This is a genomic window from Novosphingobium sp. BL-A-41-Hi4A-0G, from assembly GCF_055521735.1.
On the sequence record NZ_CM145501.1, the window covers coordinates 111,149 to 167,210 of the forward strand.

At 63.6% G+C, this 56,062-nt stretch carries 49 protein-coding genes, 2 tRNA genes and 1 other RNA gene (2 of these 52 cut by a window edge); 23 read left to right on the forward strand and 29 right to left on the reverse strand.

All coding sequences use genetic code 11. The annotated features are described in order from the left end of the window. A protein-coding gene (locus ACZ1JX_RS00620) for an aspartate carbamoyltransferase catalytic subunit (protein ID WP_465124908.1) crosses the window boundary here: on the reverse strand, positions 1-332 show its start. Its footprint begins 709 nt before the window's first position; the window shows 332 of its 1,041 coding nt (coding positions 1-332); the start codon lies at positions 330-332; the stop codon falls past the left edge of the window. 87 nt (positions 333-419) lie between these two features. Between ACZ1JX_RS00620 and sppA the strand changes: the two genes are divergently transcribed. From sppA to ACZ1JX_RS00635, 3 genes are read left to right on the forward strand one after another with little or no spacing between them, the layout of a single operon-like run. Next, on the forward strand, positions 420-2,300 hold the full coding sequence (gene sppA / locus ACZ1JX_RS00625; RefSeq protein ID WP_465124909.1) for a signal peptide peptidase SppA: 1,881 nt from the start codon (positions 420-422) through the stop codon (positions 2,298-2,300). A 16-nt stretch (positions 2,301-2,316) separates the two neighbouring features. Beyond that, positions 2,317-2,559 carry a hypothetical protein gene (locus tag ACZ1JX_RS00630; RefSeq protein WP_465124910.1) on the forward strand — a complete coding sequence of 81 codons (243 nt, stop codon included), beginning with the start codon at positions 2,317-2,319 and terminating at the stop codon, positions 2,557-2,559. 48 nt (positions 2,560-2,607) lie between these two features. Beyond that, the gene (locus ACZ1JX_RS00635) at positions 2,608-2,892 is read left to right on the forward strand and encodes a DUF6959 family protein (protein ID WP_465124911.1); all 285 of its coding nucleotides are present in this window, start codon (positions 2,608-2,610) and stop codon (positions 2,890-2,892) included. A 168-nt stretch (positions 2,893-3,060) separates the two neighbouring features. Here ACZ1JX_RS00635 and ACZ1JX_RS00640 read toward each other — a convergent pair whose 3' ends face one another. Beyond that, the gene (locus tag ACZ1JX_RS00640; protein ID WP_465124912.1) at positions 3,061-3,243 is read right to left on the reverse strand and encodes a hypothetical protein; all 183 of its coding nucleotides are present in this window, start codon (positions 3,241-3,243) and stop codon (positions 3,061-3,063) included. A gap of 256 nt (positions 3,244-3,499) precedes the next feature. Here ACZ1JX_RS00640 and ACZ1JX_RS00645 point away from each other — a divergent pair. The 3 genes from ACZ1JX_RS00645 (at position 3,500) to ACZ1JX_RS00655 (ending at position 6,228) form a co-directional block, all read left to right on the forward strand. Further along, positions 3,500-3,584: transfer RNA gene (locus tag ACZ1JX_RS00645), tRNA-Leu, on the forward strand. Positions 3,585-3,657: 73 nt separating this feature from the next. Next, positions 3,658-5,220 (forward strand): trigger factor, encoded by a 1,563-nt coding sequence (gene tig, locus ACZ1JX_RS00650; protein WP_465124913.1) that lies wholly within the window; start codon positions 3,658-3,660, stop codon positions 5,218-5,220. Between the two features lie 300 nt (positions 5,221-5,520). Next, positions 5,521-6,228, forward strand: a complete 708-nt coding sequence (locus ACZ1JX_RS00655; RefSeq protein ID WP_465124914.1) for a hypothetical protein — start codon at positions 5,521-5,523, stop codon at positions 6,226-6,228. Here the strand turns inward: ACZ1JX_RS00655 and ACZ1JX_RS00660 are convergent. Next, positions 6,209-7,666 (reverse strand): amidase, encoded by a 1,458-nt coding sequence (locus ACZ1JX_RS00660; protein ID WP_465124915.1) that lies wholly within the window; start codon positions 7,664-7,666, stop codon positions 6,209-6,211. The genes ACZ1JX_RS00655 and ACZ1JX_RS00660 overlap by 20 nt on opposite strands. A 62-nt stretch (positions 7,667-7,728) precedes the next feature. Next, positions 7,729-8,097: a hypothetical protein gene (locus tag ACZ1JX_RS00665; protein WP_465124916.1), complete on the reverse strand. Its 369-nt coding sequence runs from the start codon at positions 8,095-8,097 to the stop codon at positions 7,729-7,731. Between the two features lie 179 nt (positions 8,098-8,276). Here ACZ1JX_RS00665 and clpP point away from each other — a divergent pair, with 179 nt between their 5' ends. From clpP to ACZ1JX_RS00680, 3 genes are all read left to right on the forward strand, one after another. Beyond that, positions 8,277-8,984 (forward strand): ATP-dependent Clp endopeptidase proteolytic subunit ClpP, encoded by a 708-nt coding sequence (clpP, locus tag ACZ1JX_RS00670; protein ID WP_465126461.1) that lies wholly within the window; start codon positions 8,277-8,279, stop codon positions 8,982-8,984. A gap of 150 nt (positions 8,985-9,134) precedes the next feature. Next, positions 9,135-10,391 carry an ATP-dependent Clp protease ATP-binding subunit ClpX gene (clpX, locus tag ACZ1JX_RS00675; RefSeq protein WP_144902693.1) on the forward strand — a complete coding sequence of 419 codons (1,257 nt, stop codon included), beginning with the start codon at positions 9,135-9,137 and terminating at the stop codon, positions 10,389-10,391. 56 nt (positions 10,392-10,447) lie between these two features. Further along, positions 10,448-10,813 carry a low molecular weight protein tyrosine phosphatase family protein gene (locus ACZ1JX_RS00680; RefSeq protein WP_465124917.1) on the forward strand — a complete coding sequence of 122 codons (366 nt, stop codon included), beginning with the start codon at positions 10,448-10,450 and terminating at the stop codon, positions 10,811-10,813. Positions 10,814-10,922: 109 nt separating this feature from the next. Here the strand turns inward: ACZ1JX_RS00680 and ACZ1JX_RS00685 are convergent, their stop codons facing one another. The 6 genes from ACZ1JX_RS00685 to ACZ1JX_RS00710 all read right to left on the reverse strand — a co-directional run bounded on the left by ACZ1JX_RS00685 (position 10,923) and on the right by ACZ1JX_RS00710 (position 15,098). Then, positions 10,923-11,498 carry a fasciclin domain-containing protein gene (locus tag ACZ1JX_RS00685; protein WP_465124918.1) on the reverse strand — a complete coding sequence of 192 codons (576 nt, stop codon included), beginning with the start codon at positions 11,496-11,498 and terminating at the stop codon, positions 10,923-10,925. 362 nt (positions 11,499-11,860) lie between these two features. Then, complete coding sequence (locus tag ACZ1JX_RS00690) at positions 11,861-12,799, reverse strand: cation diffusion facilitator family transporter (protein WP_465124919.1); 939 nt, start codon at positions 12,797-12,799, stop codon at positions 11,861-11,863. Between the two features lie 42 nt (positions 12,800-12,841). Continuing rightward, an RNA gene (rnpB, locus tag ACZ1JX_RS00695) (RNase P RNA component class A) lies at positions 12,842-13,273 on the reverse strand. Between the two features lie 7 nt (positions 13,274-13,280). Continuing rightward, on the reverse strand, positions 13,281-13,985 hold the full coding sequence (locus ACZ1JX_RS00700; protein ID WP_465124920.1) for an N-acetylmuramoyl-L-alanine amidase: 705 nt from the start codon (positions 13,983-13,985) through the stop codon (positions 13,281-13,283). Between the two features lie 15 nt (positions 13,986-14,000). Continuing rightward, positions 14,001-14,648, reverse strand: a complete 648-nt coding sequence (locus ACZ1JX_RS00705) for a histidine phosphotransferase family protein (RefSeq protein WP_465124921.1) — start codon at positions 14,646-14,648, stop codon at positions 14,001-14,003. 45 nt (positions 14,649-14,693) lie between these two features. Beyond that, entirely contained in the window at positions 14,694-15,098 is a 405-nt protein-coding gene (locus ACZ1JX_RS00710; RefSeq protein WP_465124922.1) for a M67 family metallopeptidase, read from the reverse strand. A gap of 223 nt (positions 15,099-15,321) precedes the next feature. Here ACZ1JX_RS00710 and ACZ1JX_RS00715 point away from each other — a divergent pair, with 223 nt between their 5' ends. Both ACZ1JX_RS00715 and ACZ1JX_RS00720 read left to right on the forward strand, forming a co-directional pair. Further along, positions 15,322-17,085, forward strand: coding sequence for a methyl-accepting chemotaxis protein (locus tag ACZ1JX_RS00715; protein ID WP_465124923.1), 1,764 nt, complete (start codon positions 15,322-15,324; stop codon positions 17,083-17,085). Beyond that, positions 17,082-18,254: a carbohydrate porin gene (locus ACZ1JX_RS00720; RefSeq protein ID WP_465124924.1), complete on the forward strand. Its 1,173-nt coding sequence runs from the start codon at positions 17,082-17,084 to the stop codon at positions 18,252-18,254. The genes ACZ1JX_RS00715 and ACZ1JX_RS00720 overlap by 4 nt, the downstream gene beginning before the upstream one ends. A 1,347-nt stretch (positions 18,255-19,601) precedes the next feature. On the opposite strand, the gene ACZ1JX_RS00725 is transcribed toward ACZ1JX_RS00720, so the two are convergent. Continuing rightward, complete coding sequence (locus ACZ1JX_RS00725; protein ID WP_465124925.1) at positions 19,602-20,420, reverse strand: alpha/beta fold hydrolase; 819 nt, start codon at positions 20,418-20,420, stop codon at positions 19,602-19,604. A gap of 275 nt (positions 20,421-20,695) precedes the next feature. Here ACZ1JX_RS00725 and ACZ1JX_RS00730 point away from each other — a divergent pair, with 275 nt between their 5' ends. After that, positions 20,696-21,673 carry an RluA family pseudouridine synthase gene (locus tag ACZ1JX_RS00730; RefSeq protein WP_465124926.1) on the forward strand — a complete coding sequence of 326 codons (978 nt, stop codon included), beginning with the start codon at positions 20,696-20,698 and terminating at the stop codon, positions 21,671-21,673. Positions 21,674-21,786: 113 nt separating this feature from the next. Then, positions 21,787-22,686 (forward strand): RNA polymerase sigma factor RpoH, encoded by a 900-nt coding sequence (rpoH, locus tag ACZ1JX_RS00735; protein ID WP_465124927.1) that lies wholly within the window; start codon positions 21,787-21,789, stop codon positions 22,684-22,686. A 60-nt stretch (positions 22,687-22,746) separates the two neighbouring features. Here rpoH and ACZ1JX_RS00740 read toward each other — a convergent pair whose 3' ends face one another. Both ACZ1JX_RS00740 and ACZ1JX_RS00745 read right to left on the reverse strand, forming a co-directional pair. Further along, entirely contained in the window at positions 22,747-23,118 is a 372-nt protein-coding gene (locus tag ACZ1JX_RS00740) for a hypothetical protein (RefSeq protein ID WP_465124928.1), read from the reverse strand. Positions 23,119-23,132: 14 nt separating this feature from the next. After that, positions 23,133-26,027, reverse strand: coding sequence for a Dyp-type peroxidase (locus ACZ1JX_RS00745; RefSeq protein ID WP_465124929.1), 2,895 nt, complete (start codon positions 26,025-26,027; stop codon positions 23,133-23,135). Positions 26,028-26,077: 50 nt separating this feature from the next. On the opposite strand from ACZ1JX_RS00745, the gene istA reads away from it, so the two are divergent. Beyond that, positions 26,078-27,604, forward strand: a complete 1,527-nt coding sequence (gene istA, locus ACZ1JX_RS00750; RefSeq protein WP_277788710.1) for an IS21 family transposase — start codon at positions 26,078-26,080, stop codon at positions 27,602-27,604. Beyond that, positions 27,594-28,373 (forward strand): IS21-like element helper ATPase IstB, encoded by a 780-nt coding sequence (istB, locus tag ACZ1JX_RS00755; protein ID WP_086740912.1) that lies wholly within the window; start codon positions 27,594-27,596, stop codon positions 28,371-28,373. Before istA ends, istB begins: the two co-directional genes overlap by 11 nt. Here the strand turns inward: istB and ACZ1JX_RS00760 are convergent. Together ACZ1JX_RS00760 and peaA are read right to left on the reverse strand one after the other, a co-directional pair. Then, on the reverse strand, positions 28,362-28,979 hold the full coding sequence (locus ACZ1JX_RS00760; RefSeq protein WP_465124930.1) for a hypothetical protein: 618 nt from the start codon (positions 28,977-28,979) through the stop codon (positions 28,362-28,364). The genes istB and ACZ1JX_RS00760 overlap by 12 nt on opposite strands. After that, a complete protein-coding gene (gene peaA, locus ACZ1JX_RS00765) occupies positions 28,976-30,772 on the reverse strand; it encodes a quinohemoprotein amine dehydrogenase subunit alpha (RefSeq protein ID WP_465124931.1) in 1,797 nt (598 codons plus the stop codon). The genes ACZ1JX_RS00760 and peaA overlap by 4 nt, the downstream gene beginning before the upstream one ends. A 295-nt stretch (positions 30,773-31,067) precedes the next feature. Between peaA and ACZ1JX_RS00770 the strand changes: the two genes are divergently transcribed. After that, positions 31,068-31,141 (forward strand) — tRNA-Gly (locus ACZ1JX_RS00770). Between the two features lie 218 nt (positions 31,142-31,359). On the opposite strand, the gene ACZ1JX_RS00775 is transcribed toward ACZ1JX_RS00770, so the two are convergent. Next, positions 31,360-32,397 carry a LacI family DNA-binding transcriptional regulator gene (locus ACZ1JX_RS00775; RefSeq protein ID WP_465124932.1) on the reverse strand — a complete coding sequence of 346 codons (1,038 nt, stop codon included), beginning with the start codon at positions 32,395-32,397 and terminating at the stop codon, positions 31,360-31,362. Between the two features lie 285 nt (positions 32,398-32,682). Here ACZ1JX_RS00775 and ACZ1JX_RS00780 point away from each other — a divergent pair, with 285 nt between their 5' ends. Both ACZ1JX_RS00780 and ACZ1JX_RS00785 read left to right on the forward strand, forming a co-directional pair. Beyond that, a complete protein-coding gene (locus ACZ1JX_RS00780) occupies positions 32,683-34,893 on the forward strand; it encodes a beta-glucosidase (RefSeq protein WP_465124933.1) in 2,211 nt (736 codons plus the stop codon). Positions 34,894-34,897: 4 nt separating this feature from the next. Continuing rightward, a complete protein-coding gene (locus tag ACZ1JX_RS00785) occupies positions 34,898-36,421 on the forward strand; it encodes a carboxylesterase/lipase family protein (protein WP_465124935.1) in 1,524 nt (507 codons plus the stop codon). A gap of 46 nt (positions 36,422-36,467) precedes the next feature. On the opposite strand, the gene ACZ1JX_RS00790 is transcribed toward ACZ1JX_RS00785, so the two are convergent. Beyond that, positions 36,468-37,436 carry a sugar phosphate isomerase/epimerase family protein gene (locus tag ACZ1JX_RS00790; RefSeq protein WP_465124936.1) on the reverse strand — a complete coding sequence of 323 codons (969 nt, stop codon included), beginning with the start codon at positions 37,434-37,436 and terminating at the stop codon, positions 36,468-36,470. Next, the gene (locus ACZ1JX_RS00795; protein ID WP_465124938.1) at positions 37,433-38,638 is read right to left on the reverse strand and encodes an MFS transporter; all 1,206 of its coding nucleotides are present in this window, start codon (positions 38,636-38,638) and stop codon (positions 37,433-37,435) included. The genes ACZ1JX_RS00790 and ACZ1JX_RS00795 overlap by 4 nt, the downstream gene beginning before the upstream one ends. 103 nt (positions 38,639-38,741) lie before the next feature. Here ACZ1JX_RS00795 and ACZ1JX_RS00800 point away from each other — a divergent pair, with 103 nt between their 5' ends. Both ACZ1JX_RS00800 and ACZ1JX_RS00805 read left to right on the forward strand, forming a co-directional pair. Further along, the gene (locus ACZ1JX_RS00800; RefSeq protein ID WP_465124939.1) at positions 38,742-39,284 is read left to right on the forward strand and encodes a gluconate 2-dehydrogenase subunit 3 family protein; all 543 of its coding nucleotides are present in this window, start codon (positions 38,742-38,744) and stop codon (positions 39,282-39,284) included. A gap of 13 nt (positions 39,285-39,297) precedes the next feature. After that, positions 39,298-40,989, forward strand: a complete 1,692-nt coding sequence (locus ACZ1JX_RS00805; RefSeq protein ID WP_465124940.1) for a GMC oxidoreductase — start codon at positions 39,298-39,300, stop codon at positions 40,987-40,989. Between the two features lie 51 nt (positions 40,990-41,040). On the opposite strand, the gene ACZ1JX_RS00810 is transcribed toward ACZ1JX_RS00805, so the two are convergent. From ACZ1JX_RS00810 to ACZ1JX_RS00825, 4 genes are read right to left on the reverse strand one after another with little or no spacing between them, the layout of a single operon-like run. Next, positions 41,041-42,939 carry an outer membrane protein assembly factor BamB family protein gene (locus ACZ1JX_RS00810; protein WP_465124941.1) on the reverse strand — a complete coding sequence of 633 codons (1,899 nt, stop codon included), beginning with the start codon at positions 42,937-42,939 and terminating at the stop codon, positions 41,041-41,043. A gap of 17 nt (positions 42,940-42,956) precedes the next feature. Further along, positions 42,957-43,253, reverse strand: coding sequence for a putative quinol monooxygenase (locus tag ACZ1JX_RS00815; RefSeq protein ID WP_465124942.1), 297 nt, complete (start codon positions 43,251-43,253; stop codon positions 42,957-42,959). Positions 43,254-43,255: 2 nt separating this feature from the next. Then, positions 43,256-43,558 carry a putative quinol monooxygenase gene (locus ACZ1JX_RS00820; protein ID WP_465124943.1) on the reverse strand — a complete coding sequence of 101 codons (303 nt, stop codon included), beginning with the start codon at positions 43,556-43,558 and terminating at the stop codon, positions 43,256-43,258. Positions 43,559-43,591: 33 nt separating this feature from the next. After that, on the reverse strand, positions 43,592-44,245 hold the full coding sequence (locus ACZ1JX_RS00825; protein WP_465124944.1) for a nuclear transport factor 2 family protein: 654 nt from the start codon (positions 44,243-44,245) through the stop codon (positions 43,592-43,594). A 200-nt stretch (positions 44,246-44,445) separates the two neighbouring features. On the opposite strand from ACZ1JX_RS00825, the gene ACZ1JX_RS00830 reads away from it, so the two are divergent. After that, on the forward strand, positions 44,446-46,956 hold the full coding sequence (locus ACZ1JX_RS00830; RefSeq protein ID WP_465124945.1) for a TonB-dependent receptor: 2,511 nt from the start codon (positions 44,446-44,448) through the stop codon (positions 46,954-46,956). A 76-nt stretch (positions 46,957-47,032) separates the two neighbouring features. Next, positions 47,033-48,379: an aromatic ring-hydroxylating oxygenase subunit alpha gene (locus tag ACZ1JX_RS00835; RefSeq protein WP_465126325.1), complete on the forward strand. Its 1,347-nt coding sequence runs from the start codon at positions 47,033-47,035 to the stop codon at positions 48,377-48,379. 78 nt (positions 48,380-48,457) lie between these two features. Here ACZ1JX_RS00835 and ACZ1JX_RS00840 read toward each other — a convergent pair whose 3' ends face one another. The 3 genes from ACZ1JX_RS00840 to ACZ1JX_RS00850 form a co-directional block, all read right to left on the reverse strand. Next, a complete protein-coding gene (locus tag ACZ1JX_RS00840) occupies positions 48,458-49,216 on the reverse strand; it encodes an SDR family oxidoreductase (RefSeq protein ID WP_465124946.1) in 759 nt (252 codons plus the stop codon). Positions 49,217-49,254: 38 nt separating this feature from the next. Then, on the reverse strand, positions 49,255-50,175 hold the full coding sequence (locus tag ACZ1JX_RS00845; RefSeq protein ID WP_465124947.1) for an SDR family oxidoreductase: 921 nt from the start codon (positions 50,173-50,175) through the stop codon (positions 49,255-49,257). Positions 50,176-50,441: 266 nt separating this feature from the next. Beyond that, entirely contained in the window at positions 50,442-51,101 is a 660-nt protein-coding gene (locus tag ACZ1JX_RS00850; protein WP_465124948.1) for a TetR/AcrR family transcriptional regulator, read from the reverse strand. Positions 51,102-51,336: 235 nt separating this feature from the next. Between ACZ1JX_RS00850 and ACZ1JX_RS00855 the strand changes: the two genes are divergently transcribed. Further along, entirely contained in the window at positions 51,337-52,974 is a 1,638-nt protein-coding gene (locus ACZ1JX_RS00855; RefSeq protein WP_465124949.1) for a class I adenylate-forming enzyme family protein, read from the forward strand. A gap of 21 nt (positions 52,975-52,995) precedes the next feature. Here the strand turns inward: ACZ1JX_RS00855 and ACZ1JX_RS00860 are convergent, their stop codons facing one another. The 4 genes in view from ACZ1JX_RS00860 to ACZ1JX_RS00875 are tightly spaced (each overlapping or abutting the next) and all read right to left on the reverse strand, a layout consistent with a single transcriptional unit that may run on beyond the window. Then, a complete protein-coding gene (locus ACZ1JX_RS00860; protein ID WP_465124950.1) occupies positions 52,996-54,147 on the reverse strand; it encodes a thiolase in 1,152 nt (383 codons plus the stop codon). Then, positions 54,147-54,509: a Zn-ribbon domain-containing OB-fold protein gene (locus ACZ1JX_RS00865; RefSeq protein WP_465124951.1), complete on the reverse strand. Its 363-nt coding sequence runs from the start codon at positions 54,507-54,509 to the stop codon at positions 54,147-54,149. The genes ACZ1JX_RS00860 and ACZ1JX_RS00865 overlap by 1 nt, the downstream gene beginning before the upstream one ends. Next, on the reverse strand, positions 54,506-55,720 hold the full coding sequence (locus tag ACZ1JX_RS00870; protein ID WP_465124952.1) for a CaiB/BaiF CoA transferase family protein: 1,215 nt from the start codon (positions 55,718-55,720) through the stop codon (positions 54,506-54,508). Before ACZ1JX_RS00870 ends, ACZ1JX_RS00865 begins: the two co-directional genes overlap by 4 nt. After that, a protein-coding gene (locus tag ACZ1JX_RS00875; RefSeq protein ID WP_465124953.1) for a TetR/AcrR family transcriptional regulator crosses the window boundary here: on the reverse strand, positions 55,717-56,062 show its 3' portion. It continues 332 nt past the right edge of the window; the window shows 346 of its 678 coding nt (coding positions 333-678); its start codon lies beyond the right edge, outside the window — the gene reads right to left on this strand; the stop codon is at positions 55,717-55,719. The genes ACZ1JX_RS00870 and ACZ1JX_RS00875 overlap by 4 nt, the downstream gene beginning before the upstream one ends.

Consider the following 56,062-nt stretch of genomic DNA (forward strand, 5'->3'; position numbering starts at 1 on the left):
ATCGCCGTATCGATCAGCGTTTCGCCCTTCTTCACGCTGCTGGTGGCGGCATGCATGTTGACCACGTCCGCGCCCAGCCGCTTGCCCGCGATCTCGAAGCTCAAGAGCGTGCGCGTGGAGTTTTCGAAGAAGGCGTTGATGATCGTCAGACCGTTCAAAAGATCGGTCTTCTTCTTCGGCTGCCGGTTCAGCTCCACCCACTGCTCCGCCTCGTCGAGGAGGTAGAGAATCTCGTGACGCGCAAGCTGGCCGATGCCGGTCAGGTCACGGTGCGGGAAGGCGAGGCCGCCCGCTGGATAGCGGCCCGCTTGGGGTGTTGTTGGGCTTTGCATTGAAACCAGTTCCCTAGAGGGCAGGTGCCCTGCGCTCAAGCGGTTTCCCGCTGGCATTGCGCGGCCGTCCACAATAGTCTGCACCCCATGAGCTTTGCCAAATCGGTCTGGAAGATTCTCGTCGCCATCAAGGACGGCCTCGTCCTGTTGTTCCTGCTCCTGTTCTTCGCAGGGCTTTATACCATCCTCACGCTGCGGCCTGCCCCCGGCATGGTCCGCGAAGGCGCGCTGTACCTGCCGCTGGAAGGCCGCGTGGTCGAGGAAGCGAGCGAGGTTTCGCCCACCCAGCTTCTCTCGGGGCAAACGCCCGAACCGGAATACACCGCCCGCGACCTGTCGCGCGCCATTGCCGCTGCGGCAGATGACAAGCGCATCAAGGCCGTCGTGCTCGATCTCGAAGCCTTCGGCGGCGGCTCGGCTGTCCACCTCAGCCAGATCGGCGCGGCGATGGACAAGGTGCGCGCCGCAAAGAAGCCCGTCCTCGTCCGCGCGCTGATCTACACCGACGATGCGATGCAGCTTGCCGCGCATTCGTCCGAGGCATGGGTCGATCCGATGGGCGGCGTCGCCATCAGCGGCCCCGGCGGCACGCTGCTGTTCTACAAGGGCCTGATCGACAAGCTGAAAGCCAACGTCCACATCTTCAAGGTCGGCACCTACAAGAGCGCGGTCGAACCCTACATGCGCGCTGAAATGTCGCCCGAGGCGCGTGAGGCGATGCAGGCGGTCTATGGCACGCTGTGGGAGAACTGGCAGGACGAGGTGAAGAAGGCCCGTCCCAAGGCCGACCTCACCCTTGCCACCACTGACCCCGCCAAATGGGTGCGCGACAATGGCAACGATGCCGCGCAAGCCGCGCTGAAGTCCGGCCTCGTCGACAAGATCGGTGACCGCGTGGCTTTCGGAAAGCGCGTGGCCGAAATCGCTGGAGCCGACGATGACGCCGGACTTGGCGGCTTCAAGGCCACCGAACTCCCCGTCTATCTGGCTGACAAGCCCGCGCCCAAACAGGGCAAGGCCATCGCCGTCGTCACCGTCGCGGGCGAGATCGTCGATGGCGATGCCGGCCCCGGCACCGCAGGCGGAGACCGTATTGCCGATCTGGTCGACGGTGTGGCGCAGAGCGATGACTATGCGGGCCTCGTCCTGCGCGTCGATTCGCCGGGCGGCTCGGTCATGGCGTCGGAACGCATCCGCGCGGCAGTGGAGCGGGTCAAGGCCAAGGGCCTGCCGGTCGCCGTCTCGATGGGCAGCCTTGCCGCCAGCGGCGGGTACTGGGTCTCCACGCCCGCCCAGCGCATCTTTGCCGAACCGAGCACGATCACCGGCTCGATCGGCGTCTTCGCCGTCCTGCCCACGCTCGAACAGACGCTGCCGCAATATGGCGTCACCACCGATTCGATCCGCACCACCCCGCTTTCGGGCCAGCCGGACCTCCTCGGCGGCCTCAGCCCGCAGGTGGAGGCGCTGCTGCAAGGCCAGGTCGAACAGACCTACGCCCGCTTCCTCGGCCTCGTCGCCAAAGCCCGCGGCAAATCTTCGGCGGACATCGACAAGATCGCGCAAGGCCGAATCTGGGACGGCGGCACCGCCCGCCAGCTCGGCCTCGTCGACCAGTTCGGCGGCCTCGACGATGCGGTCGCGTGGGTCGCAAGCCAAGCCAAGGCCGAAACCTTCCACGCCGAGTACATCGCCGACGAACCCAGCCCCTTCGCCCAGCTCCTGCGCCAGATGGAAACCGGCGAAGCGCCCGAGGCGCGGGCCCACGATCTGGCCGGAGCACTCTCCGCGCAGCAGCAGGGCCTGATGGCGCGGATGCAGGCCGACGTGATGCGCCTGATGGAAGGCGGCGGGATCAGGGCTTATTGTCTGGAGTGTGGGGGGGAGGAATCTCCCGTCTCTGGAGAAAAAGGGACTGTCGGCCAGTCCTTGGGATTTTGGGCCACTCTTGTGAAACTCGTCGCGTAGGGCAGGAGGCGACGTCATGGCTCAAACTGACCTGTTTCCCTACTTCTGGCTTTTTATGGTCGCCGTCATCGGAGCGGTTAATCTCGTTTGGGCGCGATACGAGTACAAGCGCGGCGAGGCGCGGTGGGGCTGGGCGGGCGCGAAGTACTCCAGGGCGGAAGAGCCGTTCTACTTCTGGATGTTGGTAGGCGGACGGTTCTTCGGGTTCGTGGTCGCCTGCTTCATGTTCTACTTCGGCCTTGATATGCTGACATGGTGAGAGGCTTGCGGACGCGTGGCAGCATAGTGGAAAGAAGGTTCCTGCTACTTGAGCGAGGCCAAGATGCGCACGATGTCAGTCGAGATTTACTCCGATGCAACCAATGCAGCAGTCATGCGGCATCCCGACCGTAAGTTTCCGGGAATGGTGATTCAGGGGGATTCCCTCGACAATATGTACAGCATGGCGTTGGGTGCACTCTCGGGTGCGGAACCGGGTTCAGATCATTTGCACGATCTGAAGGAACTAGTTGATCAACTAGAACATCGGGTAAAATTCTACGTCAAAGTCCTCAAGGAGCACGGTTTGGAGTTGCCGTTTCCTGAAAGCTGATTGCCACGGATCAGTCTGGCCCGCTGATCCGCCGTGTTACATTGAAGCACAAAAACGGCGTCGCCCCGGGCTTGACCCGGGGTCCCGCTTTTCTTCCGCGCAACCCTTGCAAAAAAGAAGCGGGATCCCGGGTCAAGCCCGGGATGACGAGGAAGAAGATGCTACAAATCAATCCGGCGCCGCTGGCACTTCCTGCGGCGCGCCCGGCTGGACCTGATCCGGCTCCACCACCGGAGCTTCATCAGGCTGGATGACGGGCGGCACGCCGTCCGGTTCGGTCACCGGTGGGCTTTCGGGCGGGGACTGCGGGTCGATTCGGTCGGGCTGGGGGGAATCGGGGGTCGTGGCCATCGTGCGGCTCCTTCGAAGCGGTTTGCTTGTCTTCCCAACTCGCCGCGAGGATAGCAGGTTCCGGCGCCTCCCCAAAGCTCGTCATTGCGAGCGGCGCGAAGCATCCAGAGCGGTTTGCGTGGCGCTCTGGATTGCTTCGTCGGCTTCGCCTCCTCGCAATGACGAAGAGTTGAAACGGTCATTCCACACCCCAAATCCAAGGCGCTTGCCCTTTTCAAGCCACTGCGATAGGGGCACCGCTCGCTTTTCGCCGGATGCGGGCGTGGCGGAACTGGTAGACGCAGCAGGTTTAGGTCCTGCCATCGCAAGATGTGGGGGTTCGAGTCCCTTCGCCCGCACCAGTCCGCGCGCCGGCGTCCGAGTCAGCTTTTTCCGCGTCAGCATGCGCGTGACAGATATGAAAGTTGGATCAGGATGCAGATCGTCGAAACCACCAACGAGGGCCTGAAGCGCGCCTACACCGTCACCATCCCCGCCAGCGACATTGCTGCCCGGGTCGAGGGTGAGGTCAAGAAGATCGCGCCGCAGATCAAGATGCCCGGCTTCCGCCCCGGCAAGGTCCCCGCCAACCTCGTGCGCAAGATGCACGGCGCGCAGCTTCATCAGGAAGCGCTGAACACCACCATCCGTGAAGCGATGGACAAGCTGGTGGCCGACAACAAGCTGCGCCCCGCGATGCAGCCCGCCGTCTCGCTCGGCGAAGGCTATGACCAGGGCAAGGACGCCGAGCTGACAGTGGAGCTGGAAGTTCTGCCCCAGATCGAAGCACCTGCGCTCGATGGCCTGAAGCTTGAAAAGCTGGTCGTGCCCGTGACCGAAGCCGAAGTCGACGAAGCCGTCGCCCGCATCGGCGCAGGCCAGAAGTCCTTTACCGACGCCAAGAAGGGCGCGAAGGCCAAGGACGGCGACCAGATCATCATCGACTTCCTCGGCAAGGTCGATGGCGTTGCCTTCGAAGGCGGCGCTGCTGAAGACACCCCGCTGGAACTCGGCGCGGGCCGCTTCATCCCAGGCTTTGAAGAACAGCTCGTCGGCGTGAAGGCCGGTGACGAAACCGTCATCACCGTGACTTTCCCCGAAGACTATCCGGCCGAAAACCTCAAGGGCAAGGAAGCCACCTTCGACATCAAGGTCAAGGCGGTGAAGAACCCCGGCGAATTCGAAGCCAACGACGAATTCGCCAAGATGCTCGGCCTCGAAAGCCTCGAGCAGCTCAAGACCCTGCTGCGTGGCCAGCTCGAGCAGGAAACTGCCGGCCTGACCCGCACCCAGATGAAGCGCGCGCTGCTCGATCAGCTTGCCGCAGGTCACGATTTCGCCGTGCCGCCTTCGATGGTCGATGCCGAGTTCGAGCAGATCTGGGCCCAGCTTCAGCAGGAAGCCCAGAACGAAGAGAACCCGGAAGAGGCCCTCAAGGAAATCGAGGCCGAGAAGGACGATTACCGCAAGATCGCCGAACGCCGCGTGCGCCTCGGCCTGCTCCTGTCGGAAATCGGCCAGGCCAACGGCGTCGTCGTCACGTCTCAGGAAATGGAAATGCTGATCCGCCAGGCGGCCCAGCAGTACCGCGAACAGGATCGCCAGCGCTTCGTCGACTACGTCCGTTCCGAACCGCTTGCCGCCGCCCAGCTGCGCGCGCCGCTCTATGAGGACAAGGTCGTCGACTTCTTGTTCGACAAGGCCGAAGTCTCGACACGCGAAGTGACCAAGGAAGAGCTGCAGGCCGCAATCGAAGCCGAAGAAGGCGCTGCTGCCGCTGCGGCAAAGCCTGCCAAGAAGGCTCCGGCCAAGAAGAAGTCTGCCAAGGAAGACGCTCCGGCTGAAGAAGCCGCTGCTCCTGCAGCCGAGGAAGCGCCGAAGAAGAAGGCTGCTCCCAAGAAGAAGGCCGCCGAGGAAGCCCCTGCTGCGGAAGCGGCTGCTGAAGAAGCGCCCGCTCCCAAGAAGAAGGCTCCGGCAAAGAAGAAGGCCGAGGGCTGATCTCCATATCGGATTGATCCGGCCCGACGGGGCTGGATATCGGACGGCCCGGCTGCTTCGGCACGCCGGGCCGTTGGCGTTTTGGGCCAGCAAACTACGTAGTTTCGCGCCGCTTGAATGCGTAATTGCTTAAGAAAACTGCCGGTCGCTCGGTTTCCGATCCTTCTCCACTTCGCGCCCGAGTCGCTGTGTGTGATCATCCATCGGCAAGGAACCTCGTCTGGGGGAACTGCCATGCACACCGTTCGCAATCGCGTCGCCTCACGTCCTCGCCCGCCACGGTCCTCGGCCAAGGGGAAAGTGCCCAGATCTAACGTGCCAACCCATGGTCGGCGCGAACCGGCGTTCCTGCTGCGCCAGCCCAATCCGCCCGCCTTTCCCGAGCACCTGATCCTGCCCGTGCGGCGCGGCGCGGTCATCGCCAGCGTGCCCTGGCCCGAAGCACCCGCCCCCGAGGCCGCACCCGTACCGAAAAAGCCCCGCAAGGTCGCCAAGGGCAAGAGCGCGGCCAGAAAGCGCCGTCCGCCGTCCCCGCGCAAAACCCCGGCGCGCAAGCCTGCCGCTGCCAGGAAAGCCTCCCGCGAGGAGGCGCCGGCCACTGCACCGGCCGTTGCTGCGGTCCCGTCAGCCAAGGAAGCGCCAGCTAGGGATTTTCCGGCCACCATGACCACGATCGACCTGCTTGACCGTGCACTGGCGATGCAGCCGGAACTGCCGCCTGTCGTCCCTCAACCCGTGTCGGCCACCCACTCCTCCAATCTGGCCGACACCGCCCCGCTGCTGCGCTCGCGTGCCCCCACGCAAATGCGCGGCAGCGGGTTACTGGATGTCATCGGCGACTGGCTGCGCAGCACGGCTCGGACGCTCGCGTTCTGGCGCATTTTCAAGCGACAGACCGCGCAGGAGCGCACCCGCCTAGCCCGCGCCGATGCCCGCCAGCGCGCCCTGCAATCACAATTTGAGGCTCTCGAAGCGCTTCAGGCCTCGGTCACTCCCCCCAGCGCCTGAACGAAGGCACCGGCACCGCGCTCGTCCGCGCCCGTTCATAGGCCGCGCCTGCTTCCAGCACCCGCTTGTCGTCCCACTTGGCGCCCATGATCGAAAGGCCGATCGGCAGGCCTTCCACCGCGCCCATCGGCACCGAGAGGTGCGGGTATCCGGCAATCGCGGCGAGGTTGCCCGCGCCCACGCCGACGAAGTGATCGCCCAGCACGAGGTCGATCGGCCATGCGGGCCCCTCGGTCGGCGCGACTAGGAAGCTCACCTTGTTGTCGCGCAGCAGCTTGTCGATGCCCTCGGCGCCTGCAAGCTTGAGCGAATTGGCGCGCGCCGCCTCATAGGCTGCCTTGTCGGTCGTCGCATCGGCCTGTTCGAACACGTCCTGCCCGAACCAGCGCAGCTCTTCGGGGTGCGCCTTGTTGAAGGCGATCAGGTCGGCCAGCGTTTTCGGCCCCGCCTTGGGCAGCGAGCGCAGGTAGGCGCCCATGTCCTCGCGCAGTTCGTACAGGAGCACGGTGAATTCATCGCGGCCCATCTCGGGCGGTGCGTCGTACTGGATCTCGACCAGTTCCGCGCCCGCCGCCTTCATGTCGGCCAGCGCCTTGTCGAACAGGGCCAGCAGAGCAGGGTGGTTGCCCGCCTGCTTGCGCAGAACGCCGATCCGCACGCCCTTTAAGGTGGCTGCGGCAAGGCCTGAGGTGAAGTCGGTCTTGCGCCTGTCGGCCTCGGCAGTCGCGGCGTCGGCTGGGTCGGTCCCGGCCAGCGCGTTCATCAGCAACGCGGCATCGGCAACGCTGCGCGTCATCGGCCCTGCCGTGTCCTGGCTGTGGCTGATCGGCACGACATGGGTGCGGCTGACCATGCCCACGGTGGGCTTGAACCCGACGATGCCGTTGACCGATGCTGGGCAAGTGATCGAGCCGTCCGTCTCGGTGCCGATGGCCGCCCAGGCCAGACCCGCTGCAATGGCGGACCCGCTGCCCGAAGACGAGCCGCAGGGCGTGCGATCAATCGCATGAGGGTTCTTCGTCTGCCCGCCGACCGCGCTCCAGCCGCTGGACGAGGAGGACGAGCGGATGTTGGCCCATTCCGAAAGGTTGGTCTTGCCCAGGATCACCACGCCCGCCTTGCGCAGCCGCGCCACCAGCGGCGCATCGCGGCCGGTCACGCTGTCCTTGAGCGCAAGGCTGCCCGCGGTGGTCGGCAAGGGTCCTGCCACTTCGACGTTGTCCTTTATCAGAAGGACCTTACCCGAAAGTGGCCCCTTGATCGCCTTGGCCGCCGCTTCCTCCTTCGCGGCATCGGGATTGATCGCCAGCACCGCATTGAGCTGCGGCCCTGCGTCGTCCACGGCGGCTATCCGCGCGAGATAGTCGGAGACGGTCTGGGCCTGCACGGGCAAGGCGGCGAACGCGGTGGCAAGCAAGGCAAGACGGGTCAGGCGCATCGCAATTCTCTCCAGTTTCTCAAAGCTTGGCGCAAACTTGCGCAGTGCGGCAAGCGCCTTGTTCAGCGTGCGAGATCGGCCGAGCGCACAAGCAAGAGGATCGTGGTGGCATGGACCAGCGCAATCGCCAGATTGCTCGCCACTACGGGGTTGAAGACCGTGCCGACAGTGAACGGCGTGGTCACCTTGTAGATCACCTGCACCGCAAGCAGGGCGAGGATAGCAGCGGGCAAAGGTCTGAACAGCAGACCGATCGAGGCGACGAGGATCGCAAGGTATATCGACAGGAGAATGCCGCGTGCCGGGCTGTCCGGTCCGTAGGCAATGTCGCACCACGCTGCCTTGCCGACAAGCGAGAGGCAGACCGGCACCAGAACGAGCACGTTGAGCCCGAGTGACAGGCGGCTCCACCCACTTGCAATCTCGCTCATGCCCATCGTCTGCTCCCTTCAGCGGCAGACTAACTTGCCTGCTGCCGAGCGGTTACCTTCCCCTTCGGGCTGGTCGCGGGCAGGCTTTCCCCACGCAAATCCCCGGAATCGCCGTTAATGCCCTTGAACATCGCGCCGTGGCACGCGACATAGCGAGATCTAACCAGATGAGGATTCCCATGCTCGACCTGTTCGGCGCTTCCGGCGCCAGTGTTTATGGAGCCCAGGGCAAGTTTACCCACGATCCCGTGACCGGCGCCTTGATTCCGGTGGTGGTCGAGCAATCGAGCCGTGGCGAACGCAGCTTCGACATCTATTCGCGCCTGCTGCGCGAACGCATCATCTTCGTGACCGGCGAGGTCGAGGATCACATGGCCTCGGTGATCATCGCCCAGTTGCTGTTCCTCGAGTCGGAAAATCCCTCGAAGGACATTTCGATGTACATCAACTCGCCGGGCGGCGTGGTGACGGCAGGTCTCGCGATCTACGACACCATGCAGTACATCCGCCCGCGCGTGTCGACCGTGTGCATCGGTCAGGCTGCTTCGATGGGTTCGTTCCTGCTTGCCGCGGGTGAACCCGGCATGCGCATCGCGCTGCCCAACGCCCGCATCATGGTCCACCAGCCCTCGGGCGGCGCGCGCGGCATGGCCTCGGACATCGAGATCCAGGCGCGCGAGATCCTGCGCATCCGCAAGCGCATGAACGACCTCTATGTCAAGTTCACCGGCCGCTCGCTCGACGAGATCGAGAAGGCGATGGACCGCGACACTTTCCTCGAAGCCGAGGAAGCGCTGAAGTTCGGTCTTGTCGACAAGGTCTTCGAGTCGCGCCCCGCAACCGATTCTGTCGGTGGCGAGGAAGGCTCGGGCGGCGCGCCTGCATAAGGAATATCCCTGAGGGGCAGGGCCTTAAGCCCAGCGAAAGGCTTTGCCCCCTAGGAATGCGATACTGTAATCGAGTCCGGTTGATTAATGCCCTTGGGGTAGTAGGATGATCGGGCCCGCCTCTCGTGGAGAGGCGCCTGGGATGGACGAATGACCAAGCTTTCCGGATCGGATACCAAGAGCACCCTGTACTGCAGCTTCTGCGGCAAATCTCAGCATGAGGTGCGCAAGCTCATTGCCGGGCCGACCGTGTTCATCTGCGATGAATGCGTCGAGCTGTGCAACGACATCATCCGTGAAGAGACCAAGGCCGGCATCGCTGGCAAGAAGGATGGCGGCGTACCAACCCCGCGCGACATCTTCGAGACTCTGAACGATTACGTGATCGGGCAGGACCGCGCCAAGCGCGTGCTGTCGGTGGCCGTCCACAACCACTACAAGCGCTTGAAGCACAGCGGCAAGGGCGGCGAGGTCGAGCTTTCGAAGTCGAACATCCTGCTCGTCGGCCCCACCGGCTGCGGCAAGACCCTGCTCGCGCAGACGCTGGCCAAGACCTTCGACGTGCCCTTCACCATGGCCGATGCCACCACGCTGACCGAAGCCGGTTACGTGGGCGAGGACGTGGAAAACATCATCCTCAAGCTGCTCCAGGCTTCCGACTACAATGTCGAGAAGGCGCAGCACGGCATCGTCTACATCGACGAGATCGACAAGATCAGCCGCAAGGCCGAGAACCCCTCGATCACGCGTGACGTTTCGGGCGAAGGCGTGCAACAGGCCCTGCTCAAGCTGATGGAAGGCACCACCGCTTCGGTGCCGCCGCAGGGCGGGCGCAAGCATCCGCAGCAGGAATTCCTGCAGGTCGACACCACGAACATCCTGTTCATCTGCGGTGGCGCCTTCGCGGGCCTCGAGAAGATCATCTCGGACCGCCTGCAGAAGCGCTCGATCGGCTTCGGCGCGCATGTCGCCGATCCCGATAAGCGCAAGGTTGGCGAGCTGCTGCAGAAGGCAGAGCCCGAAGACCTGCTCAAGTTCGGCCTGATCCCCGAGTTCGTGGGCCGCCTGCCGGTGATCGCGACGCTCAACGACCTCGACATCGAGGCGCTGGTCCAGATCCTCAAGGAGCCGAAGAACGCGCTGGTCAAGCAGTACGCCAAGCTGTTCGAGCTGGAAGATGTGGCCCTTACCTTCACCGACGACGCGCTCGAGGCGATCGCCAAGAAGGCCATCGAACGCAAGACCGGTGCGCGCGGGCTTCGCTCGATCGTCGAAGGCCTGCTGCTCGACACCATGTTCGACGTGCCGACCGAAACCGACATTGCCGAAGTCGTCGTCGACAAGGACGTCGTCGAAGGCCGCAAGGAACCCGTCCGCGTCCACAAGGGCAAGGAAGAGGCTGCCTGATCGGGTCAACCTGATACCGCTGCTGTCCCTTCGGTCTGGCCCTCAGACAGGCCGTCATGGACAGCAGGCGGGCCAGCTTCCGGAACCTGCGCATTAAGCGCTATCTCTTCGTCTGCAGCCAGAACCGCCTGCGCAGTCCCACGGCTGAGCAGATATTCAGCGGCTGGCCGGGCATCGAGGTGGACTCCGCTGGTACCAACAACGATGCCGAGAACCCGCTGACCGCCGAACTCGTAAGCTGGGCGGACGTGATCGTGGTGATGGAAAAGGCGCATCGCAACAAGCTGCAGCGCAAGTTCCGTGCGGCGCTTTCTGGCCAGCGCGTGATCTGCCTCGACATTCCCGATGACTACGAGTTCATGGACCCGGCGCTGGTAAACCTGCTCAAGGCGAAGATGTTGCGCTTTCTGCCTGCAGGCTGAGCTTCGGGCGACAGGTGTGAAAAAGGGCGGGGCCTGTGTGGCACCCGCCCTTTTCTTTTGCCCTTCTCCCCTCCCGCAAGCGGAAGGGGATGGGGAGGGCTCTGCTACCTCAGTTCGGCAGCGAGACCGCATCGGTCACGTGGATCACGCCATTCTTCTGGAACACGTCGGCCTGGGTCACGTGGGCCATGCCGCCCTTTTCGTCGGTCAGCATGACGGTATCGCCCATCAGCGAGGCGGTGAGCTTGCCGCCTGAGACGGTGGTCAGCGCGGTCTTGCCGCCATCGGCCTTGATCTTGGCGACCAAATCAGCCGCCGAGACCTTCCCTGCGACGACGTGGTAGGTGAGGATCTTGGCAAGCGTCGCCTTGTTTTCAGGCTTCAGCAGCGTGTCGACGGTGCCTGCGGGCAGCTTGGCGAAGGCGGCGTTGGTGGGGGCGAAGACGGTGAAGGGGCCGGCGCTGTTCAGCGTGTCGACCAGCCCTGCAGCCTTCACTGCGGCAACCAGCGTGGTGTGGTCGGCCGAGTTCACCGCGTTTTCGACAATGGTCTTGGTCGGGTACATGGCGGCGCCGCCGACCATCTTGGTTTCTTCGTGATGGTTGGCCCAGGCGGGCGCGACGAACACAGGTGCGGCGGTGGCTGCGGTGGCCGCGAGCGCGGCGATCATGAACTTGCGGGTCATCGGTAACTCCTTGCAGGAAACATGCGTTTGTCCGGCGCGTCACTTGGGGCTGCCGGCCTGCCCGTCCACGCCTGAAGGTGGTGCGGCCCGCGCTGCATTCCACATGACCCTTGGGGCATGTCATTGATTGCAAGATGTAAAATCAAAAAAAAGGCGCGCTGCGTGGGGCAGCGCGCCTTTAGAAGAATGACCCCGGCCGAAGGGAACGAGTAGCCAAAGGTCCAAGGGAGGAACCGGGTCGTAGGGGTAATTCTGGCCCGGTTGGAACGTCTCCGGGACCGGAGATGGACCTTCGCGCGGTCATCCGCGACATGTCCCTTGGGGCTATGCCCGCTTGGTCAGGTCGGATCGGGTGAGGCTGTTCAGATCACGTGATCGTGCAGTAGCGCGCACTCGTGCCCGTCGATCGTCTCGACCTGCACCGTGGCGTGGCCGATGCCGAAATCGTGCTCCAGTTCGTGGGCCAGCTGGTGGAGGAAATTGTCGCCCGGATGGCCACCCGGCATGACGAGATGCGCGGTCAGCGCGGTCTCGGTCGTGCTCATCGGCCAGATGTGCAGGTCGTGGACGGCCTCGACGCCGTTGAGCGCGGTCAGGAAACGGCGCACCTTCTGCTCGTCGATCCCCGGTGGCACGGCGTGGAGGCCCATCCGCAGCGAATCCTTGAGCAGGCCCCACGTGCCAACCGCGATCACGCCGACGATGACAAGGCTGGTCACCGGATCGATCCACTGCGCGCCAGTCAGCGTGATCAACAGGCCCGCAACGACGACGCCTGCAGAAACCGCAGCGTCTGCCGCCATGTGCAAGTAGGCGCCGCGGATGTTGATGTCGTGGCGGCGGCCGCGCATGAACATCAGTGCGGTGGCGGTGTTGATCACGATGCCGATGGCCGCAACGATCATCACCGGCCCCCCTGCAACCGGCTCGGGTTCGATCAGGCGGCGGATCGTCTCGACGAGGATCGCGCCCAATGCCACCAGCAGGAACGCCGCATTGCCGAGCGCTGCGAGGATCGAACTGGACTTGAAGCCATAGGTGAAACGGGCTGACGGCGGCCGCGCGGCGAGCACGCTGGCGATCCAGGCGATCACAAGGCCGAGCACGTCCGAGAGGTTGTGGCCCGCGTCCGCCACGAGTGCCATGGAGCCTGCGATCACGCCATAGACCGCCTCGACCACGACGAAGCCGAGGTTCAGCGCGATGCCGACGGCAAAGGCGCGGCCGAAGCTGGCGGGTGCATGGGTGTGGCCATGATGATCATGGTCATGGTGGTGATGATGGTGGTGGCCGCCGGACATGGGCACTTCCTAACGCTTTGGGCGCGTGTAGGAAACCATTGAAACGCCAGGGGGCCTGTAAGCCGGGTTCTGTAGCGCCGACGGTATCCCACCAAGGTTGCCCCATCGTGGACCGTATCGGCACTGGCAGCCATTCCTCTAGGCGGACCGTTGCCGGAACGCTCAAGCAATCAACCCGGACTGCTGGCCCGAAACAGGCCTGTTCCCTTTCGGAAACGCGCAGTCCCTATTCGATCTTGCTCCGGGTGGGGTTTGCCGTGCCGCTTCCGTTGCCGGTCGCGCGGTGTGCTCTTACCACACCCTTTCACCCTTACCCTCCGGTCTTGCGACCATCGGGCGGTCTGCTCTCTGTGGCACTTTCCCTTGACCGGGGACGTTAATCCCAAGCCCGGCGGGCGTTACCCGCCACCCTTGTTTCGTGGAGCCCGGACTTTCCTCGGGATCTTTCGATCACGCGGCTGCCCGGCCCCCTGGCGAGCGGTCACCTAGCATGACCGAGATCGCGTTCCAACAGGAGTTCGAAAAGCAGCGCGCCGATCTGTCCATCGACCTGCCCGTCGATCCGCTGCGGCCGCCAGCGCCGCTGGAACGCGCGCACGGCGGCTTGCTGATCCGAGATGTCATAGCCGAAGCGTTCGAGCGCGAGGAAGAACGCGGCCTCGTTGTCATAGAGCAGCCGCATCGTGAGCTTGGGCGTGGGCAGGCAGAGGCGGTGCCGGGCCAGCAGCTCCCACGGGAACAGCTCGCCCGGGTCTTCCTTGCGCGCCGGGGCGACGTCGGAGTGGCCTACGACGTTGGCGCGGGGGATGTTGTGGCGTTTGACGATATCTGCGAGCAGCGGCAGCAACGCCTCGATCTGAGCATCGGGGAAGGGGCGGTAACCGAATTCGTGGCCGGGATTGACCAGCTCGATCCCGACGCTGGCCGAATTGACATCGGTAATTCCGCGCCAGCTTGAGCGCCCAGCGTGCCACGCCCGCTTGTCTTCATCGACAAGACCGGTGACTGTGCCGTCCTCGTCGATCATGTAGTGCGCCGAGACTTCCGCCGCCGGATCGCACAGCCGGTCAAGTGCGGCCTGTCCCGTCTCCATGCCGGTGTAATGCAGCACGACCATCGAAACGGGCAGCTTGCGCTCGTTCCAGTTGGGCGAGGGCACTTCGCGGTGGACTAGCCAGCGGCGCATGGGCGGGCCCCTTGTTCAGCCGACCGGGAGCACCGCGCCCATGACGAGGCTTTCCGCCGTCACGTGAACCTGCACGCCGCCGCCGACCGAGGCGGCAAGCTGCTGGACCATCGCGGCAGGGGCGGTGCGGCTCGAGAGTTCACTGCCGCGCAGGCGTCCTTCCAGCGCCTCGCCGATCGAGGGATCGAAGGCGACACGCTGTCCTGCGGCGCGCACCACGATCTCGATCGCGCTGCCGTTGGCTTCGGCCCCGATGTCGAGCGTGCCGCCGCGCACCAGAGCGTCGAGCCCGATCAGCGCGAGGTTGAGCAAGGTCTTGACCGCAGGCTTGGGCAGGGCATCGACGCCGAACATCCAGTGCACCGCCACGCGTCCGTTGCTGCCGGCCAGTGCATCGACCAGCGCGCGCGCTTCGGAGACCGGTACGGTATCGCCGAAGCCGCCTGCGGCACCGAAGGCGAGGCGGAAGAACTTGAGCTTGTCGGCCGAGGCCTTGGCGCTCTGCTCCAGGAGTTCGAAGCAGCGCTGGCGCATCTCGGGGTCCTGCTCCTCGGTCAGCAGTTCCAGCCCGTTGGACAGCGCGCCCACGGGGCTGAGCAGGTCATGGCACAGGCGCGAGCACAGCAGGCTGGCAAGATCGAGAGCGGGAACGGATGCGGTCATGTTCAGGATACGAGCCTTTTGAAGGACGAATACGTTAAGCCAGCCTTAGCCAGCCGTGACCGTGTAGGGAAGCGCTTCGAACCCGTCCGGACCATCGTGCCAACACGTAATTGCCCACGTTCCGTCGTTAACCGGGGCGGCGATGGCCCAGACCTTGCCGTCGCGCGCGGCGCTGGCGGCATCGGTAGCGGAAGGGCGGGCGAGGCCGTTGGGGTGCGAGTGGAAATAGCCCAAGACTTGCGGGCCGCCATGGCGCGCAGCTTTGTGCGCGGCGATCAGGGCGGCGGGGTCGATCTCGAAATGGTGCGCCGGGTCTGCGGCGACGTTTGCGGTAGGGACGGCGGTCTGGATTTCCGAGCCGGTGCCAAGCAGCAGACCGCAGGCTTCGCGGGGGGCGCAGGCCATGGCGGTCGTGATGGTCGTAGCGTGGGCCTGTTCTTGGATGGTCATGGCCATGGGGAAGGTGTGGGGTCTGCAGGTGGTGGTGGCAAGTGGCGATACCCGCCTTCAATCAGTAAACACCGGGTAAACTGCAATCCTTTGTCGCCTGACAACTGCGCGCGTGGCAATACCTAGCCCTTCTCTTTCGTTATGTTTCCGCCTGACCGTCATGATGCCCCGCTGTTGGAGGACCGTGCCGCGTGCACGGTGGTCTCGTGCGGCGGAGCGTCTGATGGTTCATGGCCAATCGATAAAGCGCAAGGTGGTGATCGGATGTCTTGTCCTTGGACTGGGGGCACTGGCATCCACGGCGCTGAGCATGTGGGGCATGTGGCGGCAGGAGCAGGCGATGGCGCAGCTCAATGCAGCGACGGGCCTGATGCGCGATCACATGGAAGCCGACATGGGTCATGACGCGATCCGCGGCGAGGTCGTCAGCATCGTCGCTTCACGCCAGACCGGTGCGATCAATGGGGCGGAGGCCGCGCGGGAACTGCAGGAGCGCCTCGGCGAGTTCGAGAACCGCATGTCTCCGACCTCGCGCGCGACCGATGCGCCCGAGGTCGTGGCCGCGCGCCATCAGGCAGAGGCTGCGTTCCGCGATTACGTGGGCCTCAGTCGTGCCATTGCCCTGAAAGCAGAGATGGGGGCGGCGGAGCAGGGGGCGGTGCCGGATGATGCGCAGTTGCAGCGCTTCCAGCAACTCTTCACCCAGCTCGAAGGCGAAATGGCGAAGATTTCCGATGCGGTCGAAGCGCATGCGGCGGCAACCGTGGCTGATGCCAATGCCGTGGCTGCACAGGCGCGGCTTACGGCCTTTGCCAGCCTGCTGGTCCTGCTGGCTTCGCTGGCGTGGGTCGCCCGCCATGCGCGACGCGACATCGTCGATGCGATCATCGCGATTGCCGCACGCGTGCAGGACATGGCCGACGGCAGGCTCGACATGGTGATGGAGGGCGAGCGACGTTCCGACGAAATCGGCGATCTTGCCCGCGCCGTGCTCGAACTGCGCGACAACCTGAGCGAGGCGCGGGCCGAGACCGCTCGGCAGGGCGATGCGATAGTCGCCTCGATCGGCGCGGGCCTCAGTGAGCTGGCGGCGGGCAACCTCGCCTTCCGTTTGAACACGCCGCTCGCCGGACCGTTCGAGCAGTTGCGCCGCGATTTCAACGGAGCGCTCACCGCGCTTGGCTCGGCGCTCGCCCGGATGAAGGCCTCGACAGAGAAGCTCCATGACGTGGCGCGCGATATCGGCGGGGCGGCGGGCGACCTTTCGAACCGTAACGCCAACCAGGCCGCCAGCCTTGAGGAAACCGCTGCGGCCATCGCCAGCCTCGCGCTAAGGGTCGAAGGTTCGACCGAGGCGGTCTCGACTGCGCGCGCGGCCGTCGATCAGGTCGGCCAGGAAATCAATCGCGGTGGCGAGGTGATCCATCATGCCGAGGCCGCGATGGACCGCATCGAAAGCGCGGCGCAGGAAATCGGCAGCATCGTCAGCGTGATTGACGGGATCACCTTCCAGACCAACCTGCTCGCGCTCAACGCCGGTGTGGAGGCGGCGCGGGCGGGCGATGCCGGCAAGGGCTTTGCCGTGGTCGCCAACGAGGTGCGCGCGCTGGCCCAGCGCAGCGCCGATGCCGCGCGCGAGATCAATGAACTCATCGCCAATGCCTCGGGCGAGATCGGCAACGGCGTACGGCTGGTGCGCGATGCCGGGTCGAGCCTGCGCGCGATCACCGGGCAGATGGATGAGATCAACCGGGTGATGGAGGTGGTCGAGGCAGGCGCGAGCGAGCAGGACGTCTCGCTGCGCTCGATCGATGCGACATCCAAGCAGATCGAGAAGATCACCCAGAGCAACAGCGCGGTGGCCGATCAGGTGAGCAATGCGAGCCGCTCGGTCGTCGCCTCGATCGAGGAAGTGGTGCAGCAATTGTCGCGCTTCGAGATCGGGCAGGAGGCCGCAGCAGCGCCTCTGCGGGCGATTGCGGCATGACGGGGCGGCGCTGGCTTGCAGGCGCGGCACTGCTGGCCTTGGCGGTGCAGCCTGCATTGGCGCAGGAGGAGGCCCCGGTAGCCCCCGCGGTTGACCTTGCCGGTGAAGTCATTGTCGATGTGGCCGGGCTGGTCTCGGGCACAGGAGATCGCAAGCTGCGGGCGCTTTCGAACGTCAACCTGACGGCTGACCTCGATCTGGCGCGGTTGATTGGCTGGGGCGGAACGCGAGCGCATTTCCACGTGCTCGACAATCGTGGGGGCCGGCCCAACGATGCGGCGGCGACCTTGCAGGGGGTCGACAACATCGAAGTGCCCGATGCGGGGCTGCGCCTGTTCGAGGCGTGGCTGGAGCGGGACATCGGCTCTGGTGGTGCCTCGCTGCGCATGGGGCTCTACGATGTGAACAGCGAGTTCTATGCCAACGATGCGGCGGGCCTGCTGATCGCGCCGCCCTTCGGGATCGGTTCGGAATTGGCGGCGACAGGGCCGAACGGGCCATCGATCTTTCCATCGAGCGCACTGGCGGCGCGGCTTTATGTGCCGGTGGGTGGGGCGTTCGTGCGGCTGGGCGTGATCAATGCGCGGGCGAGCACGCTGGGCGACCGGGGCGGGGTGGATGTCAGCTTCCGCGATGGCCTGCTGCTGATTGGCGAGGCGGGGCGCAGCGAGGGGCGGGTGCGCGGCAACATTGGCGTGTGGCGCTATACCCGCAATCCCGAGGACAGTTACGAGACCGGCCCCGATGGTGCGCCGCTGCGCAAGCCCTCGCAAGGGGCCTATGCGGTGATCGAGGGGGACCTGTTGGCCAACGGTGGCGCGCGGCAAGTGACGGCGTTTCTGCGCGCGGGCCTGTCCGATCCGCACACTACGCCGTTCCATGGCGGCTTTCAGGCGGGGTTGTTGATGGCACCGGCATTGGCCGCGCGCCCCGACAGCCAGCTCTCGCTCGGCGTGCACCATGCCTGGACCAGCCACCACTTCCGCGATGCCCTGCGTGAGGGCGGAGGCGAGCCGGGGAACGAGACGGTGGTGGAGCTGACCTACGCGGATCAGATCACTCCGTGGCTGGCGCTGCAGCCTGATGTGCAGTGGGTGCACCAGCCCGGCGGCGACCGGCGCGCGGCTGATGCGGTGGTGGGGATCGTGCGGCTGACTTGGAGCTTTTGAGCTGGGGTATCGGCGGTAGCGCGGGGCGCCCACTCCGCTGCGGCTACCCTCGCCTTCGCGGGGTGGGCGCAGGATGCTTGTTTCTCGCAGAGACGCAGAGGGAAAAGAGATTGCAGAGGAAGAAGATCGGTTTCGCGCGGAGACGCGGAGACGCGGAGAAGAAGAAGAAGGAGGATTGAGGGCGGCTGCGCCGCATGCTTTTCCTCCCTTTCCTCTTCTCCGCGCCTCCGCGTCTCCGCGCGCAAATTCCTTTTCTGCTCCCCCGCGAAGGCGGGGGCCTCAGGCGGTTTGCCGTGAGGGTCCGTAACATCACCGAGGTCCCCGCCTTCGCGGGGACGCAGGGGGTGGGAATATGAAGGCTCATCCGCTGGCGAGTGCGGACGGTAACGCCGGTGGGAGAGTCACAGATCGCGCGACCGGTGCGGTGCCGTTGTGGCACGCGCGGGGAGGGCGCGGGACCGGTTGCGAGTGGCCGGGGGGCGGTTCCGGACCCCTTGTCGGCTCAGCCTGAGGGCGGACATATGTGAAAGGACGAAGCTTTGGCAGCGGCTCGCGGGCTGCCTTGGCTTCTGGCAAGCGGCTGCGTGAAAAGAACCTGTCGTTTGTGCTGACACTGTCGCACAATCATGGCGGGTTCCGCATCCGCAGCGTCGCTCAGGGTTCGGCGCCGTGCTATCAGCCCTGGGGTGTCCTGTCTGTCCTTGGGTAACGACAGGGTTTGCCCGGTGGGTCTGGGCTTTACGCCCCGCATTGAACCCGCGCGCACCTGCCGCACCGATCGCGCCGGAGGCTTCGGCCACCGCCTGACCTCCGAAGGGAGAGGAGCGGGTTGGCCTTTTGCCCTCTCCTGACCTGTGGGCAGGGCGTATAACCTATATGGTTCGTTTTGTCAAGATGGAACGCAACCACACCTCGTATCCCCTCTCTCGTCATTCCCGCGCAGGCGGGAAGCCAGATGGGTCCAAGGAATGTCGTCGCGGTGCGACGGTGTTGTTTGTCGCTGGATTCCCGCCTGCGCGGGAATGACGAGGGGGAGGGGGAATGACGAAGGGTGGGGGACTGACGAGGGGGTGGGGGGAAGATGGATGGTGGGGTGTTTCATCGCGCGGGTGCGTGCAACGACTCCGCTCACGTGTCGTCGTCGCGGACTTGGTCCGGGACCCCGCTTCCTTGGTTCAAGCGGTGCGCAGAAGAAGGCCCAGCCCCGGATCAAGCCGGGGGCGACGATGGAGTTTTGGGATTTTATAAAGTGTTGCGGTATCTCGCTGCCGCAGCAATTTCTGGAAACTTTACGGTCCGTTGTGGTGGCGATACGGCGTATGCCTTGCGCTGTGGTTGCGTGCTTCTTTACTTAGTATCGATACGACGAAGGAGCTGGGCGATGGCCTTCAGTATTGTTTCAGGCTGGTCGCGAATGACCTGATGACTGGAGTCGAACGCTTCGACGAAAACGCGGTTGCCGGGTGCTTCCGCAACGAAGCGCCGATGCCCTTCTCGCCATTGCTCGATCCGCGGAAGATCCCCGTCATGACCACCGGTCGCCACGATGTCGATTATCGGCAGGTCGGTGGAGATCTGGGTTCGGTTGATCAGATCTGTCGTGTCGGGCAAAGCCTCGACGACGGGCAGCAAGGCAGCAGCCAATGCCGGTGCCTCCCGACGAACAAGGTCATATTGCTTGCGCAGATCTTCTCGTTGCGCTGTGACCGCGGCGACAGTCTCCACTCCGGGAACCAAGGTGTCGACAAGCACGATGCCCTTGATGCGTGGGTCCTGCTTCGCGGTCAGCAGGGCAAGGATGCCTCCGTAGGAATGCGCGACGTAGATGACCGGACGCTCTCCCACGCAGCGATCCAGTAGCTTCTTCACGACAGCAAGGTCCTGTTCGACCAGATAGGCCTCGGCCGGGCGCGGCGCGCTGGCGCCATAGCCGGCGCGATCGTAGCGAAGCGTTGCCACGCCGCTGGCCCTTATCTTCGGTTCGAGACCGTCCCAGACATGTGAGTCATTGCCGTTGCCGGATTCAAGCAGGACAGTTACGGCTGCGGGGGCGCTGTGATCGGCATAAATGGAGGTCTCGCCCAGCATGACCTGGCCGGTGCCGCATGAGTTGCTCCCCGGTGCCAGAGCAAGCGCCATGAGGGAGAAGACAGTGTTCAGCGGCATCGAAGCTCCTTTGGCCTAACGACAATGCAGGGCGCAGCACGGGCTGGCCAATTTCATGCATGCCCGCGAGATTAGCCTGCTTCTGCTGCTTGGCAACGAGGCGATTTGCGCCAATATGGTTATAAATTCCATCTCGAAAGCTGCCCAGCGTGGACACATCGTTTGCTTGCGTCCATCGCTAAGCTCGATCTCCCAGAAACTGGTGCCCTTGGCCTTCTGATGCTTGCCAATCCGATACCTTGCACCCCACCTCCACCCTCCCCATATCTCCGGAAATGGGGGCCGCCGATACAATCATTTCCGGAACCGTCTCGGCTGGTGGGCAGCGGCTGGACAAGGCGCTTGCCGATGCCTCGGGGCTTTCGCGGGAGCGGGTCAAGGCGTTGCTGGCTGAGGGGCGGATCAGTCTCTCCGGCAAGGTTGTGTCGCAGGCTTCTGTGAAGGTGGCCGAGGGCGCCACCTTTGAAATCCGCGTGCCCGAAGCTGCGCCTGCCGAAGCCATTGCGCAGGATATTCCGCTTGCCGTCGTCTTTGAGGACGATGCGCTGATCGTGGTGGACAAGCCGGCGGGGCTGGTGGTCCATCCGGCGGCGGGGAATCTGGACGGGACGCTGGTCAACGCGCTGCTGCACCATTGCCGGGGGCAGCTTTCGGGCATTGGCGGGGTGGCGCGGCCAGGGATCGTGCATCGGATCGACAAGGATACGTCAGGGCTGCTCGTCGTCGCCAAGACCGATGTGGCGCATGAGGGGCTGGCCAAGCAGTTTGCCGATCATTCGATCGTGCGCGCCTATAAATGCGTGACGGCGGGGTTGCCGGTGCCGCCCTCCGGCACGGTGCGCGGGGCGATTGCGCGGTCCAGCCATGATCGCAAGAAGATGGCTCTGGTGGAGGATGGTAGGGGCAAGCATGCGGTGACGCATTACCGGACGCTGGCGGCGCTCGAAGGGGCGGCGCTGGTCGAGTGTCGGCTCGAGACCGGGAGAACCCACCAGGTGCGCGTTCACCTTGCGTCAATCGGCCATCCGCTATTGGGCGATCCTGTATATGGACGTACACCATCGCGGCTTCGGCCCATCCTTCTCAGGCTCGGCTTCGCGCGGCAGGCACTGCACGCGGCGGAACTGGGGTTCATTCACCCCGTTACCGGTGCAGCCCACCATTTCGCCAGCCCGACGCCCGTCGACATGCGGGAACTCATCGTCGATCTCTGCGCTGAAGGGCAGGATGCAAGCGTAATGCGTTTGGTGTAGTGAAGGACTTTGGAGTCGTCCGGTAAAGAGGCTCCGCTTGAAGTGGTCCCGCCGCCGGCCGCCCATCAGGGGGCCGTCATCTGGGAACCGACGAAACGAAAGGACGTGTTCAGGTGAGTGAGGAACGCAAAGCTGTGTCAGTACCTGCCCTTGGCGGGGAAGCCAGCCTCAACCGCTATCTCTCGGAAATCCGCAAGTTCCCCGTGCTGACGGCTGAGCAGGAATACATGCTCGCCAAGCGTTTTCAGGAACACCAGGACCCAGAAGCCGCCGCCCAGCTGGTGACGAGCCACCTGCGTCTCGTGGCGAAGATCGCCATGGGCTATCGCGGCTATGGCCTGCCGGTCAGCGAGCTGATCTCCGAAGGCAACATCGGGTTGATGCAGGGCGTGAAGAAGTTCGAGCCCGACCGGGGCTTCCGTCTGGCCACTTACGCGATGTGGTGGATCAAGGCTTCGATGCAGGAGTTCATCCTGCGTTCGTGGAGCCTGGTGAAGATGGGCACCACGGCGGCGCAGAAGAAGCTGTTCTTCAACCTTCGCCGGATGAAGAAGAACCTTGAAGCGTTCGAGGATTCGGATCTTCATCCCGATGACGTGAAGAAGATCGCAACCGACTTGGGCGTGCCAGAGCAGGAAGTGGTCAACATGAACCGGCGCATGATGATGGGCGGCGATGCCTCGCTCAACGTCTCGATGCGCGAGGACGGTGAAGGCTCATGGCAGGACTGGCTGACCGACGATCGCCCGCTGCAGGACGAGACCGTCGCCGATGCCGAAGAGGCGAGCTATCGCCACCAGCTGCTGGTCGAGGCGATGGACAGCCTCAACGAGCGTGAGCGCCACATCCTGACGGACCGCCGCCTGATCGACGAGCCCAAGACGCTGGAAGAGCTTTCGCAGGTTTACAATGTGAGCCGCGAGCGTGTTCGCCAGATCGAGGTGCGCGCGTTCGAGAAGCTGCAGAAGGCGATCCAGCGGATCGCGGTGGAGCGCAAGCTGCTGCCGGCCTGAGCTGGATTTGGTGAATGATACGAAGCGGCCGGGTGGTGAGCCCGGCCGTTTTTGTTTGTGCTATGGCTGTCGGGGTTCAACGTGTTCGAGCCAGTAAACGCCGCCGCCTGCGATCCCGACCATGCCGGCCCTGAGCATGACCTGCGTGACGAGTGTCAAGGCGGTAGCATGATTGAGCGCTGGCAAGAGGATCAGCAGAACGCCGAGAACGACAGCGGCGAGCAGAAGCCAGAGCCATGACTGCATTGGTCTGCGCGTTTGCGTGGCGATGTAATAGCCTGCGGCGCTGACCAGCGCGTTGGTCAAATACGACATGGCCAACTGTAGGTTGCTCCAGCCATCGTTGGAAAGCGCAGAGAAGATCATCGGCAACATCGCGATAAACACGAGAAGGCGTGCCTTGCCGCGTGTATCGTCTGCAGCCTTGGTCATTCTATCCTCACTCATCACGACATGTGCAACCGGTCCGTATCCAGCGCCGCGCCCGCCAGGAACCACAGGGCGTGGCGGCCGGGGAGGAAGAAGTAGCCGCCGCCGCGCAGGGTGACGTAGCGCTGGACGGGGCACAGCTCCAGCGGCGCGTTGCGGCCGAGGATGGTGAAGCGCTGGTCGGCAGTCTCGGTCGGCCCCTTGTGCATGGCGAAGGGATCGGGTTCGCATTCCAGGCCGTGGAACGTGGGCGAGGCGAGCCAGGTCTGCTGGACGAATTCGAACTGGCGTTCGAGATCGGCGTTGAAGGCCATGAACAGCGTGCCGCGCGCGGTATCGCCGTCTTGGTCGAGGTAGGGGCGGCCGCGGCGGAGGAGGCGGTGGCGGTTGCTGACCGAGAGTTCGACCGGCTCGGTGGGCGCAAGGCTGTCGCGCGGGAAGGTGCGGCGGACGTGGGCACCGAAGGGGCAGCGCAGGCCTTGCGGATCGGCGTCCTTGTAGAGGAAATCATTCTTCCGCATCGCGTCGGTGCCGGGCTTCATCGCGGGGTGGAAGGGGTTGTCGATCAGCGCCGAGCCATCGCGCCAGCGGCCGAGCATCTTGGCGGCGATCCATTCGCGGGTGCGGTGGATGTTGCCGTTGTGCGGGTTGATCACGTCGGGCTGCTTGCAGATCTCATGCGCCTTTTCGTCTAGCTGCTTGCGAAAGCCGTCGACGTCCTGCGCCAGTTGGCGGATCACGAGGTAGCTGCCGTTGCGCCCGAAATCGCGCGCGCGGGCGCCCTGATCGGCGAAGTCGGGGTACTGGGTCGGCTGGTCGGGTGGTGGCGAGGGCAACAGGACTTCGGGCAACATGCCAAGATCCCGCATCGGGCGCTCTACCAGCGGCGAGGGCGGGTAGTAGCCCCGGTTGTCGGTATAGCCGAGGATGAATTCGCCGGGCTCGACGCCGTGGACCGGATCGGGCGCGCCGTGGCGGCCGGGGAAGCCGCGCACGAGGGGCTGTGAGACGCCATCGACGAAGCCGAAGGGCTCTTCGGAAAGGTCGTCGTTGCTCGGCTTGGCGTGGACGAATTCCGCGCCTTCGGCGGGCCTGGAAACACTGTCGTCGCCGGTGTTCCATGCTTCCTTGAAGCGTTCGAGATCGAAGGCCTTGAGGCCGGTGCGGATCGAGGCCTTCTCGGTGATGCCGATGCTTGCAGCCGCGGCGACGATCTGCGCGAACTTGTCGGCAGAAGCCTCGTCCTGCGCATAGAGCAGGAGGACGACGTGCGTCTCGTGATCGCACCACTCCAGTTCTTCGGGATCGCCCAGCGCGCGCTTGCGGCTGGCGTGGGCCATGCCGAGCGAGAAAGCGGGCGGGAAGCCCTGTTCGGTGCCGGGACCTTCAAGCGCGAGTTCCTTGTCCAGCCCGAGCAGGCGCAGCCCTTCTGCAGAGAAGGCGATGTTGCAGACAAAGTCCTGCGGCGGCTTGTCGCCGAAGGAGACGAGGTCATCGGCGATGAGGCCGGCCAGCCACTTCTGCACGTGGGCGTAAGGATGGGCGCTGCCTTCGCGTTTCGGTTCGCCAAAGTTGAGCGCGACAACGCGGCTGTGCGGGTGGCGCTTGAGCCCGCCGAACATCAGCGTCTGGATTTCCTCGTACTGCAGCCCGTAATCGGGACGGGGGATAGAGCCGAACAGGTCGAGCCAGGCTTCGGCGTCGGACGGGTTGGCTTCGAGGCGTTCCTTGCACAGCAACCCGCTGACGATCAGCGCGTGCTTGCGCATGGCGGTCGTCGAAAGATCGGGATGTGCGGCGAACCAGAACGGCGTGGGGCGCATCGAGCAGCGGGCGAAGCGCTTCATCCGGTCGCCATCCTCGGCGCCCTTGAAGAACAGCAGGCGCGTGGCGGGGAAGCCCTCGGCATTGCTCCAGACGGCGGTGACGCCTTCGGAAGCCTTGGTGATGAAATCCTCGAGATAGCTTTCCCAGCTACCGTCGTAGTTCGAGAAGAACACCAGCTGGCGGGTGCCGGGAAGGACCACCCAGCGGGCGGCATGGATCGTGCCGATGGTGGCAAGGAAGCCTTTCCGCATCACGCCGATCTTCGCCATGATCGCGACCGCCGTGAAGGCGAGCGGCAGGGTCCATTTGCGCACCCACGCCTTGCGCAGGGTGGTGACGCTGATCATGTGGTTGGGGATGACGCCGGGCGCATTCTCGTTGGCCATCATTGCGCCGAGCGCGGCGGCGGATGGCGTGCGGTCGACCGGCGTGTTGGCGAGTTCGTCGCGGCGCAGGAACCAGGCCACGACGGCAACGATCGCAAGAGCGATGACGATTGCGGGCAGGATTGCGCCTTTGATAAGGGCGAAACCGCTTGCGCCGCCTGCGCAACCGAGCAGGAGCGCAAGTCCGTAGCCGATCGCCAGCAGCGGCAGAATCAGCCCCTTGGCGCTTGCGAGGCCCTTGCCGACCCAACCCAGCGTCCAGCGCGAGCGTGCGAAATCGAGCCAGGGTGCATCGTGGCGTTCGCAGAAGGCGAGCTTTGGCGGCTTGCGGTCTTCCAGGCTGGCAAGGTCGTCCTTCAGTTCGGTTGCGACAACGCGGAACAGGCTCTGCGGCCCATGGAGCGAGGAACGGGCCCGTTCGCGCGCGATTATCTTGCGTGCCTTGGCGACGATCGCGCGGTTCTCGTCGATCGTGCGGACGCCAAGACCAGGCAGGCCTACGAAGGGCAGGCCGGTCAGGCGGCGGTCCAGCCATGGCACACGGAACACTGCAGGGTTGATGCCATAGGCGTGTTGGCGCAGCAGCGGCAGGACTTCGCCGACCGCGCTGATGCCGCTGGTCAGCTTTAGGACCGGGTGTAGATTTCCGCTGAGAAGTGACCCGGTAAGGGCATAAATTTCCATTGAGAATTGACCCATGTTTGAACCCGCCCCTGGCTGACCAGTCAGGGGTATCGGGAGTGATCGACATGGATTTATTGAGTGTAATTCGCCGGTGGCGCCTTCGTGATAAGATCCCGCTTCGTGAGATTGAGCGGCGCACCGGTTTGTCGCGCAACACGATCCGCAAGTATCTGCGCGCGGATACGGTGGTGCCGCAGTTCAAGGTACCTGACCGGTCGAGCAAGCTGGACCCGTTTGCTGAGAAGCTGACGGGTTGGTTACAAATCGAGGCTGGCAAATCGCGCAAGCAGAAGCGCACGGCGAAGCAGATGCATGCTGATCTGGCCGTATTGGGCTACGAAGGGTCCTATAATCGTGTCGCTGCCTATGTGCGGGATTGGAAGGCAGGCCGTCTCTTGGCACAGCAGGCCAGTGGCCGCGGAACATACGTGCCTTTGGTTTTCCAGCCAGGTGAGGCGTTCCAGTTCGACTGGAGCGAAGATTGGGCAATTCTTGGTGGCGAGCGTGTCAAGCTGCAGGCGGCCCATACCAAACTATCACACAGCAAGGCGTTCATCGTGCGGGCCTATCCGTTACAGACGCATGAGATGCTGTTTGATGCACTGACGCAGGCATTCCGCGTGCTGGGTGGTGTGCCGCAGCGCGGGATCTTCGATAACATGCGAACTGCGGTCGATAAGATCGGCAAGGGCAAAGCCCGACAGGTCAACGCGCGCTTCACCGCAATGGCCAGCCACTACTTGTTCGAGCCTGCATTCTGCAATCCGGCCTCGGGGTGGGAGAAGGGCCAAGTCGAGAAGAACGTGCAAGATGCACGGCGGCGGCTGTGGCAGAAGTTGCCGAGCTTCCCGGATATCCATGCGCTCAATGCCTGGCTCGAGGAACAATGCATCGCGCAATGGGGTGAGATCCAACATGGCAACTTGCCCGGCACCGTAGCCGATGTACACGCCGCTGAGGTTGGTAGTCTGATGCCGCTGGGGCGGACCTTCGATGGTTTTGTCGAACACACCAAGCGGGTGTCCCCGATCTGCCTCATCAGCTTTGAACGCAATCGGTACAGCGTCCCGGCATCCTTTGCCAACCGCCCGGTCAGCATCAGGATCTACCCCGAGCGGATCGTGGTGGCGGCCGAGGGGCAGATCCTTTGCGAACATGCCAGAATCATTGACCGATCCCACCACACTGGCGGGCGGACAATTTATGACTGGCGGCATTATCTGGCAGTAGTCCAGCGCAAGCCGGGAGCACTGCGCAATGGCGCGCCATTCTTGCAGCTCCCAGAGGCCTTCAAGCAGCTGCAAAGCCAGCTCCTACGTCGTCCCGGCGGAGACAAGGAGATGGCGGAGATATTGGCGTTGGTGCTGCAACATGACGAACAGGCAGTGCTTTGCGCTGTCGAACTGGCGCTGGATGCGGGCGTCGCCACCAAGACCCACGTCCTCAATATCCTGCACCGCCTGATCGATGGTAAGGCTCCACCGGCAGCGCCGATTGACGCACCGCAGGCTTTGCGCCTTGCGCAAGAGCCGTTGGCCAATGTCGGACGTTATGATGCCCTGCGTGAGGGAGGGCTGCGTCATGCGTCATGACCCCGCCAGTGCCGCCGTTGTCGTCATGCTCAAGGCGCTGAAGTTGTATGGCATGGCCCAAGCAGTGGGGGACCTTATCGAGCAAGGCGCCCCAGCCTTCAGTGCCGCAGTGCCGATGGTCTCCCAGTTGCTCAAAGCCGAGATGGCCGAACGTGAGGTCCGCTCGATTGCTTATCAGATCAAGGCCGCCCGGTTCCCAGCTTACAAAGACCTGGCCGGGTTCGACTTCGCATCCAGCGAGGCCAACGAGGCCCTGGTTCGGCAACTCCATGGTGGCGAGTTCATCGACGGCGCTGACAACGTAGTACTGATTGGCGGGCCCGGAACCGGCAAATCGCACATCGCCACTGCGCTGGGAGTTCAAGCCGTCGAACATCACCGCAGAAAAGTGCGCTTCTTTGCCACGGTCGATCTGGTCAATGCGCTCGAACAGGAAAAAGCAGCCAACAAGGCGGGGCAGATTGCCGAACGTCTGCTCAAGCTCGATCTCATCATCCTTGATGAACTGGGCTATCTGCCGTTCAGCCCATCAGGCGGAGCTTTGCTGTTCCACCTGCTCAGCAAATTGTACGAACGCACCAGCGTCGTGATCACCACTAACCTCAGCTTCAGCGAATGGGCCGAGGTATTCAGCGATGCCAAGATGACCACAGCCCTGCTGGATCGGCTAACCCATCATTGCCACATCATCGAAACTGGCAATGACAGCTTCCGGTTCAGGGCCAGCTCTGCCTCACCAAAACCACGAAAGGAAAAATCACCAGCTTGACCCAAAACCCGCTCTGCGGGACATACCATCACCCGGGTCAATTCTCGATGGAAATACCGGGTCACTTCTCAGCGGAAATCTACACATCAGCGTTTCACCGCCGAAGAACGTGATGTGCGGAACCTCGCGGTCACCCGAACTTTTGAGCAGGAAATCGACCGAGGTCTTGGCCGTCTCCAGCGTCATGTACTTGGGCTTGCCCGCAGGCGTGGCGATCTTGTCTGCGCCGAATTCGTAGCAATAGGTGCAGGCCAGGTTGCACTGGTTGGTGACGTTGAGCACCAGTGCTTGCAGCGGATAGTCCTCTGGCGGAGCAGGCGGGGCCAGCGGCGCTTCACGGATCTCGTCCGAAACGATGCCGCGCACGGCGCGCAACTCGCGGATCAGATCTTCGGCATCGGCGCGCGAATAGCCTTTCTCGACCAGCGCGGCGACCATCTCGCCATAGGCCATCTGCCGTTCGCCAAGCACGGCCATGACGCTGGCCGCGCCTTCATCGAGCGCGAAGATCGCGCCTGCCGAGGCGAGATAGACGAAGCCCGCGCCGTCTGCCTCGAACAGGTGAATGTCACCGCGGCGATACTTGGGTGCGAGGACTGTGGTCACTTGGCCACCTCCGGCTGATCCCAGCGCTTGTAGGCAGGCACCGACACGACCATGAAGGACTTGGCCTTGAGCGGCTTGCCCAGAGCGTCCTTCTCGGTCTTTGCCGTGGCGACGACCCAGACTTCGCCGTAGTTGTTGCGGCCCCACTTGCGCGCCGGGTTGGGTCCGTCGATAGCGGGCGTGAACAGCGCGGTCGGGCTGAGCTTGCCGACATAGTTGACGTCATCGTCGTAATAGACGGTCGGCATTTCCTCCATCGCCCAGGTCACGTCGATGGGGCCAAGCGCCACGTCGTCGGCGGTGTAAGGCTTGCCATCGAGACCGGCGTCGAAGCCGACCGCATCGAACTGCTGGTAACCGGCTGCATGCTTCTCGCTGCCGCCAAGGCGGGCCAGCGCAGTGTCGGGCACGACCTTGAGGTAATCGACCTTCTTGTAGACCGGCAGGAGCGAAGCGACGACCGAGTCTCCGACCGCTACGTCATGCGCGCCAACCGTCGCATCTGCGGCGACATCGACGGTGAGCACTGCTTCGGTCGGGCTGACCGAGACGACCTTGCTGACGACCACGCCCTTGCCCAGATCAAGGTCAGAGGCCTTGAGATCTGCCGGGAAGGCATCACCCAGCAGCTTGAGCGTCGCGCCCTTCGATCCGGCCTTGAGCGCATAGGGCCAGGTGGCGACGACGGTGGGTGAAGCCGAGGCTCGGGTCAGCTTCACGTTGAAGCCGAACTCCTTGTAGTCGCCCCAGAACCAGCGGCCTTCGGCCGACTTGCGATCGGGTGCGAACCACATCGCTTCGCGGGTTTCGTGATCCTCGGGCGCATCGGCGCGCTTGCCTTCGGGGCCGCTCGCCGAGGTTCCGCGCCAGGAGTAGCCGGTATAGACCAGACCCTTGCCCTTGCGGACGAGGGTGGAGCCATCGGCCATGGACTTGAGCGTGATCGCGGTGGTGTAGTCGTCCTCACCCGCAGCGGGCGTGACGATCATCTCGCCGACGTAGAGGCCCTTGCCGGGAAGCATGGCATTGACCAGCCACTTGCCGCCGAGCTTGGCAGACTGCTGGCGCGCCTGCCACTTGGTCCATTCGGGCGTGGCGAGCGGGGCGGTCTTGTTCATGTAGTCGAGCGCGACTTCAACCGGCAGGGGCTTGGGCGCGCCATTGGCGGGCGTGGGCTGCGTCGGGTCGTCAACTGCGCGGCGATACTGCGCGTCGGCCTGTGAATACATCGCGACGTGGAGGTTGCGCAGCAGGCTCCATTCGGCCTTCGAACGCCGCCACGACAGCGGCTGGGCAAAGGCGTGGCACGAGGCGCAGGACTGGCGGATCGTCTCGTTGGGGATGTTCGTCTCGTTCACCATGCGGTGTTCGGGCAGATACATCACCGGCTTTGCCTCTTCGGGCGAAAGGCCGTGCGTGGCCGAGAGCGCGCGGATCACCGCCTTGGCCTCGACCGGCGTGATCGACAGGCCGTTGAGCGAGGACATGCGGTGGATCACCTGCGCCCAGCCTTCGGGCGTGGTGCGGACGTAAGAGATGCGCGAGAGGTTCCCCTTCGCATCTGCGGTATGACAGGTGCCGCACTTGGCGATGACCGTGGCGTCGGTGACGGGGATGCCTGCTTCGGTCTCGACCGGGTTTGAGGGATCGCGTGGCGGCTCCTTGGCGGCCTGTGCCAGAACAATCCCTGCAGGTAGCGCAGTGAGCGCAAGGAACTGGACGAGTCGGCTGCGCGACAGGCTACTGGCCCGGTTTGCGCTGGATCGGCGGGTAACGGTCTCGGCCACGCTCATGGTCGCAATTTCCCCCTGGAAGCTGGGCCGCACCGGCATGAGTCGATGTGGCTTCGAGGGAAGACTGGACAGATGTCAAAAGTTGGTCAACGCCTTTGTTCGCACTTGCGGGAAAAGGGTTTGACGTGCTGCTGGCGGTCCTGAGCCGACCAAGTGGGGAGACAGGATCAGGCTGCAACCGGCCGCAAGCAATACGCAGATCGCGCAAGCACGGGCCAAGACCCGGTTGACCCGCCCGCGCCCCTGTGGCAATCGCCCGCCACGCTCAGGGTCGCGCCATGTCGCGCCTGCATGGGCGGGTGTAGCTCAATGGTAGAGCAGCAGCTTCCCAAGCTGAATACGAGGGTTCGATTCCCTTCACCCGCTCCAGTTTCTACTATCACCAGATCGCAAATTTCGGGTTTGCAGCTTGCCTTCGGGGAACCCTCGAGTTCTTTGTAGGTTCTCCGCGGCAAGCCGCTTCGAGCGTGGTTCGATTCCCGTCACCGCTCCATTTTCCTGTCCGCGAATGCTTTCAAGCCGTCCGGTTAGGCAGGGCGCGCGATGTTGGGCGCGTCAGGGCAGTGCCTTGCAGACATGGTCCGGCTTCAGCGTGGTGCCTCTGCCACGGAGTCACGCTCTACCAGCCTGAAGGGCAAGGTAATGAGCTTTTTCCTGTCACGCTCGCGGTCAAGGATCAGCTGCGCTGCGGCGTAGCCCATCTCCTCGATGGGCTGGTAGATTGTGGTCAGGTAAGGCCAGACCGAGCGTGCGACCCAGCTGTCGTCGAAGCCGCAGACAGAGACGTCGCGTGGCACAGCAAGGCCGCTTCGTGAACAGGCAACCATCAGCCCCGCTGCACAGTCGTCATTTGTGGCAAAGATTGCCGTCGGGCGCGGATTGGCCTTGAGCAGTTCCGTGCCGGCCTCGATCCCACCTTCGAATTCAAAGCGGCCGTTGGCTTCGACTACCGGATCCGTTGCGCCCAGTTCCTCAAGTGCCTGCAGGAAACCCTTGCGCCTGAAGTGCGAGGCACCGTGAGATTCCGGCCCGGTCACCAGTCCGAAACGGCGATGCCCGAGAGACCAGAAGTGTCTGGCCACAACGCCCGCGGCGGCGAAGTCGTCCATGACGACGCCAGGGGCTCGATTCGGGTCTATGTCGGGCGCGATGCGCACGTAATCGACACCTTCGCGATCAAAGAAATCGAGCACGATATGGTTGTCGGTCAACGGGGGGGTCAGTACGAAGCCGTCGCAGCGACTGTTGCGCAGGATCGCGGCGAGAGAGGCTTCCAGCCCGGCCTTGGGCTGTGTCGAATCGATCTGGTCGATCCGCAAGTGATACTGGCCTTCGCTGCAGGCGCGGTAGACGCCGGTCTGCACCTTCATCGTGTAGTTCGGGCTGGGATTGTCGATCAGCAGGCCAATGATGAACGTGCGCGACCCGGCGAGCGAGCGGGCCGCCATGTCCGGGACGTAATCAAGCGCCGCGATGGCGGCATCGACTTTTGTCCGCAGCTTCTGGGATACGTGAGGCTCGCGATTGATGACGCGCGATACGCTCTTGAGGGATACTCCGGCCAGGCGCGCCACGTCTTCCATTGTCGCGTGAGCGCCGCTGCGCCGTTTCGATGTGTTGTCCATATTCCTTATATGAACGTTTCCACGGCAGGTTGCCAACACCCTCTTCAAACATGAGGGCGCGATCTTGACAGCGTTATCAATCGGGCGCAGAAACTCGTTGGAAGCGCAAGGAAATCATGACGCACCAGTGGGCGACAAGAGGTTGACGGCTGAAACGCGCTTCGCGCCACCAAGCAATTTCAAGCACGTCCGCGATGCGTCCTTCCCATGGGACCAGCAAGTGGATGCGAACCTTGGCTTGCCTTCGAGAGACCCGTAGCAATCTGATTTCAGGATAGAAATGTAATGAAAGTTCGCAGCAGACTGGCCTTGGGCGTGGCTGGGTTGATGGCTTTGTCCTTCGGGAGCGCTCAAGCCGAGCAGGCACCTGCGATCGATCTTGCGAAGAGCGTTGCTCGCGCAGACGCTGTGGCAAAGCAGATGTCCGGGGATGAAAAGACCGTGCTCACACACGGCATCATGCCACTGCCGTTCTTGCCCGGCATTGTCCTGCCCGAAGGATCGGTCCCCGGCGCGGGGTTTATTCCGGGCATCCCCCGCCTTGGCATTCCCGCATTGACCGAGACAGATGCCTCGCTTGGGGTCAGTTGGGTCGGCGGCCTGCGCAAGGATGGCGCGACGGCGCTGCCGTCGGGCCTCGCGCAAGCTGCATCGTGGAGTCCTGACGTACTTTATCGTGGTGGCGCGATGATCGGATCCGAAGCGCGGGCCAAGGGCTTCAATGTGCTCCTGGCAGGCGGCGTCAATCTCATGCGCGATCCCCGCAATGGCCGCACTTTCGAATACCTTGCCGAAGATCCTCTCCTTTCTGGCGAACTTGTCGCGGCGGCCATCCGGGGTGTCCAGTCGAACGGCATCATTTCCACGATCAAGCATTTCGCGCTCAACGGCCAGGAGACTGGTCGCAAGTATGTCGACGTGAAGATTGCCGAAGGTGCCGCGCGAGAGAGCGATCTGCTCGCTTTCCAGATCGGCATCGAAAAGGGACAGCCCGGATCGGTGATGTGCGCCTATAACCGGGTGCACGGCGAACAGGCCTGCGCCAGCGACTGGCTGCTCAACAAGGTGCTCAAGCAGTCGTGGGGTTACAAAGGCTTCGTCATGTCCGACTGGGGCGCTGTCCCGGGTGTGGAAGCGGCACTTGGCGGGCTGGACCAGCAGTCCGGCGAGCAATTGGACAAGGCCGTGTTCTTCGGAGATGTGCTCAAGGCCAAGGCTGCGTCAGACCCCGCTTACGCCGCGCGCCTCCACGACATGAACCGGCGCGTGCTGACCGCGATCTATGCGGCGGGGCTGGACAGGAACCCCACCAAGCCCGGGGGCAAGATCGACTTTGCCGCCAACGCGCTCATTGCCGAGGAAACGGCCAAGCAGGGCATCGTGCTGTTGAAGAACAACGGCGTGCTGCCGCTTGCCAAGTCAGCCAAGTCGATTGCGGTGATTGGCGGCTACGCCGACAGCGGCGTGCTTGCAGGATCGGGCTCGAGCCTCGTGCACGACGAGAAGGGGCCTGCGGCGACGCGGTCGCTCGGCGGTGACAGTCCGTTCTCTGCGCTCATGCAGCAGAGCTATCACCGGTCGGCTCCGCTTGCGGCCATCAAGGCCGCAGCTCCCGGGGCTGCCGTGACTTTCCGCGACGGTCGCTACATCGCCGATGCGGTGGAGAAGGCCAAGCAAGCCGAAGTGGCGATTGTCTTTGCCACGGAATGGCGGAGCGAAGGGCTCGACCAGCCTGACCTGTCTCTACCGGACGGGCAGGATGCGCTTATTGCGGCCGTTGCTGCTGCAAACCCCAATACGATCGTCGTGCTCGAAACCGGTGGCCCCGTGGCGATGCCCTGGCTGGACAAGGTCGCAGGCGTAGTCGAGGCCTGGTACGCGGGTGCACGTGGCGGTCCGGCTATCGCGTCGGTTCTGTTTGGCGATACCAATCCTGGCGGTCGTTTGCCGGTGACGTTTCCCGCCAGCCTTGGCCAGCTGCCTCGTCCGATGCTCGACGGCGCTGACTGGGTCGAGCCGAACTTCTCGGGAGATGCCGAGCCTGGCAAGGACCAGTTGCATTCGGACTATGACATCGAAGGTTCGGACGTCGGTTACCGCTGGTTTGCGCGGAAAGGGCACAAGGCGCTGTTTCCGTTCGGGTATGGCCTGAGCTACACGAGCTTTTCGGCAGGCGACCTGAAGGTTTCAGGCCTCAGCGCGAGCTTCACCATAACGAACACGGGCAAGGTCAAGGGCGACGATGTGGGCCAGCTCTATCTCGTGAGCCGGGCGGGAGAAGGCAGGCAGCGGCTCGTCGGGTTCAAGCGCGTGACGCTGGAACCGGGCGCATCGCAGAAGGTGACGGTGACCATCGATCCACGCCTTCTGGCGGACTGGAAAGATGGCGGCTGGAAGATGCCGGCAGGCGAATATGGCTTTGCCCTTGGCAGGAATGCGGAAGATCTTGGTCCTTTGATCAAGGTGAAGATGCCGCAAAAGACCTGGAAGGATTGATCAGATGAAAAAGCTGGCATGGCTGGTTGCAGCAGGTATAGCGCTGTTGCCGACACTCTCGGAGGCCCAGACGGTACAGACCACTGCAGGCAACGTGAAGGGGAGCACGGCGGGCACGGTGTCCAGCTTCCTGGGCATTCCTTATGCTGCGCCGCCGGTAGGTGAAAACCGCTGGCGCGCACCACAGCCGGTGGCCGCCTGGAGTGACCTGCGGGACGCGACGGCCTATGCGCCGGACTGTGCACAGGCTCCTTTTCCGCCCGATGCGGCGCCGATCCGCACGAAACCTTCCGAAGATTGCCTCTATCTCAACGTCTGGAAACCGGCGACGGCAAAGGCAGGTGCTGCGCTACCGGTGATGGTCTTTGTTCATGGTGGCGGCTTCGTGAACGGTGGATCATCGCCCGCCATCTACTCCGGCGAGAATTTTGCCCGCGACGGCGTGGTCTTCGTCAGCATCAACTATCGCCTTGGACGCTTCGGCTTCTTTGCCCATCCGGGGCTGGCCGCCGAGGGCTTTGGTGGCAACTTCGGCTATCTTGACCAGATCGCGGCGCTGCAGTGGGTGAAGGCCAACATTGCCAAGTTCGGCGGCGATCCGGGCAATGTCACAGTCTTTGGCGAAAGCGCAGGAGGCATGTCGATGCACATGCTGCTGCAATCGCCCATGGCGCGAGGCCTGTTTCACAAGGTCATCATCGAAAGCGGCGGCGGTCGCGAACGCGCGCTGCCAATGCCGACGATCGCACAGTCGGCGGCTGCTGGTGTTGCCTTTGCGCCCGGCCTCGATGCTGCTGCCCTGCGTGCGCTTCCGGCAGAGAAGGTCACAGGTGACCTTTCGATGATGACCATGGACAAGCCGGGCTATGCCGGACCGATGGTCGATGGCCGGACGATCCTTGGCTCTGGCGTCGATGGTGCTGCTGCCGGGATCTACGCACAGGTTCCGGTCATGGTCGGTGCCAATTCGGCCGATGGCTTTCCCCGCTCGACGGACAAGGACGTCATATTCGGGGCTTTTGGCCCGAACGAAAAGGAGGCACGCGCCTTGCACGATCCTGACGGCAAGGCCGGGGGGCTCGCGGTGGGCGTATCGACGTCGGCCGATGCCATGTTCATTGAGCCGGCGCGCGCAGTGGCGAGGGCGCTTGCTCCGCGACAGCCGACCTATCTCTTCCGCTTCGGCTACGCCCGACCCGAGTTCGCGGCGATGGGGGGCGCGCCGCATGCCAGCGAGCTTCCCTATGTCTTCGATACGGTGGACGTTCGCGGAAATGCGGGCGGAATGATCAAGGACCCGCGCCCGCTGCCGGACGAGATCAAGGTGGCGAAGCTGACGCATCGGTACTGGGTGTCATTCGCCCGTACCGGCCGTCCGGACGGAGAGATCGGCGTGCCCGCGTGGCCTGCGGCTACGGCGGATGACAGCAAGGTCCAGCTGATCGATGGAAGCGGCGCGGCGAATGTGTCCGATCCGCTCAAGGCGCGCCTCGACTTTGCGGAACGGCTGGCGACTGCAAAGCGCTGATAGTTGCCCCTCGCGCCTCCTGACTGAGGGCGAGGGGCAAATCCGGTCAGGCGATAACCTTGCTCAGGAATCCGTGCGAGATCGCGACGGCTGCCAGCCGATCGCGTTCGAAGGGCGGCTCCTGTTCGACGAAGTAGTGTGAAACGCCCGCAGCCTGTGCTGCTGGCAGGATACGCGACCATTGCATACGGCCTGAGCCGACCTCGGTTGGCACCTGCTGCATGATGAAGTTGGTCTTGGTCGTGGCCTTCACGTCCTTGATATGGACCGCCGCAACGCGCCCCTTGAGCCGTCCCAGTTCGGCCACCGGATTGCGCCCTGCCGCCGAGACCCAGCCCAGATCGAGCTCGAAATTGACCAGCCCCGGATCGACTTCGCGCAGTAGGATATCCCAGCCCGTCTGGTCTCCGGCAAGCGGTTGGAATTCCATGTTGTGGTTGTGATAGCCGAGCCGGATGCCGAAGGGGCGCAGGGCTGCGGCCCGTTCGTTCAGGATCTGCGCCGTGCGCTTCCAGTGATCGGGACCGGCAGCAAGCAGCGCGTCACCAATGGCCTTCTGCGCGTTGCCACCGGCGGGAACCGAAAAGCCCTCGGGCAAGGGACAGAGCGGCAGAAAGGCCTGATAGATTCCGAGCGTGTTGAGCGCATCGGCGAGTTCCTGGGGCGCTGTCAGCAGATTGATCGAACCGCCGTTGAACGGTCCCGGCATGTTCAGGTGAATAGAGCTGAAGCGGACACCCGCCTTGTCCCCGGCGGCCCTAAGATCTTTCGGCGTCCGGTTGTAGAAGTTGGGCAGCTCGATCTCGGTAAAGCCTATCCGCGCCACGCTGGCCAGCGTACCTTCGAGATCCTTCACGGGCAGATCGCCAAGCGTATAAAGCTGCAGCCCGATCGGCTTGCCGATGCGCTTGAAGAAGGGCTTGCCCCGGCCGGCAAGAGCCGATGAAGGCAGCGCGGCGGATAGCCCTGCAGCACCAAGCGCGCCGAGGATCGAACGACGGTCAGCAAGCATCATGCAGTCTCCACTTTGTGGTCAGGGCCGTGGGTTGCAGGCCGGAAGGCCAGCAGCAGGATCAGCGCGCCAAGGGTCGCGAGACCGGCCGGAACCAGAAACACCTTCGAATAGTCGGTCACGCCATTTGCGTCGGTCAGGCGGGCCACCAGGGCCGGGAAGACGAAGCTTGCTACGACGTTGCCTGCCCCGAGGATCAGCAGGTTGAAAAGGCCTTGCGCGCTCGAGCGCACATCCGAAGGAAATGCCTCGTCGACGAAGATGTACACGGTCGCGAAGAAGAAGGCGTAGCAGATGCCGTGCAGCAGCTGCACCGCGATGATCGCAGGCACCGAATCCGCGAGAAACGCAAAGGCAAGGAAGCGGGCTGCGTGGCCCATGATTCCCACGATCATCGTCTTGCGCCAGCCCAGCTTGGCAAGAACGCGCCCCAGCACCAGCATGGTGAGGATCTCGGCCACCTGCCCGAGGCTGAGCACCAGCATCGACAGGTTGCCGGCAATGCCCACGCGCTTGGTCAGGTATGCGTCCGACAGGACGAAGTAACCGTTGTGGACGATGGAATCGATGAACGTCACAGCAAACAGCACGGCGATCACCGGCGTTCTCAGTAGCCGGATGGCGCGCCGCCATGCGAGCTTGTCAACGCTCTCGCTCGTACGGGGCGGGGTGTGCGGCAATGTGAGCGAGAATACCGCCATCGCGAAGGAAATCGCGGCCGCCACGAAGAAAATGGAGCGGACTTCGTGGGCATCGGCCTGTGCGCCGAGCAGGAAGACGAAGGGCCAACTGGCAATGATCCAGCCGACTGTTCCGCCTGAGCGAACAGCCCCGAAATCGCTGGGCCGTTCGAGATTGGCAAAGGCCATCGTGTTCGAAACCGAAAGCGTCGGCACATAGACCAGGCTGTAGATCATGTAGCAGATGAAGAATGGTACGAACGTGGTGCTGAGCGCGACCCCGATCAGGGCCAGCCCACCTATCGCGTGACTGCCTGCAAGGAAGCGCTCTGCCGCAAACGTGCGATCGGCGAACTGGTTCGAGAAGAAGATGCCGACGATGGAGGCAATGCCCCAGCATGTGCCGACGAGGCCCTGTTGTGCAGCGTCGAACCCCAGCATCGCCATGTAGGGGAAAAGCTTGGGCGCCCAGGCTCCCCAGATGGCGATCTGCAGCGCCATCATCACGAACAGACGCAGCCTCAATGATAGCGTTGACAATCTGTGATTCCCCGTCCCATATCTATTTTGACAACGTTGCCAAATTTTCAGGACAACACAACACCTGATCGCGGTGGGAGAGATATCGATGCAAGCTTCAGCGTTGAATCGCCGTGAAACCATGCGCGGTCTGGCCGCACTTCTGGGCGTTTCCGCCCTGCCGGCCGACGTCTTGGCCAAAGCTGCGAAGGCTGCAGGGGCAGGGCTGCCTGCGTCGACCCAGTCACTTCTGACCGCCTATGCCGATACCCTGATGCCGCGCACGGATACGCCCGGTGCCGTGGATGCCGGCGTGCCCAGACTTTTCTCGGCGCTGCTTGCCGATTGGGCATCGCCCCGGACGCGTGCGAGCCTGCTGGAAGCCTTGCAGAAGGTCGACGTGTCCGCAGGGGCAGGAGGCTTTGCTGCAAAGCCCGCCGGTCGACGCAAGGCAATTCTGGCAGCGCATGATCAGGCGAACTTTGCCGATCCCGGTTATCGTCGTCTGCGAGAACTGGTGCTGGTCCTCTACTATTCGAGCGAACCGGGCGCGACCGTGGAATTGCGCTACGAACACGCGCCGGGCGCTTTCGAACCGTCGATTCCCATCACCGCACAGACCCGCGCCTGGGCTGGCGCTGGATACATTTGAGGGGGACGGGTCGATGTTTGACGCCATTGTAGTCGGATCAGGGATGAGCGGCGGCATCGCTGCCAAGGAGCTTTGCGAGCGCGGATTGAAGACATTGGTGATCGAGCGCGGTCGCAAGCTTGAGCATGGTGCGTCTTACACCGACTGGATGCAGCCGTGGGAAGTGCCCAATGGAGGCGGCATTCCCGAGGAGGAACTCGCTCGCGATTATCCGATTCAGCGGCAGTGCTATGCCGTGTCCACGGCTACGCAGCAGTATTGGGTGAAGGACAGCGAGCACCCCTACGAGACGCCGGAGGGCAAGCCGTTCTCATGGATCAGGGGCTACCACCTTGGTGGCCGCTCGATCATGTGGGGCCGCCAGACCTATCGCATGTCGGAAATGGATTTTCAGGCCAACGCGCTTGACGGCCACGGCTCGGATTGGCCGATCCGCTATGCCGATCTGGCGCCATGGTACGATCATGTCGAACGTTTCATCGGCGTTTCGGGCTCGCGGGAAGGGCTCGATCAGTTGCCCGATGGCGAATTTCTCCCGGCCATGCCGATGAATGATGCCGAGAAGATGTTCAAAGCAAAGGTCGAGCAGGCCTTCCCGGACCGCAAGGTCATCATCGGCCGCTGTGCCCACCTGACCGAGACGCGCCCGCACCACGAAGAGCTGGGGCGCAATCCATGCCAGTACCGTTCGCTGTGCGAACGCGGCTGCTCTTATGGCGCCTATCATTCCAGCCTGTCGTCTTCGCTTCCAGCTGCCGAGCGTACCGGAAACCTGACCATCGTCACCGATGCGATCGTCCATTCCGTGGTTACCGATCCCAAGACCGGCAAAGCTACCGGCGTGCGGGTCATCGATCAGAACACCCGCGAAGGCCGCACATATGAAGCACGCATCGTGTTCCTGTGTGCATCGACGATCGGAACCGCGCAGATCCTGCTCAATTCGCGTTCGGACAAGAACCCCAAAGGTCTCGCCAACTCGTCGGACATGGTCGGTCGCAATCTGATGGACCACATCTATGGTGTAGGCGTGTCCGGCAGTGTGCAGGCGCCTGACACCTATTACCGCGGCCGCCGCCCGAACGGCTTGTACATTCCGCGTTTTCACAACCTTCCCGGCAAGCAGGGCGAAGTCGATTTCATTCGCGGCTTCGGGTATCAGGGCGGCCTGCAGCGCGTGAACTGGCGACAGATGGCGACGTCACAGCCCGGCATCGGGGCGGAGCTGAAAGCACGGGTGCGCAAGCCTGGCCCGTGGATGGCTTTCTTTGGCGGCTTCGGGGAAATGCTGCCCAATCCGGACAACCGGGTCACGCTCCACGCCAGCAAGGTTGACAAGTGGGGCATCCCGCTGGTCAATATCGACTGCACCCACGGAGAGAACGAGAAGAAGATCGTCTCGCGCATTCTCGTCGAGGGTAAGGCAATGCTCGAGGCTGCGGGGGCCACCAACATCCAGGTGCGAGACAAGATCAACCCGCCGGGCCTTGGCATTCATGAAATGGGCACCGCCTGCATGGGCAAGGACCCGCGCAATTCGGTCCTTAATGCCTACAATCAGGCGCATGACGTGCCCAACTTGTTCATAACCGATGGGGCGGCCATGGCGTCGAGCGGATGCCAGAACCCGTCGCTCACCTACATGGCCATCTCTGCGCGTGCGGCATACCATGCCAGTGAATTCATGAAGACTGGCACTATCTGATTGCGTGGTCGACCCTCGCGCTGGACGAAAGCCAGAGCGAGGGTTTGAGGTTCACTTGTCGGTTGAAAAGACCAGCAGGGCGTTGCCCGCCATGTGGCTGTACATGCCGTAGCCCGAGTTCACGATGACCTTGCCCTTCCACACCGCAGCGCCGGGGCCGCTCATGCTGCCGCCGGTGGTGGTGCGGCCGTCGATCGTGGTCACGGGCCTGGTCGTGTCGTATTGCCAGAGGATCTTCCCGGTCTGGCTGTCGTAGGCACGGAACATGCCGTCGAGGTGGCCGGCGAATATCGCGCCAGGGATGGCAGTCACGGCAGACGAAATGCCCGGATCGCAGAAGCGCTTGCCATTGCAGGCGTCGGGCGCGCGGGTGAACCATTTGACCTTGCCGGTGGCGGCATCGACCGCGTGCAGTCCCGCCCCGCGCAGCTTGGGGTCGTAGAAGCGGGCGTCGTAGGTGTCGGCCATGTCGTTGAGCGGGACGAAGGCTGTGCCACCTTCTGCTGCCATGCCGAAGTGTACGCCGCCTTGCGTGCCGCCGTGGCCGAGGCGCGTCTGCCAGGTGATCTTGCCGGTTGCGGGATCAAGGCCAGTGGCGATGCCCGATTTCTGGCCGATCACCAGCATCTGTCCGCCATTGCCGGTGGGCAGGAGCAGGGGAGAGGCGGCGACGTCATAATCAGGGCCGTTCTCGACCGGGCAGGATTCGTTGCCGACCATGCAGCCGACGTTCCATGCGTCCTTGGGCGTGAGCTGGGTGCGCCAGAGCAGCTTTCCCGTTTTCGCATCTACTGCGAAGACGGCGTCCGAGTTCTCGTCGGCGGGCGTGGAGTAGTTCTCGCCCGAGCCGAAAAACAGGCGCCCGGAGGCGGCGTCATAACTGGGGCTGCCCCAGACCGGCGCACCCGAAGGGCCGAGGATCGGCGTGCCGATCGCGGTCTTGCCCTGCGGGCGCGGTTCGCCTGCGGTCCAAGCGCGCCAGACTTCCTTGCCGGTGGCTGGATCGACCGCGACGACCGAGCCACGGAAGGTGCAGCAGGCGTACTTGGGATTGCCCGCCTGGACGACCTCGAGCGAGGAGACGGGAACATAGAGCAGTCCGCCGCCGAGCGTGGGCGAGCCAGTGATCGTGGCATCGGCATGGTCGCTCAGGCGTTCGGCCCAGAGTTCCTTGCCGGTCAACGCGTCGAGCGCGTGGACCTTGCCGAGAAGGTCGCCGAAATAGAGGCGATGGCTGGCAGCATCCGCGACGATGGCAGTGCGGACTTCGGCGCTGAGGCGGGTGGTCCAGCGGGTGCAACCGGTTTCCGGATCGAAGGCATAGACGGTGCCGTCCTGGCTGCCGACGAACAACGTGCCCAAAGCCAGCGTCGGCTGCGAGCGGGCGCGGTTGGAGGCGGGGTAGGCGAAGGCCCACTTGAGCTTCAGTTTCGGAATGCTGGCCATGGGGAGGCCTGCGACGTCAGCGGGTACGAAGCGGCGGTTGTCATGGCCCCAGCCTACCGGGGCAGGGGCATCGGCCATGTCCATGCGCGCGGTATCGCCGGTGCACTGCGCGGGCGGGGCGGGGCGCTTGTAGGCGGCGTAGGGAGTCCGGGTCAGGTATTCGGCGACCTGGATGCGCTCCTGCGCGGTGAGTGCGGCGCCTTGGGTGCGCATGACCCCGTCGGTCAGTGCCGAGACGATGGAATCGGGCGGGACCATCTCGAGGAAGGCCGGCGATGGTGCCTTGGGCACGCCGCCGAGATGGCACATTGCGCAGTGCTGTTCGAAGATGGGCCGCCCCGGCGCGGTGGCGGGATCGATGCGCGGCGTATCGTAGGACTGGAGATCCTCGTGCGACTTTATCCGCTGAGGCGTGGCGGCGTGGATCAGCGAAGCGCCCGCAAGGCCGCAGGCGGCAAGCAGGGGCAGCGAAGGAGCGAACAGGCGGCGCAGGAGCGTGGTCATGGCAGGGGTTCCCGGCGTCAATCGAGCGAGCGGTAGAAGGCGATGGTCATGTCCTCGGCAAGGCATTCGAGGATCGGCGGCACCAAGCGGTCGTGGAAGTCGATGTGCATGTGCTTCTCGAAGGCGGCATCGTCACGGAAGGTGGCGACGCATTCGAAAACGTCGGGATCGTCATCGGACTGGAACAACTCGTAGACGAGCGCATCAGGTTCCTGTTCGAAGACCAGCTTCTTGAGCTCGGTCTGGAGCGCGATCAATTCGGCCCGCTTTTCGGGACGCGTGCGCAAGCGCGCAATGAAGCTCTTCTTGGCCATTCTCATTCTCCCGATGGCGGCTGCAGATCGTAGAGCATCTCGCGGACGTAGTGCCCGTCCATGCAGGCGATCATCTGTTCTATCAGTGGCTTGTTGTGCGGGTATTCCATGTGCGCACGGTCAGCGTCCTCATCGACGAAGCTTTCGTAGACGGCGAACATGCCGGGTTCTGCCAAACGGTAGAACTTGTAGTCGAGCGTGCCGGGCTCGCTGGCCGAAAGCGCCTCCATCTGTCCAGCTAGCGCAATGAAGAGCGCTTCCTTGTCCGGCGCGATGCGGAAGCGCGAGAGAAAGCTGAATGCCATCAGTTGTGCCTCTTGTCCTTGGTGCGGCCGGCTTCAGGCGCGGCCCTGCGAGTGCTCGTAGGCGACCCAGTCCGGCAGGCTTTCGGGAAAGTCGGCGGGCAGGGGGTCGGCGTAGGCGTGGTTGCGGTTGCGAGTGCCCAGGATCCCGGGGTAGCTCTCGACCGGCACGTAATAGAGGAACGAGATCACGCGCTCGGCGAACTTCCATCCGCGCGGGGTCTGGCGATAGCGATCGGCATAGCGCAGGGCGGCGACCATCATCCGTCCGCCGCGCCAAAGTTCGGCATGGCCCGAGACGCGGCCTCGCGCAGTGGTGTCGCTTTCGAAATCGATCTGGATGTCGTGCATCACGTGGTGGCCGGGGCCGAGTACGGCGAAGCGGCCGTCAAACTGGCGCATGATCGCATCGACGCCGCTTGCGTTCATCACTCCATCGGCAGAGCGCAGCACGGCATCGTCGGCAAACAGGCTGCGGACAGCTTCGACGCGGCGGTCGTCGATGTCGAAGCTGTAGCGCGCGACCAACTGGCGGATCTGCGATTCGGCCTCGAGGCGCGCGATTCTTGATTCCAGATTCGCGCCGGACCCGTTTGCATCGGTTAGGGGGCTTGCGCCCTGTGCGGCCATCTCGAGTTCTCTCCCGCAGCCTGCCTCTGTCGTGCGGTGCTGCTGCATGTTCGCGGGCATGATACGCGGGAGCAATTCAAAAACAATCATGAATGTATGGTCGGTCAGGGTTTTCCGCAGTGGGCCGCGCCCGTTGTCGAAGAGCATGTGCGCCTGCCCGAAAGGCTCGATAAAAAAACATACATGTCTGCTTGCAAAAAGTCCGTTTAGCGGTAATCTCGCCGCAACCCGCAAGGATGGCGGGAAATGAGGAGAGACGGATGCTGAGCAGTTATCTGCGGCGATCGACCGCTGCGTGTGCCCTCGTGGCGTCGGCCCTGGCTTCAACACTTGTGTCGGCACCTGCGCTGGCAAATGCCGCGCCCGAAAGTGCTGCAGACGAGCCGCAGGGCGCCGCGCAGGACACTGCCCAGGTCGACCAGAGTGACCGGCTGAACGAGATTGTCGTGACCGCTCTGCGTCGTGACTCGAATCTACAGTCGACCCCGGTTGCGATTTCCGCCGTGGACAGCACGCTGATCCGTCAGGCGAGCCCGCGCGACCTTGGCGATCTTGCCGCTTTCGTGCCGAACTTCTCGGCCAATACGATCACCAACTTCAACGCCGCCTCCTTCGCGATGCGCGGCGTCGGCCAGACTTCGATCATCGTCTATTTTGAGCCTCCGGTCGCGGTGCTGGTCGACGACTTCGTGGTCTCCTCGGTCCAGACCCAGCTGCTCGATGTGTTCGACGTGGCGCAGGTCGAAGTGTTGCGCGGTCCGCAGGGGACGTTGTTCGGAAAGAACACCACCGGCGGCGCGGTCACCGTCCGCACTAAGCGACCCGAACTGCAGAGCTTTGGCGTCGATGCTCGCGCCGAGTACGGCAGCTTCAACACCGTGCGATTCCAGTCGGCGATGAACATGCCGATCGGCGACACCCTCGCGCTTCGCCTTGTCGGCGGTATCGAGAAGTCGGACGGGTTCTATCGCAATGGTGCCTGCTATGGCCCGGTAACCGGCTTTGCGCCCAACAAGTTCAACGGCCGCAGCGGATGCCTTGATGGCAAGCGTGCGGGCGGCAAGGATGTCTACAACCTGCGTGCCAAGCTGCTCTGGGAGCCGACCGATCGCATTTCGATCCTCGCCCAGTACGAGCGGCTGCGGGACCGTTCCGACACGGTGCCCTCCGTCAACGAGAACTATCTCTACACCGGCAACACGCCATTCCTGACCGACCTGCTCGGCACGATCCGCCAGAATCCGAACAGCAGCGATCCGCTCGACAATGCAGCGGTGACCTATCGCCAGGATGGGTTGATCAAGATGCGCGACGGGCAGCGCATCTCGGTTGACGGCTTCTACCTGAACGGTGACATCGACTTCGAATTCGGCAAGCTGACGTCGGTGACCGGCTGGCGCAAGCAGGCTTCGCGCATTCCGAACTCCTATGCCGGTGCAGCGCCGATTGCTGCTGACGGTCAACCGCTCTCGTTCTTCGATGCGACGCGTGATGACAACCGCAAGACCTTCCAGCAAGAACTGCGCTTCGCCACCGATCTAGGCGGGCCGTTCGATATGGTCATTGGTGGCTTCTATCAGCGCGAGACGGTCGATTTCTGCGTGGCACAGATCCTCGGCTTCCTCGACCTGGCCTCGGGCCCGCTGCCGTTCGGCAACTGGAACGACACGCCTTACATCCTGTGCAACGCGCAGAAGTCGCGGTCGAAGGCGGCATTTGCCGAAGGTACCTACAAGATCACTCCCGAAATCACCTTCACCGCAGGCGTGCGCCACACCTGGGAAGACAAGGACTGGTTCGGCCGTCAGCAGGTATTTGTACCGCAACTCGGCGGCGGCTTCGATCCATCGATCCAGATCGATGAAGCGCTCGATGCCAGCGTGTTCAAGTATCCGGCCGGCGTCGTCACGGTCAACGACCGTGCCCGCCGCGCAACCTGGCGCGCGAGCCTTGGCTGGCAGGCCACGCCTGACGTTTTTGCCTACGCCACGTATTCGCGCGGGTTCAAGGGCGGCGGCTTCAACGACCAGATCGGTGGTTTTGCAGCCTTCGGGACAGACCTCAACGCTTTCCGCACCGCTGCACGTGCAACCCGTCCGGAAACGGCCGACAGCTATGAAGCCGGTGTGAAGACCGAACTGTTCGACCGCCGCCTGCGTTTCAACCTCACCGGCTTCTACGTGAAGTACAAGGACCTGCAGAAGCAGCTCAACGTGCCGATCGTGGTCAACGGCAACCCGAACCAGGTGACGATCTTCGTCAACGCGGCGAGCGCGACGGTGAAGGGCCTCGAGGCCGAAGCGACGGCGCGTCTGTTCAAGGGCTTCCAGCTGCGCGGCGTGCTCGGCTATCAGGATGCGGCTTACGACAAGTACACCGCGCCCACCGCCGGGTACGATCTTGCGACTGCACCGCTTGACCGTGCGCCCAAGTGGCAATGGACGATCGACGGTACTTATGAGACACCGATTACCTCGAACTTCAAGTTCGTGGCCAACGCGTCGGCTGCCTATACCAGCCGCAACCTGAACACGCAGGCAATCGACGATCCGCTGGGGAACACGTTCCTCAATGCGCGTACCCTGGTCAACGCTTCACTCACCATCGCGCAGGCGGATGACAACTACTACTTCCGCGTGATCGGCCGGAACCTGACCGACGAGCGTTATCGCATCGCATCGCAGAACGTGGCTGGTCTCTGGCTCAACTCCAACTTTGGCGCGCCGCGCTACTACGGCATCGAGGTTGGCGTGAAGTTCCGCGGTATGTGATCCCGTTTCGGGAGGGACAAACCAATGCAGACGGTCGCGCTTCCGGGCGCGGCCGTTTCTGTCCGAGGAGCGCATGATGAAGACCGACTTCGACCTGTGGGACATCCACACCGGCGCACACCATCCGTTCAACGACCGCGCCCCGCGCATCGACAACGGCACCGGTCGCCCCGGCCCCGAGCGCTACACCGATCCCGGTTTCGCGCGCGAGGAGTGGGAAAAGGTCTTCGCCCGCAGCTGGCTTCTGGCGGGCCCTGCTTCAGACATCCCGGAAGCGGGGGATTTCTTCAAGTTCGACATCGGTCCGGAAAGCTTCATCGTCGTGCGCGGTGAGGATGGCACGATCCACGCGCACTACAACGTCTGCCCGCATCGAGGCAGCCAGCTGGTCATGGGCGACATGGGTTCGCTCGATCGGTTCACCTGTCCCTTCCACAGCTGGAAGTTCGGGCTTGACGGTCGCAACGAGGCGGTGACCGATGCCGAGACGTTCCGGCCCGAAGTGTTGTGTCATGGCACGGATCTCAGTTCGGTGCGGTGCGAAGTGGCGGCGGGGCTCGTGTTCATTTCGATGGACCCGGACATCAAGCCGCTACGCGAGTTTCTGGGGCCCATCCTGCCGCAGCTCGAACTCTACGAGATCGACCAGATGTATGTCGTTCAGCACCGGCGGTCGGACTGGGGGGCGAACTGGAAGGGCGGGGTGGATGCCTTTGCCGAGATCTACCACCTCCACGCGGTGCATCCGCAGACGCAGTGCCTGATGGACGACCGCACCCAGATCGACCTTTGGCCGGGCGGGCTCAGCCGTCAATTCGTGCCCTTTGCGCAACCGTCTCCGCGCTTCCCGGATCAGGAAGGCGTCAATCCCGGCATCCAGATGATGCTGCGCGATGCGGGGATCGATCCGGAGACCTACTCCGGAACCGCGCGCGAGACGCGCGCTGCGGTCCAGCAGGCCAAGCGCCGCCGTTCGGACGAGCTGGGACTGCGCTACGAGCGCTTCAGCGACAGCCAGCTTTCGGATTCAGTGGTCTATTCGATCTTTCCCAACGTGCAGATCGGCTGCCATCCTGAGGCCGTGTTCCTGCATCGCTTCATTCCGCATGCGACCGATCCGAACCAGTTCACTTACGACACCTGCATCCTCTATCGCCATGTCGACGCGCCGGGATACGGGGCGCCCGCGTGGATGGGTATGGGCGCGGACGTGGACATGTCGGGGCGCACGCGGCCCGAGATTGTCCACACCAAGCTTGGTGAGCCGCCGTGCCTTGGCGAGGTGCTCGATCAGGACAGCGACCTGCTGCCAGTCGTGCAGAGGGGCGCGCATTCTCGCGGGTTCAAGGGACCGCTGTGGAGCGAGCAGGAGGGGCGACTGCGTCACTTCCATGCCGAACTGGACCGGATGATGCAGGGCTGACCCGGTCTGTCGACATAACGTGAAAAGGGGGCGGCGTCAGATGACACCGCCCCCTTTTCGTTGCGACCCTCGAAGGGCTTAGAATGGGCGAATGGTCACGCCGTTGTCGATCACCAGTTCGGCACCGGTGATGAAGCGGGATTCGTCGGAGGCCAGGAACACCACCAGCGCGGCCACATCGTCCGGGTGGCCGGGGGTTCCAAAGGGAAGGACGCCGGCCGGGATTTCCTGCACCTGCCCCGGGCGCCCCTCAGCCTGTTGGACCATCGGAGTCTCGATTGCGCCGGGGTGCACCGAATTGCAACGGATCTTGTAGCCTTTGACCTGAGCCATGACGGCGACCGACTTGGTCATCGAGCGCACCGCGCCCTTGGCGGCGGAATAGGCGAAGTAGATCGGGTAGCCGAGCAGCGCGCCTACTGACGACATGTTGATGATCGAGCCGCCATCGCCCTTGTTCATCAGTGGAATGGCGTGCTTCATGCCGAGGAACACGCCGTCGGTCATGATCGAATTGACCCAGCGGAACTTCTCGAGGCTGGTGTCCTCGACATCGGCGTTGAGCACGACCCCGGCATTGTTCACCAGCACGTCGAGACGGCCGAAGCGGCTTTCGATCTCTGCCAGAACGGCGACCCACTGGCCCTCGCTTGAAACGTCGAGCGCCAGCGCGATGGCCCCGTTGCCAATCTCGTCGGCTACCTTCTGTGCGCTGGCGAGGTTTACGTCAGTGATCACCACGGTCGCGCCTTCGCGGGCGAGTGCGGCGCTGTCGGCAGCGCCGAGGCCCGATGCTCCGCCCGTGACGAGGGCGACCTTGCCTTGAACTCTGCCCATATCCTTCTCCATACTTGTTCTGATTGAACTGCTGGCGATCAGGCCGCGCCGTCCTCCGAGAAGTAGTCGGGCATGCCTGCTGGCCAGATCACGCCCCACTGCGCCTGTCCGCCATCGATGATCATCAGATCGCCGTTGACGAAGCGGGCGGCAGGCGAGGCGAGATAGGCGATGGCTTCGGCCACGTCCCAGGCGTTGCCGCGCATCTTCATCGGGTTGGCCTTGTGGAAGCGGGCGAGCGCTTCTTCGGGATACATGCGGAAACCCTCGGTCTCGATCACGCCGGGGCCGATGCAATTGACGCGCACGTTGTGGGGCGCCCATTCTGTGGCGACCGTCTTGGACAGGTAAATCACGCCTGCACGTGCGGCGCAGGTGTGCGCGGCCTGCGGCATGCCGCGTTCGACATTGGCGACGATATTGATAATGTGGCCGGGCTTGCCATCGGCGCGCCAGCGCTTGGCCGCTTCCTGCATCATCCACCATGTGCCGTTGAGGTTGGTGTCGATCACCGCGAGCCAGCCCTTGCGGGAGAAATCGATGGCATCCTGCGGGAACTGGCCGCCAGCGTTGTTGACCAGTGTATCGAGCCCGCCGAAGTGATCGTGGACGCCTGCGATCAGTGCCTCGACGGCGTCCGGGTCACGGATGTTGGTCGACTGGCAGAAGATGTCCTTGCCGGTGTGCTTGCTGACCAGGCTGGCGGTGCCTTCGAGCTTTTCCATGTCGCGACCACAGATCGCGACGTTTGCACCGAGCTTGGCGGCGAGGAAAGCTGCGGCCTTGCCCATGCCACTGCCGGCCCCGGTAATCAGGATCGTATGACCTTCAAGCAGGTCTTCACGGAAGATGGTGGTCTGCTGCGCTAGCGATTCGTCGTCGAGCCCGCGCCGTGGGCGGCCCGGATCGCCCGGTTCGGGACGGAAGATGCGCGGTGCATTGATGTTCGGCGCGTTCAAAGGCTCTCCCCTTGCGGTTCGATCTGGTGGTGACCCCCGTCGAACCCCCCGTCGAAACCCATTGCCCCGGAGGTTAGCGAGTTGCAATAAAAAAGACAAACAGGTTTGATTGTGTTTTTGTCACATTCGAGCATTTTGCTCGGAAGAGTGGGGTGCCAGACAACCCGAGTGATACCACGCGGCATGGCCCGTTGTTGAGTGCAAAGCCGCCCGCAGGCAACCTTTGTTGCCGTGTGCAATGATCAGTCGAGTGATGCGCGATCGTTTCAGGCCGAAGCAGGCGGGGCAAGCGCCGCGATCTGGCCCTCAAGATGCCGTAGCATCGGCTCGACTTTCCCGGCATCCATCGCCCCGGTCTGCAGGCTGATGGCCATGCCTTCGAGGATCGTCTGCGAAAGCGTCATCGCAAGGGCGAAGTTTGCCGGGGACGACGCCCATTCAGGGAAGAGCTGTTCGGCCTGGGCATTGAACTTCTCGGCAAACTCATCCTGCAAAGGCTTGAGAATGCTGGCGAGTTCGCTGTCGGTTCGGGCTGCCACGGCCAGTTCATGGAACGCAATGAAGGCCGGTTTTTGCAGCTGGCGCCAGTAGGTCTCGACGAGGTCGGTCACTTCATGGACGGGCTTGTCTGCCGCGCGGCGAAAGGCGCGCAGCCGTTTGTCGTGCAGTTCGGCGATGGCAGCCTTGATCAGGGCCGTGCCGTTCTCAAAGTGATGCATCATCGCGCCGCGCGAGAGACCGGCCTCCTCGGCCACCTTGGGCGTGGTGGTGTTGGCATAGCCATATTTGACGAGGCAGCGCACGACTGCATCGATCAGCCTGGCGCGGGTCTGCGCGGCCTTGGCGGCCTGAAGCTGCGGTCCTTTTTCGCCTGCAGGTCGTGGCTGCCTGACGGGGCGAGCGATCCGGGTACGGGAAAGTGCCATGGTGGTTCGCCTGAATACAATTTGCATGGGGCAGCGCCCCGTTCAATCTCCCGCCATAGCGCGACGGTGCGTGATTGGGCAAGAATGACGGCGCAAGGCTGATGACAGGCGTCGGGATCATCAAAAAAAGACAGATATGATTGTCTTTTTCCTGATGCCGGTTATTCTGGCTGCGACAACGAAAGGCGCCTGCGATGGCCAAGGACGCCGAAGCTGCCTGCGGGCAGGGGGATGAATGGAAGACCGGCAATCAATCTACACCATCGGTGCGATGATCAGGCAGTCCGCGCGGGCGTTCGGGCCTGCCGAGGCGATCGTCTTTCCCGACCGGCGATTGACTTACAGCGACCTGGACGCCGCTGCACGGCGCTGGGCTTCTGCGCTCATTGCGCTGGGCGTGAAGAAGGGCGAGCATGTCGGGCTGCTGATGCCAACATGCACCGGATTCATCGAGGCGTTCTGCGGAATAGCAATGGCCGGAGCCGTGGCAGTTCCGATCAACGCCCGCTATCAGGCGCACGAGCTGGCCTACCTGACCGAGGATGCCGATCTCGTGCTGCTGGTGACGGCCGGACGGCTGACCGATTCGCTCGACTTCTGCGAACGGGTCGAGGCGGCTTTGCCCTCGCTCGCAGGCCAGTCTGCAAAAGCCGGGCTGAAGCTTCCCGAGGCGCCACTGCTTCGCACGATCATTGCGCTCGATGAACACTGCTCGCCTGCAATGATGCCGCTTTCCGCAGCGCTGGCGCTGGGAGAGAGGGTCGATGTTGCTGAAGTCGAAGCGCGCATCGATGCGGTGGACCCGCAAGATACGGCGATGATTCTCTATACTTCGGGGACGACATCGAGCCCCAAGGGTGCGCTGATCTCGCACCGGGGCCAGGTGGGCAACAGCCGCAATCTCGGGCGCCGGTACGAGTGCACTGGCGCGGACAAAGTCTGGTCCCCGCTGCCGATCTTCCACATCGCCGGTATCCTGCCGATGATCATGATTCTCGATCTTGGCGGCACCTACATGACCGTCCCGCACTTCGAGCCGGGTGTGGCACTGGAGATGCTTGGCCGCGAAGGCGCGACCATCGCCTATCCGAGTTTCGTGACGATCATGCAGGACCTCATCAATCACCCCTCTTTCCGTGAGACCGATCTTTCGCGGCTGCGGGTGATGAACTCGAACTTTGCGGTGCAGCCGGCGTGGATCAAGGAAGCGGTGAAAGCCGCCATGCCGCACACGATCCAGGTGGGCACCTATGGTCTGACCGAGGCTGCCGGAACTGTGTCCACGAGCTGCCTGTCAGACAGCTACGAGACGAGGACGGAGCGTTGCGGCTATCCGCTTGATGAGTGGGAAATGCGCATCGTCGATCCCGAAACCGGTGCGGCCTGCGGCACCGGTGAGCGGGGCGAGATCGTGTTGCGCGGGCCGAACATGCTCAAGGGCTATTACAACGCACCCGAGAAGACCGCCGAAGCGCTGCGCGATGGCTGGTTCTACACCGGGGACATCGGTTCGATCGACGAGAATGGCAACGTCATGTTCCATGGCCGGACCAAGGACATGCTCAAGGTTGGTGGCGAGAACGTGGCGGCGGCAGAGATCGAGGCGATGCTGCAGAGCCACCCGGCGGTGAAGTTGGCGCAAGTCGTCGGCCTGCCCGACGAACGCTATGTCGAGGTGCCCGCAGCCTTCGTCGAACTGGCGGATGGCGCGCAGGCAAGTGAGGCGGAACTGATCGCGCACTGCAAGGGCAAGCTCGCCAGCTTCAAGATCCCGCGTCACGTGCGCGTGGTGACCGAGTGGCCGATGTCGACGTCCAAGATCCAGAAGTTTCGACTGCGCGACAGCCTGATTGCGGAGCTTCAGGCGGTTTGATCTCGGGCTTCCGACACTGTCTCAGACGGTGTCGGGGCTGCCGAAGATCACCGTTGCCTGTGCCGAGAGCGTCCCGCCATTTCCATGCGCGAGCGCGATCTTGGCGTCAGCGATCTGGTTGGCCGCTTCCCCGCGCATCTGGCGCACGGCCTCTACCATGGCGAACATGCCGTACATGCCGGGGTGGCAGCAGGAGAGACCACCGCCGTTGGTATTGACCGCCAGCGATCCCCCCGGCGCGATCCTTCCGCCTGAAACGAATGCGCCGCCTTCGCCCTTGGCGCAGAAGCCAAGGTCTTCGAGGAACAGGATCGTGTTGATGGTGAACGCGTCGTAGAGTTGGACGACGTCGATATCCGACGGCTTGACCCCGGCCATTGCCATTGCGCGGGGGCCGGATTCAGCGGCGGCGGTGACGGTCACGTCCTCGGCCTGAGTAATCGAGTTGTACCATGTCGCTGCCGCTGCGCCGAGGATCGGCACGGGAGGGCGGCGGCCATCGCGCGCACGATCCATGCGGGTGAGGACCAGCGCCGCGCCGCCATCGGTGACAAGGCAGCAATCGCGAGCGGAGATTGGTGTGCTGATCAGGCGCGCGGCGAGGCAGTCCTCGATTGTGAGCGGACCCTTGGCGAAAGCTTCGGGGTTGGTATTGGCCCACAGGCGCGCAGCGACGGCGACTTCGGCGAGATGCTCGCGCGTGGTGCCGTACTGGTGCAAGTGGCGCGCGGCGGCCAGGGCATAGAACGAAAGCGGATACATCGGTGCGTAGGGCGCGTCCCAGCGGTCAGGCTTGGCAGGCGTGGAGAGCTTGCCGCCCGAGGAGCGCTGGTTCGCGCCATAAGCAATCACCGCGCAATCGAGGTAGCCCGCATCGAGCATCATGACGGCGGTGACGAGATGGCTCATGAACGAGGCGCCGCCCGCGCGATTGTTGTCAGTGAAGCGCGGGTGGAGGCCGAGGTATTGCGCCAGCGACAGGCCGCCGAACAGGTCATCGGGCAGGGCGATGAACAGGCCGTCGACTTCGGAGAGCGCGATGCCCGCATCATCAAGCGCGAGCCTGACGGCGTTGGCGGCGATCTCCATGGTCGAATAGCCCGGTGCCTCTCCGACGCCGAATGTGGCGGCTCCGGCGACGGCAGTGCGAGCGCGGGGGAAACGGTCGCCCATCAGTCTTGGCCTCCTTCGTCGATGTCGAAAACGACGAGCGTCCCTTCGGCAATGCGGGCGCGAACGGGCATACCGATGCGCAAGGTGTCTTCGGTCACGCCTTCGACACGGCCCATCATCCTTGCGCCTTCTTCAAGATCGACCAGCACGACGTTGTAGGAAGGTTCTGGCGGCTTCTTGCGGACCCAAGTCACGCTGTACACCGTGCCGCGCCCTGAGGCTTCGAACCATTCGAGCGGACCGCCAGTGCCGGGTGCCAATTCGCGCGGCGGGAATACCGGGCTCCCGCCGCCGACCGGGCGTTGGAGCATCAGGTGACCTTCGGCGAGGGCCTCGTCCCACGCTTGCGCCGCGCCGCTCATGCGATCACCGCGCCAGTTGCGAGAAGGGCATCGATTTCATCGGGCGTGAACCCGGCTTGCGCGAGAACGGCCATGCTGTCAGCTCCAAGAGCGGGGCCAGGATCGCCGATGGCGCCTGGCGTTTCGGAGAATGCGGTGGGAATTCCGGGAAAGCGCAGGGTTCCGGCGTCGGTATCGCGCTCTTCCCAGAAGCCAGTCTGGGTCAGGTGCGGATCGTGGAGCAGGTCCTGCAACGAGGCGATGGGCGTTGCCGGAATTTCGGCATGGCGGAACAGCGCCATCCATTCCTCGGTGGTCCGCGTTTCCAGTTCGCGCGCTACCTGTGCCAGCACGGTAGAAATGTTCTCGGTGCGGCTGCGCATCGATGCGAACATCGGATGCTGCGACCATTCGGGATTGCCGAGTTCGCGGAAGAAGGCCTGCCACTGCTTGTCGTTGTAGATCATCACGCCGACGTAGCCATCAGCGGTGCGATAGGGGCGGCGCGAGGGCGAGGTGGCCCGGGGGTATTCGGGAGGGCCGAGCGGTGGCTCGAACAGCGATCCGCACAAATGCTCGACCGCAGCGAAGGAGACCATCGTCTCGAACATCGGGACTTCTATCTCTTGTCCGAGACCGGTGCGTTCGCGGGCGAAGAGCGCGGCGATCACCGCATAGGCTCCGGTCAGCCCGCTGACTTTGTCGGCGATCACATTGGCGGCATATGTCGGCACACCGCCGGAGAGGCGCGCCTGCAGATCGACAATGCCTGAGGCGGCCTGCACGATGTCGTCATAGGCCGGGTAATCGCGGTAGGGGCCATTGCGGCCATAGCCATAGAGATTGGCGTAAATGATCTTCGGGTTGGCCGCTTTCAGCGCTTCGTAATCGAGGCCGAGGCGCGCGATTGCCTGCGCGCGCATCGAGTGGATGAAAACATCTGCTGAAACGGCAAGGCGCAGCACGGCGTCACGGGCTGCCGATTGCTTGAGGTCGAGCGCAAGGCTGCGCTTGCCGCGATTGACGTTCAGGAACATCGCGCCGCGCGTGGCATCCGGGCCGGGCGGGATGGCACGCGTGGTGTCTCCGGCCGGGCCTTCGATCTTGATCACGTCCGCGCCGAGATCGGCGAATATCTGCGTGGCATAGGGGCCCATGAGCACGCTCGTCAGGTCAAGCACCCGGACGCCGGCAAGCGGTCCCTTGCCTTTTCCGCCTGTTCTCTCGCTCATCTTGGCCTATCCATGGTCATGTCCGCATGCTCGCCGGGGCGCAGGGCCCTGACGCTGGATTCGAGGAAATCGAGCAATGGCTCGATCAGGCGGTCGCCCATTGCTCCTGTTAGGCTGGCTATCCGCATGCCTTCCATAAGCGTCTGCGACAGCGCCATGGCAAGGTCAAAGCGACCCGGCTCACCTGTCCATTCAGGATAGAGTTGCCCGGCCAGCGCCTGAAACTTCTGCGCGAACTCGTCCTGCAGGGGGAGAAGAATGGCGGCAAGGCCGGGGTCCGTGCGCGCGGCCATGGCCAGTTCCTGAAAGGCGATGAAGCCCGGCTTTTGCAACTGTTGCCAA

Coding starts and splice junctions, on each gene's coding strand:
- sppA (WP_465124909.1), top strand. CDS start 420: ATGAGCTTTGCCAAATCGGTCTGGAAGATTCTCGTCGCCATCAAGGAC.
- ACZ1JX_RS00630 (WP_465124910.1), top strand. CDS start 2,317: ATGGCTCAAACTGACCTGTTTCCCTACTTCTGGCTTTTTATGGTCGCC.
- ACZ1JX_RS00640 (WP_465124912.1), bottom strand. CDS start 3,243: ATGGCCACGACCCCCGATTCCCCCCAGCCCGACCGAATCGACCCGCAG.
- tig (WP_465124913.1), top strand. CDS start 3,658: ATGCAGATCGTCGAAACCACCAACGAGGGCCTGAAGCGCGCCTACACC.
- ACZ1JX_RS00660 (WP_465124915.1), bottom strand. CDS start 7,666: ATGCGCCTGACCCGTCTTGCCTTGCTTGCCACCGCGTTCGCCGCCTTG.
- ACZ1JX_RS00665 (WP_465124916.1), bottom strand. CDS start 8,097: ATGAGCGAGATTGCAAGTGGGTGGAGCCGCCTGTCACTCGGGCTCAAC.
- clpP (WP_465126461.1), top strand. CDS start 8,277: ATGCTCGACCTGTTCGGCGCTTCCGGCGCCAGTGTTTATGGAGCCCAG.
- clpX (WP_144902693.1), top strand. CDS start 9,135: ATGACCAAGCTTTCCGGATCGGATACCAAGAGCACCCTGTACTGCAGC.
- ACZ1JX_RS00680 (WP_465124917.1), top strand. CDS start 10,448: ATGGACAGCAGGCGGGCCAGCTTCCGGAACCTGCGCATTAAGCGCTAT.
- ACZ1JX_RS00685 (WP_465124918.1), bottom strand. CDS start 11,498: ATGACCCGCAAGTTCATGATCGCCGCGCTCGCGGCCACCGCAGCCACC.
- ACZ1JX_RS00690 (WP_465124919.1), bottom strand. CDS start 12,799: ATGTCCGGCGGCCACCACCATCATCACCACCATGACCATGATCATCAT.
- ACZ1JX_RS00700 (WP_465124920.1), bottom strand. CDS start 13,985: ATGCGCCGCTGGCTAGTCCACCGCGAAGTGCCCTCGCCCAACTGGAAC.
- ACZ1JX_RS00705 (WP_465124921.1), bottom strand. CDS start 14,648: ATGACCGCATCCGTTCCCGCTCTCGATCTTGCCAGCCTGCTGTGCTCG.
- ACZ1JX_RS00710 (WP_465124922.1), bottom strand. CDS start 15,098: ATGACCATCCAAGAACAGGCCCACGCTACGACCATCACGACCGCCATG.
- ACZ1JX_RS00715 (WP_465124923.1), top strand. CDS start 15,322: ATGGTTCATGGCCAATCGATAAAGCGCAAGGTGGTGATCGGATGTCTT.
- ACZ1JX_RS00720 (WP_465124924.1), top strand. CDS start 17,082: ATGACGGGGCGGCGCTGGCTTGCAGGCGCGGCACTGCTGGCCTTGGCG.
- ACZ1JX_RS00725 (WP_465124925.1), bottom strand. CDS start 20,420: ATGCCGCTGAACACTGTCTTCTCCCTCATGGCGCTTGCTCTGGCACCG.
- ACZ1JX_RS00730 (WP_465124926.1), top strand. CDS start 20,696: ATGGGGGCCGCCGATACAATCATTTCCGGAACCGTCTCGGCTGGTGGG.
- ACZ1JX_RS00740 (WP_465124928.1), bottom strand. CDS start 23,118: ATGACCAAGGCTGCAGACGATACACGCGGCAAGGCACGCCTTCTCGTG.
- ACZ1JX_RS00745 (WP_465124929.1), bottom strand. CDS start 26,027: ATGGGTCAATTCTCAATGGAAATTTATGCCCTTACCGGGTCACTTCTC.
- istA (WP_277788710.1), top strand. CDS start 26,078: ATGGATTTATTGAGTGTAATTCGCCGGTGGCGCCTTCGTGATAAGATC.
- istB (WP_086740912.1), top strand. CDS start 27,594: ATGCGTCATGACCCCGCCAGTGCCGCCGTTGTCGTCATGCTCAAGGCG.
- peaA (WP_465124931.1), bottom strand. CDS start 30,772: ATGAGCGTGGCCGAGACCGTTACCCGCCGATCCAGCGCAAACCGGGCC.
- ACZ1JX_RS00775 (WP_465124932.1), bottom strand. CDS start 32,397: ATGGACAACACATCGAAACGGCGCAGCGGCGCTCACGCGACAATGGAA.
- ACZ1JX_RS00780 (WP_465124933.1), top strand. CDS start 32,683: ATGAAAGTTCGCAGCAGACTGGCCTTGGGCGTGGCTGGGTTGATGGCT.
- ACZ1JX_RS00785 (WP_465124935.1), top strand. CDS start 34,898: ATGAAAAAGCTGGCATGGCTGGTTGCAGCAGGTATAGCGCTGTTGCCG.
- ACZ1JX_RS00790 (WP_465124936.1), bottom strand. CDS start 37,436: ATGATGCTTGCTGACCGTCGTTCGATCCTCGGCGCGCTTGGTGCTGCA.
- ACZ1JX_RS00800 (WP_465124939.1), top strand. CDS start 38,742: ATGCAAGCTTCAGCGTTGAATCGCCGTGAAACCATGCGCGGTCTGGCC.
- ACZ1JX_RS00805 (WP_465124940.1), top strand. CDS start 39,298: ATGTTTGACGCCATTGTAGTCGGATCAGGGATGAGCGGCGGCATCGCT.
- ACZ1JX_RS00810 (WP_465124941.1), bottom strand. CDS start 42,939: ATGACCACGCTCCTGCGCCGCCTGTTCGCTCCTTCGCTGCCCCTGCTT.
- ACZ1JX_RS00815 (WP_465124942.1), bottom strand. CDS start 43,253: ATGGCCAAGAAGAGCTTCATTGCGCGCTTGCGCACGCGTCCCGAAAAG.
- ACZ1JX_RS00820 (WP_465124943.1), bottom strand. CDS start 43,558: ATGGCATTCAGCTTTCTCTCGCGCTTCCGCATCGCGCCGGACAAGGAA.
- ACZ1JX_RS00825 (WP_465124944.1), bottom strand. CDS start 44,245: ATGCCCGCGAACATGCAGCAGCACCGCACGACAGAGGCAGGCTGCGGG.
- ACZ1JX_RS00830 (WP_465124945.1), top strand. CDS start 44,446: ATGCTGAGCAGTTATCTGCGGCGATCGACCGCTGCGTGTGCCCTCGTG.
- ACZ1JX_RS00835 (WP_465126325.1), top strand. CDS start 47,033: ATGAAGACCGACTTCGACCTGTGGGACATCCACACCGGCGCACACCAT.
- ACZ1JX_RS00840 (WP_465124946.1), bottom strand. CDS start 49,216: ATGGGCAGAGTTCAAGGCAAGGTCGCCCTCGTCACGGGCGGAGCATCG.
- ACZ1JX_RS00850 (WP_465124948.1), bottom strand. CDS start 51,101: ATGGCACTTTCCCGTACCCGGATCGCTCGCCCCGTCAGGCAGCCACGA.
- ACZ1JX_RS00855 (WP_465124949.1), top strand. CDS start 51,337: ATGGAAGACCGGCAATCAATCTACACCATCGGTGCGATGATCAGGCAG.
- ACZ1JX_RS00860 (WP_465124950.1), bottom strand. CDS start 54,147: ATGGGCGACCGTTTCCCCCGCGCTCGCACTGCCGTCGCCGGAGCCGCC.
- ACZ1JX_RS00865 (WP_465124951.1), bottom strand. CDS start 54,509: ATGAGCGGCGCGGCGCAAGCGTGGGACGAGGCCCTCGCCGAAGGTCAC.
- ACZ1JX_RS00870 (WP_465124952.1), bottom strand. CDS start 55,720: ATGAGCGAGAGAACAGGCGGAAAAGGCAAGGGACCGCTTGCCGGCGTC.